This is a genomic window from Kribbella sp. NPDC104218, assembly GCF_055584105.1.
This window is the reverse complement of sequence record NZ_JBVJMQ010000002.1, coordinates 1,144,222-1,201,892: the sequence shown is the minus strand read 5'-3', so window position 1 is coordinate 1,201,892 and position 57,671 is coordinate 1,144,222. Positions and strand designations below refer to the sequence as shown.

The window sequence follows — 57,671 nt, the reverse complement described above, 5'->3', positions numbered from 1 at the left end:
TGGCCAGGTCTGCCTGTGGAACAGCAGATCACGGCAGACCGCAGGAAATCATAAGCGTTTTCTCTTACGCCCTCTTCACGGATGTTCTGGTGAGCTGTGCCCGGCGAAGTCTTTGGGGCTTGGCCAGCGCGATGGAAGGCCAGCGCGCTCACTCGCAGAGAGGTTCACAGTCATGCGGATCACCCGGAAGAAGCTGCTGACGGCGATCGCCGCCGTCAGCATCGGCACAGGCATCGGCATCAGCTCGGCCGCGGCCGCGGCACCGTCCCCTGGTCATATCACCCCCCAAGCGATTAAGGAGGAGGCCACCGGACAGTCGAGGACAGCCGCAGCACACCCGCTCCAGTTCAACGTTGACGGAGAGCTGTTCGAAGTCTCACTGCGCTCGAACGAGCCTGGAACCTACGATTACAGGTGGCTGTCCGGCCCGAATTCCGGCTACGGGTTCAGCGCATCATCGTCTGACGGCCGTCGGTCGGCAGTTGCCGATCACGAACAATCCATCCGAGACTTCCTATCGCAGGTCGACCCAAAGACTGGCTACATTGAGTAGTCGCTGCCGCGCCTAAGGGGGCCGGTAAACGTGTCACCAGCGGCAAACGAGGAGCACTGGGCACTGGCGGTGTTGGTGCGGTGGCGTTCGAGGACTCGGTACACCGTTGGCCGGGACACTTCGAACAGTTCGGCCAGCTCGGCGATGCTGTGTTCTCTGGCGGCGTGGAGCTTGAGTAGGTGGGCCTGCCTGGCTGGCGGCAGTTTCGGTGCCGGCCTTTGAGCTTGCCCTTGGCGCGGGCGATTGTCATGCCTTCGCGGGTTCGCATCCGCAGCAGGTCGACCTCGAGTTCGGCGAAGGTGGCCGGGATGTTGAAGAACATCTTGCCCATCGGGTCGGTGTGGTCGTAGATCATCGTGCCGAGCTGGGAGCCGGATGCCACGGGCGGCGAGTGTGTCGCCGATCTCGCGGGCGTCGGGCACGGATCGGGCGAGCCGGTCGACTTTGGGGGTGACGAGGGCGTCGCCGGCCCGGTCCAGGCCAGTGCCTGGTCCAGGCCGGGCGCCGCCTTGCGATAGCAACCGTTATCACCGGAGAATCAGCGGGAGTCGGACAAGGCGGTTCGAGGCCCCGACAGCGTGATTTTCGTAGGCGGTCGGACGGCGCTCTTCCGTATGACCGGCGAACCCACCCTTCCCTTGATTGAACGTAGGTTCGATAGTTGGTTCATGGAGGTTCGGTTTTCGGTACGGCGTAACGAGGATGGCGCATGTGCCGTGTACGACTCGCTGATCGGCGCTTGGTGTACATCGGGCGCATCTGGGCGGGCGGCGGAAGCGGGCGCTCGCGGTTGAGTTGAACCAGCTCGCTGCCGGTGGCCGATTTGGGCGCGGTCCGGATTCCGCCCGAGCGGGCCTTCTGGGCGGCCGCGGGCACGATCGACGCCTGGGCGCCCGACGTCCGGCCCTGTGGCGGTCCGCGGGCCGCTAGTGGCTGGGGCGGCTCACCGACGTCAACGGCTGCGTCGAGTGGGTTTCCGGCGGCGATCTGCGACCCATCCCGCCTGACGTCGACCACCTGCGCTGCGCTCCACGGCCGCGATCGGGTCGGCCTTGGTCAGAGGCTTCGCATCCCGGCCGTCCCGGGCGCTGCGACAAGATCTCGTCCGGCCGTCTCCGGCGGCAACTCCTCGAACTATGCCTGTACGCCGGCCGGCCTTAGTGCCGCTGCGAGCTCGCGCGACTGAACCGGGGTCAGTTGCATAGTTGGGCCGACGACCATCTGTTCGCCACCTCGGTACGGGCCGGCGACCAGGACCTCGGGGAGCACGATCGGCCCGATCGCTCCGCCAGTCACGACATCTCGGGACCTCCGTGCTTCACCTTCTCCCAGCCGGTCCGGCACCCGCCGACGTAGCGCGACGCCGCGCCCATCACGACCGGTTGTTCGACGCTCATCGAGGCTCTGTCGGCCCGAGGGGATCGTGCCCTCGGGCTGCATGTCGGTGCCTACAGGCGGGCCTCCAGTGGCGGTGAAACCGTCCTGGCCTGCTCCGTCACTGCTCCGTGAGAGAGCGCAAAGGCCGGCAAATGATGCGCAGCGACGGGTGTTCTGGAGGGGGCGAAGCTGCTTGGTGACGACTACTGTACGGCGGCATTGAGTTCGTGTTTGCGCAGGTCAAGCCAGGTTTGGAAGCTCTGCAGGTGCGGGTTCAGTTCGCGAATGGCGTCCAGGTTGCGGTTGCCGGGTGAACTGTTCGTGGTTCTCGGCGTAGAACTGGAACATGTTGGCGGGTTCAAGGCAGCTCGAGGTCGCCGAAGGCTTCGTCTAGGGCTTGGGCGGCGGCTGGGTTGGCTACTTTGCGGCCGAGGTAGGTGTCTTGGGTTATGGAGACCTTGGCTTGGCCTAGTTGGTCGGCTACTTGGCGGGCGGTGTGGCCGGCGTTGTCGAGGGTGGTGGCGGTGGTTTTGCGGAGGGCGTGGGAGCGGATCCAGGCGAGTTGGTCGGAGTCGGTGGGTTGGGTGGCGGCTACGAGTTCGGTTCGGAGGGTGGGGTGTTCGTCGAGCTGGATGCGGTAGGCGGTTAGGAGCTCGGTGACCAGGTCGGTGGTGGGTTTGAGTCGGCCGGTTTCGATGAGTTCGATGCGATTTTTGGGCCAGCTGAGTTGGGTGGCGACTTCGGGACGGGTGAGTTTGGCTTGGCGGCGGAGGGCTCGGAGGGTGAGGCCTAGGTTGCGGCGGGCGGTGCTGCCGACGGGGGAGAGGGCGGTGCGGAGGTGGCGGCGGGTGTTGGAGGGGTCGCGGAAGCCGCCGGTCGAGTCGGGGAAGACGGGGTCGTCCAGGCGGATGCCGGCGTTCTTGCGGGCTTGGAGGGTGGCGATCAGCCAGTTCGGGATGGGGAGGAGCCGGTTGCCGGCGGCTGATTTGGGGGCTTTGCGGAGGAGGCCTTCGCCGCGGACTCGGACGATGGTGTGGGTGATGGAGACGGTGGCGGCGTCGAGGTCGATTTGGGACCAGGTGACGGCGAGGGCTTCGCCGATGCGGACGCCGGTGCCGAGCATGAAGGCGACCAGGTCGGGGAGATCTGCTTGGACGGCGCGGTCGTCTGCGACGAGGCTGCGGCGGAGGAGTGCGACTTCGCTGGTCGTCAGGGCGCGGGGTGGGCTTTTGGGGTCGGCTTCGATGGCTTCGATCTCGCGCATGGGGTTGGTGGCGAGGGCGCCATGACGGACGGCGATGCCCATCATGCTCGAGATGATGGCGCGGGCAGTCTTGGCGGTCGAGGGGCCGGCGTTGTCGGTGATGGTGGAGATGACTTTGTCGAGGCGGCCGGTCGTGGCTTCGCCGATGCGGAGTTCGGCGATGGCCGGCCGGACGTGGTTGCGGAGGACGCGCTCGTAGGTGTCGTAGGAGGTCGGTGATCGCTTGCCGGCGGCGATCAGTTTCTTGAACCGCTCTTCCCACTTCTCGATCAGGACGTCGAGCTTGTGCATCGCGCTCAGGCCGTCGGTCGAGCGGCTGGTTCTTGCGCGGTCCTGGAGCTTCTTCAGGAGGGCGGCTTCGGCTGCAGTCTTGGTCCGGGCAGTGGCGGTGACGTCGCGGACGTGGCCGTCGTGGTCGCGGAAGTTGGCCTTCGCGGTGTGCTGGACGGATTTGCCCTTGTCGTCGGTCTTGGAGATGCGGGTCGAGATCTTGCCCCAGGATCCGACCTGCAGAGGTGGTCGCGCCATGTCATGCCTCCAGCTCTTGGGAGAGCTGGTTCAACGGTCTCCGGGGTGCGGAATCCACGAAGGCCGGAATGCTGACAACTGATGTGACATGACGCACAGTTGCGATCAAGTTAAGGAGCGGGCAGTGAGCGTAGAACGCAAAGAGGTGAGTAAAAGGTGACCAGCGGACACGAAGAAGCCCAGGGCACGTTGGTGACCTGGGCTTTTGTGCGCCGCCAGGGACTCGAACCCCGAACCCGCTGATTAAGAGTCAGCTGCTCTGCCAATTGAGCTAGCGGCGCTTGTTGTTCTGTTGTTTTGCTTGCGAACGACGAGAAGACTAGCAGGGTCTTTGGGGAGATGCGAAATCGGTTAGGGGGTGAGGATGGTCATGGCGGCGTTGTGGCCGCCGAGGCCGGAGACGGCGCCGCCGCGGTGGGCGCCGGAGCCGCAGCGGAGGAGGTTGGGGGTGTCGGTTTCGGTGCCCCAGCGGTTGGGGGTGGCGGGGGTGGGGGACCAGGGCCAGTGCAGGTCGCCGTGGAAGATGTGGCCGCCGGGCATGCCGATGGCGTGTTCGATGTCCTGGGGGGTCTTGGACTCGATGCAGAGGTTGCCGTCGGCGTCGCGGGCGATGCAGTCGGTGAGGGGTTCGGCGAGGTAGGAGTCGAGGCCGGCGAGGACGCGGCGGGTGGCTTCGGCGCGGGCGGATTCGTTGTCGGCGGCAAACAAGCGGGCGGGGAAGTGGACGCCGAAGACGGTCAGGGTGTGGTGGCCGGAGGCGATCAGCTCGGGGGAGAGGATCGAGGGGTCGGTGAGGGAGTGGCAGTAGACCTCGGACGGCGGGACGGCGGGGAGGTCGCCGGCGGCGGCGGTGCGGTAGGCCGTCTCGAGCTGGCTGTAGTCCTCGTCGATGTGGAAGGTGCCGGCGAAGGCGCGGGCGGGGTCGTCGCCGGAGCGTAGGGCCGGCAGCCGGGAGAGGAGCAGGTTCACCTTGAGCTGGGAGCCCTCCGGCTTCGCAGTGACCGCCCGGCCGCGCAGTACGTCGAGCGTCGCCGGAGCGACGTTGGAGAGCACCCACGAGCAGTCGACGGATCGCTCTCCGTCGCCACCGAGCCAGGTGACCGAGCCGCGGACGCCGTCCACCTCGATGCTGGTCACTGCGGCATTGGTGACGAGCGCGGCGCCCGCTCGGCGCGCAGCTGCGGCCAGGGCGTCGGTGACGGCGCCCATGCCGCCGACGGGTACTCGCCACTCGCCGGTGCCGTTGCCGATCAGGTGGTAGAGGAAACAGCGGTTCTGGATGAGGGACTCGTCGTGCAGGCCGGCGAACGTGCCGATGACGGCATCCGTCGCTACGACGCCACGGACGGTGTCGTCGCTGAAACGCCGCTCGATGGACTCACCGAGGGGGCGCTCGAACAACTCGTCCCACAGGGCAGAGTCCACGCGGGAGCGCAGGCTGTCAGCAGATGGCAGCGGTTCGAGCAGAGTGGGTGCGATGACTGCGGCCAGCTCCCCGACGGCGCCGTAGAACTGCGTCCAGGCGTCGTACTCCCTGTCGCTGCCGGTGAGGCGGGCGAAGGACTCGCGCGTCGCCGCGCCCTCGGGCCGGTCGACCATGAGGCCGAGGTCGCGACCGGAACGGCGTACGGGCGTGTACGACGCCACGCTGCGCGACCGGAGCTCCAGGGACAGGCCCAGGTCCGACACGATCTTGTCGGGCAGCAGGCTGACCAGATACGAGTACCGGGAGAGGCGGGCGTCGACGCCGCGGAACACCTGCTGGCTGACCGCTGCGCCGCCGGTGTGCGGCTGCTGCTCCAGCACGAGCGTGGACAGGCCCGCCTGGGCCAGATAGGTGGCGGCGACGAGGCCGTTGTGCCCGCCACCGACGATCACGACGTCGTAGAAGTCCATTGTTCAGACCGGCCAATCGAGCTGGTGGTACGCGGCGTCCCAGAACATCCATTCGTAGCGGCACGTCGTTGCGAAGTGCTGGTGACAGCGTTCCCGCTCTGCGGCCCCGACGTCCAGCCCATCTGTGACAGCCAGCACCGATTCCACGACGGCGTCGAACTCCTCCGAGCCGTAGGTATCGATCCACTGCCGGTAGACGGGGTCAGGTGACGAGCGCTTCAGCAGGTCGCGGCCGACGTCGCGGTAAATCCAGTAGCAGGGCAGTACGGCGGCCACGGCCTCGGCGTACGTGCCGGTCGCGCAGACCGCGGTCAGATACGACATGTACGCCGTAGTGGTCGGCTTGGACCCGGCGGCGTCGACATCGGCCGTGGTGAGCCCCAGCTCACCCAGCAGCGTGCTGTGCAGCTCCCGCTCGACCGCAATGGCGTTGGCGGCGTGCAGAGCGAACATGCTGACGGCGTCCTCGTCGGTGGCGCGGGCCGAGACCAGACTGAGCGCCCGCGAGTACGCGCGCAGATAGTGACTGTCCTGCACGATGAAGTAACGGAACGCAGCGTGGTCCAGCGTCCCGTCGGTCAGCCCGGTGATGAACGGATGTCGCACGATCTCGCCGTACACAGCAGCCCCACCGCGGTCCCACAGCTCACCGGAGAACGTCATACCGACGACCCTATCGGCCGTCCTGCTTCTTGCTGAGGGAATCCTGGTAAACCTCTGCGTAGGTGGGGGTGTCCTGCAGCAGGCCGTCGACGAAGGCGGCCACATCGGCGCCGGTGATCTCCAGGACGCCCTTGCCGGCCGCGACGCCCTCCTCGAAGAAGTCCACCAGGTCGGTGAGCAGCGTTCCGTCGATCAGGTCGACCGGACCGACCTTGAAGACGTAGCGCTGAATCTCCTGGTAGACGATCTGGTAGTCCGGCGGGAGCGCCTTGACCCGCGCGACGTGCGCCCGCCACTGCTTCTTGCCGTCGATGATGTCCCGGATGCCCATGTCAGCCTCCCAGCTTGCTGAGCTTCTTGGCGACGTTGGCGTTCAGCTGCGCGCGCCACTTGTCGCGGAAGTTGCGGGCGCCCGCGCCGCCGGCCAGCGCCGCGCTGAAGCCCACGATGTCGTCGCCGACGACCTGGTAGATGGTCTGGCCGTCGGCCGCCGACTCCTCGAGCAGCCCCAGCGCGCTGTCGAAGATCGGCATCAGGTTGCGCCCGGTGAAGCTGCCGTACGACGTCAGCGCGGTGGTGATCTCGCCCCAGGCCGCTCGGTAGTCGTTCGGCAGGACCGCGGCCCGGGCCTCGAACGCCTTCCACTCCCGGGTCAGGTCGTTACCGGTGATGGTGTCCCAGAACGTCATCTCCCGCCCTCCTTCAACTTGTCGATCCGTGCCGTCATGAACTCCCACTTCGCCCAGAACGTCGCGAGCTCGGCCCGGCCGGCGTCGTTGAGGGTGTAGAACTTGCGCGGCGGGCCCTGCTCGGACGGCCGCTTCGTCACCTCGACGAGCGCGTTCTTCTCCAGCCGGAGCAGGATCGTGTAGACCGTGCCCTCGACGACATCGGTGAAGCCGAGCTCGTTCAGCCGGCGGGTGACGGCGTACCCGTAGGTCGCCTCGGCGCCGATGATCTCCAGCACGCAGCCTTCGAGCGTGCCTTTCAGCATCTCGGTCAGGCCGTCCATCCCGGACCCCCTCTGGTACTCGGTGTCACTCAGTACCAGTACAAAGTATCACCGAGTACCGGGGCTGCCAAGTTCCCGCGGGCCGTTTACCCTGACGCCATGACCATCCAGGACGAACGCCGCCAAGCACCGCCGGACTCCCCGCTGCTGCGACGGATTCGCGCTTCGGTGATCGGCGACGACCAGGTGATGCCCGGTCCGTACGGGCCGCGCCGGGTGACGTACGCCGACTACACGGCGTCCGGGCGGGCGCTGACGTTCCTGGAGGACTTCATCCGGGAGGAGGTCCTGCCGCGGTACGCGAACACGCATACCGAGTCCAGCGGGACGGGCCTGCAGACGACCCGGCTGCGTGAGGACGCGCGGCGCATCATCCACCAGAGCGTGGGCGGTGACGACGAGACCGCAGTCATCTTCTGCGGCTCCGGTGCGACCGGTGCGATCGACAAACTGATCGGTTGCCTCGGTCTGCGCATTCCGGCCCAGCTGGACGACGAACACCACCTGACCGACCAGATCCCGCCGGAGCAGCGGCCGGTCGTCTTCATCGGCCCGTACGAGCACCACTCGAACGAGCTGCCCTGGCGCGAGTCCATCGCCGACGTGGTGATGATCAGCCAGGACGCCGACGGCCACATCGACATCCCGCAGCTCGAGGAGCGCCTGGTCGAGTACGCCGATCGCCCGCTCAAGATCGGCTCGTTCTCCGCGGCGAGCAACGTCACCGGCATCGTCAGCAACACGCACCGGGTGTCCGCGCTGCTGCACCGCCACGGCGCCCTCTCCTTCTGGGACTTCGCCGCCGCCGCGCCGTACATCGAGATCGACATGTACGGCGGCCGCGACGCGGACCCGTTGTCGTACAAGGACGCGATCTTCCTCAGCCCGCACAAGCTGATCGGCGGCCCGGGCACCCCGGGTGTGCTGGTGGCCCGCCGGGAGCTGCTGACCAACCGGGTGCCCGACGTCCCGGGCGGCGGCACCGTCGCGTACGTGAACCCGACCGAGCACCGCTACCTGGAGGACCCGGTGCACCGCGAGGAGGGCGGGACGCCGGACATCATCGGGTCGATCCGGGCCGGTCTGGCGTTCCAGCTCAAGCAGGCGGTCGGGATCGACGTGATCCGCGCCCACGAGGACGCCTACCTCCAGCGGGCGGTCGAGGCCTGGCGGGACGAGCCGAATATCCAGATCCTCGGCAACGTGGACGCCGAGCGGTTGTCGATCGTCTCGTTCGTGGTGAAGGCGCCGTCCGGCCGGTACCTGCACCACAACTTCGTGGTCGCGCTACTGAACGACCTGTTCGGCATCCAGTCCCGCGGCGGGTGTTCGTGCGCCGGCCCGTACGGGCACGCGCTGCTCGGGATCGACCTGGAGCGCTCCAACGAGTTCGCCGAGGAGATCCTGCACGGCTGCGAGGGCATCAAACCCGGCTGGGTCCGCGTCAACTTCAACTACTTCATCTCGGACGCCGTCTTCGAGTACGTCGTCGCCGCGGTCAAGCTGGTCGCCCAGGACGGCTGGCGCCTGCTCGCCGACTACCGCTTCGACCCGGCCACCGGCCTGTGGCGCCATCACCGCGGCGCCGTCGAGCCCCCGCTGCGCCTGTCCCAGGTCGGCTACGACTCCGACGGCAAGCTCCGCTACCCCCGCCACGACTCCACCGCTCCCGAGTCGGTCCTGGCGGAGTACCTGGCCGAGGCCCGCGAGCTCCTCTCGACCAGCCAGGAGCCGGCCGACCTCGAAGCCACCGTCAACGCCGACTTCGACCACCTGCGCTGGTTCGACCTCCCGTCCCGCTGCCTCAGCTGACAGCAGAACGGCGCCGGCCTCCCCAGGCCGGCGCCGTTCCCAGCGGGGCTCACCGCTTGGGCGTTCCCTCCCCGCGCGGTGGCGCCGGGAACTTCCACTCCTTGCTGTCGGCCAGCCGGGTGAGCTGCGCCACGGTCAGGATCGGGAGCGGCCGGGTGGCCTTCGAGCCCTTCTCGGCGACGGCGTTGTAGGTGGTCATCGAGATCTGCTTGCCGTCCTTCCGGGTGATCTCGACGAAGCTTGTGAGGACTCCGTCCACGTTCCGGCCGTCCGGGTACTCGGGCGCGGGGTGCTGTGCCCGGATCGTCGAACCGTCCGGCCGGAAGCTGCAGCCCGGTACGTCCTTGCAACTGGGCGGCCCGTGATGGCCGAGCATGACCAGCACCTGCGATCCGCCCTTCCCGTCGTCGACGACGTACGCCGCGCCCAGGAAGCCCTCGCCGGCGCTGCCCCAGGTTTCCGGAGCCGACAGCGTTCCCTTGCCCTTGAGCAGCACCCGCAGCGTGTTCAGCGTCGGATCCTTGGGCGCCACCGGCGGCTTGACACCCGAATCCGGCGGGTCGGTGATCGAAACGATCGGCGCCGGCGGCGTCGCCTTGGCCGGCGTACCGGGCGCGGGGCTACTTGCGATCGCACCGGCCGGCTGCGAGCTGCTCGGGCGCCCCACCACGTGGATCGCGCCGGCGACGACCCCTACGCTGGCGGCCACCGCCACGACCCCGGACGCCGAGGCGAGCGCCGTCCGCCGGCGTCGTAACCGCAGACCCTGCCGAAGCGACCGCTCGACCAGGTCGGCGGACTCCGGCTCGAGGCCGTCGGTTGCCCGGTGCATCAAATCCGGGAGGTTGTTCACGAAGATCTCCTTCACAGAGCAGTCAGATGGACGGCGTCGTCACCCAGGACCACGCGGAGCCGCTCCAGCGCACGCTGGGTCCGGGTGGTGATCAGGCTGGGCTTCTTCCCCAGATCGAGCGCGACCTGCTGCACGCTGCGATCTTCGAAGTACCGCAGCACCAGCACCGCCCGATCCAGGGGCGCGAGTTCCTTCAAGGCCCCGATCAACGCCATCCGCAGCTCCACGTCGCCGGCCGCCACGATCTGTTCGGGCAGCACCTCCGTCGGCCGCTCACCCCAGCTCCGGCGTCTTCGCTGGGACACGAACGTCCGCGCCAGCGCCGTCCGGGCGTAGGCCTCCGGATGTTCGACCCGGCCCCAGACCTTCACCATGCTCGCCAGCGTCTCCTGCACCAGGTCCTCGGCGTGATGCCGGTCCCCGGTCAGCAGCCAGGCCATCCGGAACAAACCGCCGACCCGAGCTCGCGCGAACTCCTCGAACTCCGCGATCCCCTTCATCCACCCTCCGTCCAGTAGCCCACACCCCGTAGACGCACCCACCGCCGCCCCTTGTCACACCCACCCACGAAACCACCCCCGAGGACCACACCTGGCAGGATGGCCCCGTGAATGGAAGCTCCTGGTTCGCCTACGCGGTAGTAGTCACGACCACGTTCGTCGTCGGCCTGCTGGCCTTCACCATCTGGGTCCTCTCGCTCGTCTTCTGAGCGAGTGCGCGCCTGACCAGGGGGCCAGTCCTTCGGGCACTGGGGTCTGCCTTAGGGACCGACCCTAGGGCGCGTGACCGAGCGGTCACCGATCGTGGACGGCAGCAGTGTCACCCGCGTGAGGGAGGAACGATGGCTCATCGTGTTCCGGTCTGTGTGCTGTCCGCCGACTCGATCTCGCGATCGGGGGTGGAGAGCCAGTTGCGGTTCCAGCCCGAGATCCGGATCGTCGAGGACGACCGGCTGGACGACAGCGTCGTCGCCGTGGTCGCGGCCGAGTCACCGGACGCCGCGATGCTCAGTTCGCTGGCCGATCTGCGGCGCCGTGGCGTGGACAAGATCATCCTGGTGGTGGCCACGCTCAACGACGCCGATCTGATCGCGGTCATCGAGGCTGGGGTGTCCGCCCTGATCCGCCGCTCCGAGGTGACGCCGGTACGGCTGGCCGACCTCGTCCAGCGGGCCTCGGTCGGCGAGGCGGAGCTGCCGGCCGACCTGCTGACCCGATTGTTCCGACAGGTCTCGCACATGCAGAACGACGTCCTGACGCCTCGCGGCCTGCGGCTGGCCGGGTTGTCGCCGCGCGAGGCGGCCGTTCTCAAATTGGTTGCCGAGGGCTACGACACCGACGAGATCGCCGCCCGGCTGAGCTATTCACCGCGGACGGTCAAGAACGTCCTGCACGGGGTCACGACCCGGTTCCAGTTGCGCAACCGATCGCACGCGGTCGCCTATGCCTTGCGCGAAGGCCTGATCTGATCAGAACAACTGCCCGGAGAAGGAGACCGACGGCGTGCACCGGTCCGCGCCGGCGCCCGGCGCGGTGCAGTTCACCGACACGACGACAGGTTGGTTCTCAGCCGCGAACAGGGGTTCGAGGTAGTGGTAGTCCAGGTCCCGGAAGTTGGCCAGCCCGGTCTCCAGTACGACGTCCTTACCGATCGAGATCCGCAAGATGCCGCTGTCACCGCGAGGGTTCTGCAGGACCAGGTCGGCGATCCGGATCCGCTTCTTCGGCGGGGCCCGATAGCTGAAGTCCTGGAAGGCGCCGTTCGTGACCAGCTTGGCCTGGGTCGCCACCCGGAAGCTCAGCGGTACCGGACCGGTCGCGCTCGGCTTCGCCCCCGGCTTGACGGTGCCGGCCGGCTTCGACGGGGTCGGCGCCGGCGTCGGTCCACTCGGTGCCGGTGTCGTTCCGATCCCCGCCGCCTGCTCAGCCATCGTCGCGGCCGCGGTCGCCTTGTCCGCGGCGCCACTCGCCTGCATGGCCGCGTTTTCCGCCTTGGCGACTTGTTGCTCGGTCCGCTCTGTCGCCACCGATTGGACGGCGGGCTTCAGCAGGGCGAACCAGGCGGCGACCAGGGCAACCACGAGAACGGCCGCGGCCGCGGCGGCGGGCAGCAGCCACTTCGGTAGCAGTTGTTCCTGCTGGACGACGCCGCCGGTCGGGATCGGATCGAGCCCCTCGGGCGCCGTCACGACCTCGAACGGCAGCAGCTTCGGCTCCCCGCGCCAGAAGCGGCGCTGCGGACTCGCCCGCAGCTTCAGAACGGTCGCCGTACCAGGGATCGTGGTGACCGAGTCCTGCTCGGTCTCCAGCACCAGCTCGTCGTCGGCATCACGCAGGCTGATGCCGACCTCGAGCGGACTGTTGCCGAGGTTGTCCACCGCGAGCCGGAACTTGGCGCGCCGCCGCGCCCGGCGTTTGGCCGGGACGAGCTCGGCGACGATCTCGGTGAACGCGGCGACCTCGAGCGTGCCTTCTTCGACCACCGACGTCCCAGGGTCCTCCCGGGACTCGGCCTTGACGCCGAACGAGTGCCGGCCCGCGATCAGTTCGGGCGAGCGCGGTGGCGTGAAGGTGACGGTGACCGTGCCACTGGTCGCAGGCATCAGGTTGAGCGTGGCCGGTTCGATCGTCGCCCAGTCCTGCAGGGCGCCCACCAGACTGATCGCGAACTGGTCGACCAGGGGGCCGGTGTTGGTCACGATGACCTCGCACCCACCGGTCTCTCCCGGATCGAGCGGGACGGAATCCCTCGACAAGGACATCGTGGCTGCCATGTCCCCAGATTGGGTCTGTCGTCGCCACTCAGGCAGCCTCAACGGGTCAGCCCGGCGCGAGGAACTTCCTGCCCGATCGAGCATCCCGCCGGGCCTCTTCGCCAGGACGATCGGGCAGTGGACGCCGGGGCCGGCTGGCTACGATCTAGGCGCAGCGGAGGGGAGCGCCGTGACGCGAAGAAGAGATCTCTCGGTCGGTCTGGCCTTGGTCGGTGCGCTGCTGGCAGCCGCCGGTTCGAGTGCGGCCGTCAGCCCGTACGCCGTTGCCGTCTCACCGGGCGCGACCGAGGTCATCTCGGTCGGCGACGACGTGATCGGCACCGCGAGCGCCCCGGCCATCTCGGCCGACGGTCGGCAGGTCGCGTTCGAATCACCGGCCGCGCTGGATCCGGTCGTCGTACCGAGCGCGGACCCGGCAACCAACATCTACGTCCGGGATCGGCGCTCACCGGGGCGAACGATCCTGATCAGCCGCGGTCTGCGTCAGTCCTCGCTCGGCACGGCGCGCGGATTCTCCGCTGCGGCCCGCCCGGCGGTCTCCCCGGAAGAGGGTGGTAACGCGGACAGTCTGCGGCCGGCCATCTCGGCCGACGGCCGGTACGTGGCCTTCGAGAGCTGGGCGAACAACCTGTACGACGGCTATTACCAGGGAGTCCGCGTCGTCCTGTGCGACCGCGATCCCGACGGCGACGGGATCTTCGACGAGCAGCGACCGGACGGCTCGATGGACTTCCGCTATCTGCTCGTCGGCCTGCCGCCGAACGATGACGGACCGGTCGGGGGCACCGCGCCGAGCCTCTCCGCGGATGGCGGCGTCATCGCCTGGTTGGAGCAGGTTCCCGGCGCCGTTCGCCGCCAAGTCGTGGTCGCGCAGTTGACCAAGGATGCGGCCGGGCGAGTGACAGCTCCGTCGCCGGACTCGTTTCTGCGACCGGTGCCCGCAGACGTGTCGCAGAACGGCCCACAGGTCTCGGCCGACGGCCGCCAAGTGGTCTTCGCGACCGGCGACTGTTCGGCGGTTTGTCTCCCCGGTACGGCTACGGTCCAGGTGTTCGAGGTGGCCGCGCGTCGGTCCGTCCGTGTCGACGTCCTGCCGGACGGCGGGTATTCCGGGCAGGCCAGTAGGCCGTCGATCTCTGGTTCGGGACAGCTGATCGCCTACGAGCATCGGTCCGGTGCCGCCGGTCCGGTGACCGCGGTGGTCGTCGCTCGGAACCCCAGCGGTCCGTCGGCATCGATTGCCTCCCGCGATGTCGACGGCCGAGCGCAGGAGGGACGGACGCCGGCGTTGTCGGCCGACGGCCGCTATCTGAGCTTCCAGAGCTCAGCGGACGGCATGCACAACGGCGCGCCGGGGAGTGGCCGGCAGGCGATCGTCCTGCGCGACCTGACTCTCGATGCGGCGCGGGAGGGATCCGGTCTGCCGCGATTGCCGGGTGAGCTCGGCTCGCCGTCCGCGGACTGCGTCGACGAGGGTGGGACGCCGTGTCCTGCGGCCGGATCCAGTAGCGCGCCACGGTTGGCCGCTGACGGATCGGTGGTCGCCTTCTCCTCGGCCGGCGACGATCTGCTGCCGGACCGCTGCTGCGCGGGGGCTGTGTTCGCGCGCGTTCTGCAACCTCGGATCGAGGTGGCGACCACCGACTTCGGCCCGGCAGAGCTCGGCACCACGTTGTCCCGCGTGGTCGTCGTCCGGCACCTGGGCTTCGGACCTCTGCTGGTGAGCGGACTGAGTTTGTCCGGCCCGGATTTCCGGTTGTCCGGCGTGCAGAACTGCAGTGGTGCGACCCTCAATCCGACCGAGACCTGCAGTGTCGAGGTGCTCTTCGAGCCGACCGCCTCGGGCCGTCGCGAGGCGGTCCTCGCCGTCCGCCGGTCCGACGGCGCCACCGCCGATCTGCCGTTGGTTGCTCAAGGCATCGAGGTGCCGGTGGATCCGCCAGGGCCGCGGCCAGGTGGGCAGCTGGTGGTGACGCCCCCGACGCTGGACTTCGGCGGATCCGGTCCGGCGCTGGTCGGCCTCGGTTCGCGAGTGGTTCAGATTCGCAACCCGGCCGAGGTGCCGATTCCGATAACCGCCGTCGGCGTGCTGACCGGACCGCAGTTCACGATCGGCGACTTCACCGTCGGCAAGAACAGCTGCGCCGGCCGCACCCTGCTGCCGGGATCTTCCTGCACGATCGAAGTCGGTTCGACTCCGCAGAACAGCGGGCAGCGCAACGGCGTACTGGCGGTGACGGCTGGGGATCCCACCTACAGCAGGCTCGTCGGGCTGCGGAGCCGGGCGCTGCCGCCGACCCTGCAGGTGAATCCCGGCGTTGTCCGGATGAATCGGGTCACCACGATCACCGGGCAGAACTTCCCGCCGGCCAAGGCCGTCACGCTCACCCTGACCACTCCGGGAACGAAGCTGACGGCGAAGGTCGTGACCACGACGGACGGTCGGCTCTCCGCTCCGCTGCTGGTGTTCCCGCAGGCCAGTGCCGGGACGTGGCCGGTCGTCGCAGCGGTCGACGGGACGCCGATCCGCGCGCAGGCGCCGGTCCTCGTCGTACCGGGGAGCTTTCAGCCGCCGGGTTTCACGTCCCGGCGGTGAATCGCACTTCGTGGACGACGTGGGCCGGTTTCGCGGCGTCGACTGCGGCGTCCACTGCCGACAGGCTCACTTGACTGCCGGTGACGGTGACCGTCACCGTCGGGGTGGGCTGCTCGTCGACCTCGTCGATCGGCTCGGCCGACCATGAGGTCCCGCCGGTGTCGAGGATCTCGACGGCGCCGCCGGTCACCAGTTCGAGGTGCCGGCGCAGCCCTTCCACCGTGCCGCGATCGCGATGCAGGGCGACCGCGCGGGTGATGGCGGCCCGCTGCTGCTCGACGGGCCAGGTCTCGTCCAGCTCGATGCCGACCCAGGTTGCGAGCCAGCCGAGGTAGTCGGGCGGGGCCAGCGCCGGGTCGACGTAGGCCGGCAGACAGTCGAGCGCGCTGATCGCCGGCGCCAGGACGTCGTCGATCGCGGCTGTGAACCGCATCAGCAGCGGGTCCTCCTGGAGCACCGCGGGCAGCAAAGAGCCCAGCGGACGGGCGGTTCCCAGCCCGATCGCCATTCCTCGCACAGTTGTCCTCCTGCCGGTTCAGCCGATGCCGAACAGTTCGACCTCGGTCAGCGCGAGGCTCGTGGCGCCCTCGGCCGGGTAGACGTTGACGACGCTGATCGTGAGTTTGCCGACGCCGACCGCGTTGCGGAGTACGACCTCCTGCGGGCCGGGGACATCCTTGAGCTGCACCAGATCGGACCTCTCGTTGGAGTACTTGAACTCCAGTACCGAAGGCCGCATCGAGCCGGCGAAGTTCGTCGTGTCCCCGGTCGAGATGACCGCCTTGCGGAGGGCAACCGGGTGGTCCAGCTGGACGGTCAGGCTCGGCGGCTTCTGTTCGTTCCAGCCGCTCATCCAGGAGGTGTTCCGGAAGGTGTCGAACGCCGCCTTGGGCGGGTGATCGGCCGGGCTCTTCGGACCCTGGACCGAGACCGGCCGGATCGGGGTCAACGCGGTGTCGGCGACACCGCGAACCTTCTGCTTGACGTTGCCGACCTGCTGGGTCACCAGCGTGCGCAGCGGCGGATAGAAGCCGGCCAGGAGACCGAACGCGAGGATCAGGACGCCGACGCCGGCGCGGATGCGGCGTAGCGTCGACCGGAACACCTGCTTCTTCTTGTTCTCCCCCGGCCGGGCCGGCCGGCTGCCGGCGGCGAGGACCCGCGGCTTGCGGCGCAGCCGACGCCGGAGACGGCGCCACCAACCGACCTTCGCGACCTCGGCCTCGGCCAGCGAATGACCGCACCGACGGCAGAACTTGCGCGTCGAGGCGTTGCCTTCTCCGCAATCGCCGCAGATCAGTTCGCCGGGACGCGGCGGGGTGGTCGGTGCTCGCCGGACCGGGACCGGTCGCGCCTGCACCGCCTGCGGAACGACTTCCGCCGGCTGGTCCTTCGCCTGGTCGTCGATCGGCGCGATCAGCTTCGCGGCCGGGCTGGGCGGCGGCGGGGGCGGAGGCGGAGGTGGTGGAGGTGGGGGAGGCGGCGGCGGTGGGGGAGGCGGGGCGGCGCCGACGGCCGGGGGACTGGCCGGCGGCGCAGGCGCCTCGCTACCAGGAGGGGCGGGGAGCTGCATCGGCGGTCCGCCGGCGAGCTCGGAGGCCGCGCGCGAGATGCGGGTCAGCAACCCGGCCTTCGGCGGCAGCGGTTCCGGGTCTGCCACCCGGGCGACCGGCGCCTCCGGGACGACCCGCTGGGCATTCCACTCCAGGAACTCGCCGCACGAGCCGCAGAAGGTGTCGCGCTCGGCGTTGCGATGTCCACACTCACCACAGATCAGCATCAGTGGTCCTCCACCTTGACCAGATGCTCGAACGAGTAGACCAGGCTGTTTCGTTCGAGATCGACTCGGGTTTGCTCGGCGCCGCGTTCGCCGGTGACCGGATTGGCGCTGAACAACCGAATGTCCTCGACCACCTCGACACCCTGGACGGACTGCAGCACGGCGTAGACGTCGCCGGCCCGGACCGACCGTCCGAACTCCCATCCCGCGCCGTCGAATCCACCGCCGGGCAGCGGATTGAGAAAGCGGTACAGCTCCTCGAGCGCGTCGGTCCGGACCCGATCGCGGTCGACCCGCGGTCTGGCGACCAGCCGGGTCACCACCGTGACCCCGCGATACCGCGGCGGTTCCACCGACACCCGCGTCCCGATCAGCCGGACCTGCTCCAGCCGGCCCGCGAGCTTGTCGAGCAACGGCCTCGGGGGGACGAGATCCGCGAAGGCGATCAACCCGCCGGGCTGTGCCGCCGCGGGGACCACCAGAACCTTCACGGCGGCCGAGTCGGGGCCCGCGGTGATACAGCGGACCCGCGCGGCCTCGGGCACGGCCTCGCGGGCCAGCGCCTCGTAGTCCTCCGCGGTGACCGCCCGGCCCCGGGTCCGCAGCAGGATCGGCGCCCGGTCACGCGCCTCGGCCAAGCTTTCGCCGTCGGTCCCGCCTTGCGCGGCCACCAGGTTCTGCACGGCGGACACGAACGGGACCGAAGACTTCAGGCTCCCGATCGCTCCGCGCGGCACGTTGCCGCGGACGCCGCCCCCGGTGGCGTAACCGCGGATCCGCACGGTCGCGTCCTTGGCCGGTACGGCGCCGTGCTGACGCAGGCTGCCGTCGGCCAACCTGATCGCGGGCCCGAAGGACACCTCACCCGGTACGGCGTCCAGCCGGAAGTGCCGGTCGTCGGGGCCACTCGCGGCGAAGTCGTCGACCGCGGCCCATTCGTCCCAGCCCGCGTCCGAGCTCAGTTCGATCACCGGACTGCCCAAGCCGGCCAGCACGGGCGCCGACCGCACGGCGAACACCTGACCGGGAACCCCGACGGATGCTCCGAGGATCTCGTCGACGATCAGCTCGGCCTGGACCGACTCCATCGTGCCGCCCACACTGCAGGCGGCCAGCTGCCGGATCTGCGGGGCGGCCGTGTAACCGGCCTGATCGTTGTCGGTAGCAACAATACGGGCCCGGAGCCATCCGGCGGGCCGGCCGCCGATGACACTGGGCTGATGTCCGGCCGGCAGGTGCAGAACCAGCGAGCCGGACCGGTTGAGCCCGCCGGTCTCGTCCTGTTCGAGCTCGCACTGTGTCCAGGACGACCCGGTCCAGGCCTCCCAGATCAGCGGCGGACGGTCCGGATCGATCCCCAGGCCCTCCGTTTGCCCGTCGTACTCGAGCCGGACGGCGACCGATGGCACAGCGACGTCCAGCCCGATCAGGAGCTCGTCACCGGGCTGCGGAACGGTCGTGAAAGCCGGCGCCGCCGTCGTACCGAGGTCGTGTTCGACCGGATCTGGGGCGTCCTCGCTCCGCGTCAGCACGCAGCTCACCGAGCACGGCGGAATGGTCAGGTCGCCGGTCGAGGCGAAAATGATCGAGGGCTCGGACTCGGTGCGGACCGTACCGGTTTCGGTGCCCTGGGCAATGATCAGGACCGAGGCGGCCGGGGCCGACAGCCAGAACGTCACCGGTACGGTCGCCGGGGTCGGCGGCACGAGCCGGAGGCCGATCAGATCGAGGAACTTCAGCTGCAGCCGGTCGGGGACCTGATTGAGCCGCCGGTACAAACCTTCGATCAGCCCGGCGGAGGCCTCGATCAGGGTCATACCGACGTCGGCCGGGCTGTCGTCGGTCCATTCCGGCGCGGACCGGCGGACCAGGGCGACCGAGTCGGCGACGAGGTCGTCGTACCGGCGGTCGTCCAGGTTCGGCGCAGGTAGGGCCATCAGTCCACCGCCGCGGAACCGGCCGGATACCGATCGGTGGTGAAGTCCACCGCGAGCTCCCGGACCGCGGAGCTTTCCAGCGGCCGGTAGCGGATCACGAGGTGCAGCAGCCCGTCGAGGGACTCGTCCGGGACCACCTCGACCCGGTGTACCTGAACGCGCGGTTCGCACGCCGTGATCGCCCGCTCCACCTCGTTCGCGATCTGGACGACGGTGGCCGGGGTCGGAGCCTCGAACAGGAAGTCCCGCAACCGGCTGCCGAACTGCGGCCGCATCACCCGTTCGCCCGGATAGGTGAGCAGTACCAGCTTGATGCACTGCTCCAGCTTCTCGACCCCCCGCGCGAGACCGAACCGCCCGGTCGTCGCGCAGTCGAGGGGAAACCGGAGCCCGGCGACAGCCTGCGTCATCATCAATTCTCCTGCCTCAGTTCAGCTTGATGGGCTTGCCCTTGACCTCGACCGGTCCGGTGCCGTTGACGGTGATCTGCGCGCCCTCCAGATTCAGCCGCTGAGCCTTCAGATTCAGCGCCGCGCCGCCGTCGATGGTGACCGCGCCGCCGCTGCCGGCGACGATGTCGATCGCGCCTCCCGGGCCGCACTCGATGACGAGCCGGCCTTTCTCGCCCGGCCGCGTCAGCTGTCCCGGTACGCTCCGGAGCTCGACCGTCCCGGCGACCTGGTCGATCCGCAGCGTGAGATTTCCGTCGCCGCTGCCGAGCAGGATCTCCGCCTGGCCGACCCGATTGCCACCGGTCAGTTCGTCGTGGAAGGCCAGCCGGGATCCCGACGGCGCGACGAGCCCTCGCCACTGCACCGCCGCGCTGTTGCCCTGGGCCCGGACCGCGTCGGCCCCGAGCCCGTAGGTGCTGCGGTTGTTGACGATTCCGCCCAGTACGTACGGCCGCTGCAGATCGCCGAACTCGAAGCCGACCAGCACCTCGTCCCCGGTCTCCGGCAGGAACATCGCGCCGCTGCGCTCCCCGGCGCCGGCCTGGACGACGCTCGCCCAGCCGGTCTCGTAGTCCGGCGAGAGCCAGGGCAGGACGACCTTGACCCGGCCCTTCCGCAACGGATCGAGGTTGTTGCTGATGATCCCGCAGACCACCCCTGGAAGCTGCCGAGAGGCCGCGCCGGCGCCGCCGGCCAGCCCGAGCAGCGTCCGGTCCTGGCCGCCGTTCACCTCGAACCTGGTCCGGTAGCGGCCGTCCCGCAGCTCGTGTCTGGCGCGCGTCACGGTCCACCGTCCGGCGAACGGTGCGGCCACGCCCGAGACCTCGATCTCCCGGCCGGTCGACAGCCACGGATCCCCGATGCTCTGTCCGACAGCCTCGGCGAACGTGCTCGACAACCGTTCGGCCAGTCCGTCGGCACGCTCCTGGATCGCCGGGCCCGGCGTCGGGGCGAAGGCGCCCGGTGTATCGCCGACGACGAGCGCGTCCTCCGACGGCGCCGGTCCGTGCTCCGCCGACGTGGCTCGGGCGGCCGGAGCCTTGGGGCGGCCGTTGCCAGCAGCAACCAGTGCGGGGACCTCGTGGCCGGCGCCGCCCGCAGCCGAAGCGATCGGCGAGCGGCCACTGATCACCTTGGCCGCAAGCGGATCCCAGACGCGGACCTCGGCTTCTCCGGCGAGATTGCCCACCGTGACACGAGGCGCGAAGCTCACCAGGTTGGACAACAGCTTCAGCGGGACCGGCGCACCGACGCTCCGGCGGCCGAAGAAGAACTTGCCGTGCGAGACGCCGACGTCGAAGCCGAGCGCCGTCGCCCGCTCGACCAGGAACTCCCAGTCGGTCTGGTTCACCTGGCCGACGTGCTCGTACACGGTGCGGGTCGCGGTGACCTCGCCGATCAGCAGGCCGGCCTCCCGGGCGACCTTGCGGGCGATATCGGCATCGGACATGTTGACGAACGTCCGGCTGCGGCGGATCCGTTGCAGCCGGTGATCCTCGGTGTAGCCCCGGATCGTCAGCAGTGCCGTCTCGCCGTACTCGGCCTCGACCGCGGTCACCTCTCCGGTCATCAGCATCTTCGGATCGCCGGGCCGGAGCGGGGACGGCGCGGCGATCCCCACCTCGGTGCCGATCGCGAGGCTGCGCAGCAGCTGGTCGGAGGCGCCCCGGTCGCCGAACACGAGCTCGAACATGTCGGGGAGGGCGCGGCTCTGGTCGACGACCACGGCGACGATCGAGTCCGCCAGCCGTTCCGGCAGCGGGGTGCGCGCCGGTCCGACGTACACGGTGGCCTTGACCGTGGCCCGGCCCTCGAGCCGCCAGTCCGCGACGATCGTCATGACCGGAGTCCGGTATCGGCCTGCGCCTGCTGCAGGGTCAGCGAGACCGTCGCCCTGCTCGGCGCCCCGGACGGGGTGAACCTGGTGTAGGTGAGGTCGAAGCTCTTGAGGATCATCCGCTCCGGTAGCCCGCCGCGGGCCGCGCCCCACTCGACGCGGAGGATCTCGGGAATCCCCGCGGCGGTGGCGTCGGCGGGCGCCGACAAGACCTGGTTGCAGGCCTGGCAGGTCTTCGGATCGGTTCCCTCGGTGCTTGCCGGTACGACGGACGGTCTCGCGGCCGGCTGCTTGACCATCAGCCAACGCTGCAACAGATCCAGCGCGACCCGGACCTCCGAGACGCCTTCGATCCGCAGGTCGGTCAAGGTGACGCCAAGAGCGTCCGGATCGACCACTTCGGCCTTGGCATCGACTGTCGCGTTCTTGGTCTCGACTCGGCGTTCCTTCTTCAGCGTGATCTTGGCCGGGCTGTACAGGAAGCTCAGCTTGGTCGTGCCGTTGACCAACTCCAGATGGTGGAGCGTTTCGACCGGAGTCAGAAACCCGCTGTGCACCAGGGAGAGCTTTTCGAGTGCTACTCCGCCGCCACTCGTGGACAGCGCCGGAATCGACCAGGCGACCGGGATCGCGTCCTCCAGCTCCCACTCCTGGACGTACGCGTCGCCGCGGCCGACTCCGCTGTACAAGCGAATCACGACCTTCGACGGCGAGGTCCGCAGCTGCTTCTTGCCGGCCGGACTCCAATGCGGCACCTCGCCCTTGGCCCAGTGTGCGGCCTGCTGTTCCAGCCACTTCTTGACCGCTGTCGATCCGTCTTTGGTGATCGCCCGCTCCAGCGTCACCTGGCCGTAGGTGACTTTGCCCGGCAGATAGTGCGGGACACTGTTGTTACCGCCCTCGTCGAAGGGGCCCTCCGGAGTGAACTTCACGTCCAGCCCGGTGCAGCCCGACCACAGACCCAGCGATCGCTGTTGGCCGTCGAGCATCGGAACCCAGACGTCGAACCACATCGTCATCCCGTACGGCGATGGTTCCGCGGTGCGCCCGTGGCCCGGCAGCGTGCTCAGGGCGGTCCCCAGTGCGGCGGCTCCGGTGGACAGGCCCGGGATGCTCACCGGGCCACCTTCGTCTCGGCGTCCAGGAACCCGGTGTGGGCCAGTTCCAGCGTCTCGATCGCCGGTCGCGAACCGCCCGAGTCGAGCTCCGACAGCCGCCAGCCGATCGGGAAGAACTCGTTGAGCTTCCACGTCACCACGGGCAGATTGAGGAAGTCCATCAGGTAGATCGCGCCGCTCAGGGGTCGACGATCGCGGACGACCTCCACGAGCCAGTCCTGCACCCGGCCGGACTCCGCGCCGGCGGCGCGGGACAGACTGATGTTCGTGTAGGTGATGTTGCCCGGGATCACGACCTCGTGGGTCGTTCGGCCCGGCCGATAGGTGTGCTTCGCCCATCCGACGCCGAGCCCGGCGGCCTTGCTCCAGGAGCCGAGCTGATAGCGGGACTTGTCGATGTCGATCACGTAGCGGTGGGACATGCCCACCTGACCGGTGAGCATCTCCAGTCCTTTGCCGGCGGACAGTGGCGACGGCGCCATGGTTCGCTCCTAACGCAGGTCGGCGAGGACGCCGTGGCGCTCGCGGTCGATCAGCAGTTCGGCCCGCAGCCGATGCCGGAAGTTGCTGTAGAGACGCTCGGCCAGCCGGCCGAGCAGCCAGGGATCGTCCAGCCGGAGCAGCAGTTCGTCGGGTGGAGCAGGTCGGCGGTCGCCGAGCTGCTCTACCGACGCCTCCAACCGTTCGAGCCGATCGAGCAGTTGCGGGTCGGAGGCGGGCTGCGGAACCACAGGCTCGGTGACGGTCGTCGTCCGCGACCAGAACGATGCGAACGCGTCGTCCGGTGTGGCTTCGGTTCGGCTAGCTGGTTCCTGTTCGGGCGCGGTTGGTGTGAACAGGTTCTGGGGGAGCGACCAGCTGTGGCCGGTGGTCGCCGGTGCTGCTTGGACCTGCTCCGTGGTGCTGCTGGAGGCGACGTACGGGCGTGCGGCCGGTTTGTGGATGAGAGCTCCGGAGCGAAACCAGTGCTCAGTTCCTGCTGCCTGTTCTTCGAGCTGTTGCCCTGCTTCGGAATGTGCCGATGGTAGGGCCGGGCCGAGTACGCGTTGCTGCGCGACGTGGGTCAGCTCATGAGCCAACAACGCTTGTACGGCGGGGTCGTCCGGCTCGCCTGCCTCGTCGGGCAGGTGCACGACACCGGCCGCGGTGAACGCCCGCGCCGATAGTTCGCCGGCACGGACACTCGTCAGTCGACCCCGCACCACCGGTACGTCGTCCAGCGCAACTCCCCACCGCCTGCCAACCGCGGTCGCTACGTGGCTCGGTGCCACCGTGGTGACCTGGGTGGCGCGACTGCGGTAGCGGAGTGGTGCGGTCGCCGTACTGCGGGTCTTTCGTGCGGGTTGTGAGGCACTTGGGCCATGCACCGAACCGGCCGGCGAGTATGCGTCGTGGGGTGGGGCGGCTGGGGGATGCGTGTTGCCGAGTGGTCCGACCGGGGGCTGCAGGTCGGCGAGTGAGGTGGCGGGGGGATGGGGGTCGCCGAGGGAGTCGGACGCGGGCTGTGGGTTGCCGAGCGGACCGGCCGAGGGATGCGCGCTGTCGGGTGAGCTGGCCGGCGTATGGGTGTCGCCGGGCGAGCTGGTCGGGGGCTGCGGGTCGGCGAGTGAGGTGGCGGGGGGATAGGGGTCGCCGGGTGAGCTGGGGGAGGGGCGGGCGTCGCTGAGTGGTCTGGCGGGTGGATGCCGGTTGCTGAGTGGGCGGGGTGCGGGGAGAGTGCTCTGGCTTGGGTGGAGCGGGGGTGCGCTGAGGTGCTGGCGGTCCGTGGGGGTTGGGCCGGGGGCTTGTGCTGGTGCTGCGAGCGGACGGTCGGTCGACTGGGGTGGCTCGGGTGTGTCTTCGTCTTCCGGCTGTTCGGCAGGGTCGGGCTGGTCCGGGGTCTCGGTCAGGGTGGTTGCCTTGAGCCCTCTTTTCCGGCTCTCCGCGAGGCTGGGACGGCGGGCCGGCCGCGCGATCGCGACGGCTGGTTGCGGCTGAGCGGGTGGTGGGGGCGCCGAGACCGCCGAGGAGAAACCGGTGAGCATGGCCAACCCGGCCGCGTCGTCGGCGTCGAAGTCCGACAGCATCCGCTCGAACTCGCCGATGCTCCGGAACGGTTGAGCCGGCTCTTGCGGTGCCCCGACGTATTCCGCGCTGACTGTCGTCAGCGGAGGGCGTTCAGTGGGTAGTCGCTCGGCGACCGGTGGGCGGCGGCGAGGTTCGGCGTCCACACCGGCGGTTGCGACAGCGGCGCCGGCCGACGGTTTCGCGAGGGGACGAGAACCGGCGCGCGCCGACGTCGTACCGGGTCGTGGTGGTCTCGGCGGCAGGTCGGGCCAAGGCCGTCGAGTTCTCCGGGTCATTGCGCCGCGAATCGGCTTGCCCAGCAACGGATCGAGCCTTCCCAGCACCTGCTCATCCGGTCGCTCCAGCAGCTCCTGCGTGCCGGCCACCGCGGGCAGGGCGAGGAAGGGACTCAGTAACGGAGGCTGCAACTCGACGACGGGCGTCAAGGCCGCACCTCGCGCCCAGGCCCTGACAGGTCTGCTGGGCACCGGCGCCTCGCCGGTGCGGGCGGACCTGCGTCCGAACGGCCAGCGCATCGCTCACCTCCAGGTCTGGCCCGGCGTGAGTACCGGATCCGTTGGGTCGAGCTTGCTGTGGATACTGCCGATGCCCGCGATGACCCGGGCCCGATCGGCGTGCTCGAGATCGAGGATCTCGGCGTGCGACCAGTGCAGGTAGTAGGCGACGTACACGACCTCTTCCCAGAGCCTTTCGGTCGGGTACGTCGTCAGGCTTCCCCCGGCAGATCACCGGCGATGTCGACCGCGTAGTCGTGACCGCAGGACGGGCACGTCACGTCGACCTCGGTATGTCCGCTGTGGTTGACGCGGCGGTAGAGGTCCTGCAGGAAGGCGAGATCCGAGGCGAACAGGCATTCGACGACGAGCGTGTCCACGGCCGGGAGCGTCCCGAGCCGGACCAGCGTCCGCTCCAGCAACAGCACCGTCAGGTACGCCGGGTTCTGCCGCACCCTGGGATCGGTCTGCGTGCTGATCTCGTCGCGCGCGGTCGCCAGCCGCAGCACACCTTCGCGATGGACGACGCCGTGTTCGTCGACGAACCCCCGCGGCAGGACGAACGGGTACTCCGTGCGCATCCCGGTCGCGGCCGCGAATCCCGTCGCGGTCATTGTTTGCCGACGATCTTCTCGCAGGTGATCTTGCACTCGATCATCGCCACCTCCGAGGTACCGGCCTTCAGCGAGGTGATGCTGATGTCGGACAGCCAGCCGCTGTGGACGATGTACACCGTGGTCGGCTTCGACGGGTCGCCGCCGAAGACGCTCAACGTCCCGTCCGCGCGCGCCCGGGGATCGCCGTTGCGGGCCATCTCGTGCCACAGCAGGATCGCGTTGGTGCCCGCCCGGTCGACGGCGCGCTTCAGCGTGATGGTCGGCGGATCCGTCTTGCCGAACTGTTTGGTGTGCACCAGCTGGCCGCTCGCATTGCTGTAGAGGTACTCCTGGACCCCGACCTTGGAGGAGATCCCGCCGAGCTCGGCGAAGTCCATCCGGCCGATCGGCGTGGTGGGGAAGTCGACCACGAACGTCGCCGTGATCACCAGTCCTTCGAGACTGCCCGAGGTCATGTCGTCGATCCCTTCGTTGTCGCCGTCACAGCTGAATCAGTCCGTCGCAGGTGATCGTGGCGCGCATCATCAGCACCGCCGGGCCGCCTGCCTGCGCGGCGTCGAGCTCGAGCTTGGAGCACCAAGCGTTCTCCAGCAGGCAGGAGAGCACCGGATCGCCGGCCTTGGTGCAGATGTCGAACATGGCCGGCAGCTTCGCCAGCGGATTGTTCAGCCGGGCCAGCAGGTGCCAGCCGTAGAGCTGGGCGAACCCGTTGCGGTCCAGCGCCCGCTCGAGCACGATCGACGGCGCTTTCACCCGGCCGAACTGCTTGGTGTGCACGTTGCCCAGCCGCACGTTGTACGAGTACTCCTGGAATTCCACCTCGGAGGTGAAACCGGCCAGTTTGGAGAAGCCGATGCCCGCCGTCCAGCCCTCGCACATCACGAAGAAGCGCGGGGCGGTGACCAGCGACGGCTCCAGCAGGTCCGTCATTCCTGCAGCTCCGATCCTTCGGAGAACTGCGCCAGCCGGAACACCACGAACTCGGCGGGTTTCACCGGGGCGACCCCGATGTCGACGGTCAGGATGCCCGCGTCCCGGCTCTCGGGAGGATTGTTCTCGGCATCGCACTTGACGTAGAACGCCTCCTCCGGCGTCTGGCCGAACAGCGCGCCGGTCCGCCAGACCCGGCGCAGGAACATGCTGATCGTGCGCTCCACCGACGACCACAGAAAATGGTCGTTCGGCTCGAAGACCACCCAATGGGTGCCGCCGAGAATGGACTTCTCCAGGAAGTTGAACAGTCTGCGGACATTGAGGTACCGCCACTCGGCGTCGCTCGACAAGGTCCGCGCTCCCCAGACCCGGATCCCCTGGCCCGGGAAGAACCGCAGGCAGTTCACGCCGATCGGGTTGAGCTGGTCGTGTTCGCCGCGCGTGATGCCGGACTGCAGATCCAGGACGCCGCGGACGACCTCGTTGGCCGGCGCCTTGTGGACGCCGCGGGTCTCGTCGTTCCGGGCCCAGACGCCGGCCACGTGACCGCTCGGCGGCAGCATGATCGGCTTGCCGCTGCTCGGGTCGGCGACCTTCACCCAGGGCCAGTACAGCGTGGCGTATTTCGAGTCGTAGCCCGCCACGTTCTGCCGCCAGTCCTTGAGCTGCTGCGGCCGGAGTCCGGGCGGCGGATCGAGAATCGCCACCCGGTCGGACATCAGCTCACAGTGCGCGATCATCGCCAGCTGGACCGCTTTGACGCCGTCCAGGTCGAGCGTCCCGGCCTGGTAGGCGGTCATCAGATCCGGCACGCAGAGCATGGTGATGTCGTCGATCGCCTCGAGCCCCGAGAACCCGCTGCGCTCGTCGGCATCGCCGACGTAGTCGTCGACCGTCGCGGCGCGCTGCTCCGGACCGGACGGCGCCAAGGTCGCCGAGCGCCCTCGTTCCGGCACTGCCATCGCCGCGCCTTTGACCTCCTCGGCAACCACCCACTTCGACTTGCGCAGGGCGGACACCACGTTGGCCGCGCCGCGGCGGGTCGTCAGGTTGTCGAAGACCTCCTCCTCCGAGCCGGCCTTGACCACCAGCTTGAAGACGTCCTCACCCGGCTCCGACGGTTCCTGGATCTCGACCGTCAGCGGCTGTCCGGCCGGTGCGGCGTCCAGCGCCCGGATCACCAGCGGCTTGCCGTCACCTCGGCTCGGCAGCTCGGCCCGGCTGTCGCCCGGGCCGATGCCCTGACCCGGAGTCGCGCCCGGCCCACCGCCGACCCGGACGATGTACGCGGTCCCGCCGCCGTTCAGGAAGTAGCCGTAGACGGAGTGTGCGAGCAGGGCCCCTTCGACGAACTGGCCGAAGGTCTCCACGAACTGTGTCCAGTTGCTGATCAGGACGGCCTCGTTGACCGGTCCCTTCGCGGCGAACCCGACGAACGCGGCGACCGCCGTACCGACTCCCTCGATCGGTTTCGAGCCGGAGGAGACTTCCTCCACATAGACACCCGGGGACAGGTACGACGGCATCCGGACCTCCTGGCTGAGCAGCTGTTCCGACGAATCGGCCTGCCGCAACTGTGCGGCTGCGGGCGACCGCCGCACCACAAGAGCCGGTGCACGAACGGATGCCTCATCGGGCCAACCGATCGGCCCTGACCACTGGCCGGAGGATCCTGTTCGGTTGCCCGCGCGGCCCGGACAGTAGTGGTCATGCTCGACGAACTGGGCGCGACCATCAGCACCCACTTCGGCCAGGTGCTGCCGGCCGGCACGGAGGTCGTGCTGGAGCCGCCGAGCGCCCGGTGGAACGACCGGGAGACCGGCGTCGTGAGCCTGTTCCTGCAGGAGGTGCTGGAGAACCAGGACGGCGGAGCGGCCGGTCTCTGGAGCGAGGAACGCGATCGCGGCGGGCATGTCGTGAGCCGACGGCCGCCTGAGCGCCGCTACGACTTCCACTACCTGGTCACTGCCTGGTCGACGAGCCTGACGCTGGAGCTCTCGCTGTTGGGCTGCATCCTGCGTTCGGTCGCCCATGTGCCAGTCATCGCCGGGACCAACCTGACGGGATCACTCGCCGATGCCCGCGGTCCGGTCACGCTGGTTGTCGGCAGGGCCGGTGCGGGGTCGACCCAGCCGGAGATCTGGCGCGCGCTGGAGCTCGCGCCCCGGATCTGCCTGCAGCTGGTCGTGACCGCACCGGTCCCGGTAGCTGCCCGAAGCGACCTCAGCCGGCTGCCGGAATCGATTGACCTCGGCGTCGAGACCACACCGATTGCGGCACAGTCCGGTACGAGGGTTTCAGGTGGCCGGGGGAGCCGTCCGCGCCCGCCGGCGCGAATCACCGAGGGGGGACGCGATGGGCAAGCCCGCGGCGAAGCTGGGTGATCAGGTCGTCGGTACCGATGTGCACGTGGTGATGGTGCCCAGTGCGGGTGGTCCGGTACCGACGCCGAGATCGTTTCCGTTCACCGGGCGGGTGCTGACCGGCTGCAGCACCGACGTACTGATCGAGGGGAAGCCGGCAGCTGTGCACGGGAGCATCGCCGTGAACCTGCCGCCGCACGTTCCCTCCGGGGGGACGTTCCAGAAGCCGCCGGACAATCGCGGGTCGGTCATCGCACTCGGTCCACTCGTGCTGGTCAACGGGAAACCGCTGGCGAAGGCGGGGGACAAGGTGCTCACCTGCAACGACCCGGCGCCGGCCCCGACCGGCACCCTGATTGCCACTGGCAAGGTTCTCGTCGGCTGATCCCGGAAACCGTCGCCCGCTGATCACGGCATCCGCGTAACCTTTTACCTGATCGCTCAGTTAATCTGGTGACCCGGTCTTGCGCAGGAGTTCGCGGTGCTCCCCACGCCGCCGTTCATGGAGTTGAGGCGCCATGACCTCTGGCCTGCTGCACCGCTCGGACGACGGAGATTTCGTCGGCCGGGCGGCCGAACTGGCGCGTCTCTCGGAGCTCGCCGAGAAGGTTCGCGCCGGCGAACACCAGACCGTTGTGATCGAGGGCGCGCCCGGCATCGGGAAGTCGTGGCTGATCCGCCACTTCCTGGCCCGGCTGCCGGATTTCGCCGCCCTCCTGGCCACCGGCGACCAGGCCGAGTCGCTGCTCGAGCTCGGCCTGGTCGAGCAGATCCTCGCTCAGGCTCCCGCGGAGCTCCGTGCCAAGACCTTGTCACTCGCGTCGCGGGCTCCGGCGGGGGCCAACCCGACAGCGGTCGGGAGTCAGTTGCTCGATCTGTTCGGGCAACTGCAGCGCCGATCGCCGGTCGTCCTGGTGATCGACGATCTCCAGTGGGCCGACAACTCCTCGCTGCAGGCGCTGCGGTTCGTCTTGCGGCGGATGTGGTCCGAGCAACTCCTCGTCGTCCTGGTCGCCCGATCGGCGCATCCGGCACCCGCCTCGACGCCGCCGGATCCCGCACTGGACCGGTTGATCCGCGGTATCCCCGCCGATCTCCAGCTCGAGCTGACCGGCCTCGACCTGCTCGATTTCATCGACCTGGCTCAGCACACGCTCGGGCCGCGACTGCCGGCGGCCGCGGCCCGGCGATTCCATTCGTACACGGCCGGGCATCCGTTGCTGCTGCGGACGATGCTCAACGAGATCTCGGCCTATCGCTTCAGCAGCCTCGACTGGCGGTCCGCCGTACCGCCGTCGGTCGAATCGGCGACGCGGCGCGCCTTCGCCGAGATGCCTGAGCCGACGAGGGCGTTGCTTGGCGCGCTGGCTGTCCTCGGTGGTCGGCCGTCGCTGGCCCAGGCCGCTGAGGTGGGCAGTGTCGACCATGCTCACCAGGCCCTGCGTCCGGCCATCGATGCCGGGCTGGCCACCTGGTTCCGCAGCGAGGCCACGAGTCCCGTGGCGATCACGCACGAGCTGCAACGCGAGGCGATCTACTCGGCGTTGACGCCGGCGCGACGCAGCGAGCTGCATCGACGGGCCGCGGCCACCGTCGAGCCGTTCCTGGCCTGGCGTCATCGGGTCGCGGCCGTCGACTCGGCGGACGCCGTCCTGGCGGGCGAGCTCGAGGACGCAGCGGCGGTGGAAGCGGCGCGGGGGAGTCACGGGACGGCGGCGACCTTCTTGAGGTGGGCGGCTGATCTGACTCCCTGGGGGCCGCGGAGTGAGAAGCTCCTACTGACCTCGATGGTGCACCTGATGTTCAGCGCGGATCGCGGGCGGAGTTCGACCCTGTACGAACGGGCGAGCCGCTGTGCGCCGTCCGGTCTGCGGTCGCTTGCCCTTGGGCTCTGCGACCTGTTCGTCAGCGGGAAACGCAGGGACGCCGAGCAGCATCTCGTCGACGCCTTGGCGCAGAGCGCGCGGTCGAAGTCCTCGTCCTGGGTGCACGGCACGGCCGCCGCCGGCCTGACCGGGATCAGCGTCTGGCGGGGTGACATCGACGAGGCGCTGGAGCTGGCCGCGATCACGCTGGCAGCCACCGGCGTTCCGGGGACTCTGCGCGATTACGTCGTGTGCCTGCAGGCAGTGGCCGAGTCCCGGCGAGCCGGTCTGGCCGGCGGTCTGGAGGCGCTGAGCTTCCTCAGTGATCATCCGGCAGACGTCTCCACCAACGACCTCGAGTCACTTGCCTGCCGTGGCGCGCTGCGCGCCCTGGTCGGTCTGGCTGAGGAGGCCCGCAGCGACCTCACGGAGGTCATCCGGCGCCAGGAGGCCGGAGCGCAGATGTTGTCCGGCGTCCAACCGCGCTGCTACCTGGCCGCCCTGCAGTTCCAGCTCGGTGAGTGGGACGCGAGCGTTCTCACCATGCGAAGAGCGGCCATGCTCGCCGACGACGACCAGCCCGCGATGAACGACGTCATCCTCTATCTGGCCGCTTCGCTGGTCCCGTCCGCCCGCGGCGACTGGAACACCGCCGAGCACTATGTCCGGTCCGCCGCCGCGGCCGCCCGCCGGCTCGGTGGTCCCCAGGACCGAAAGTACGCGGCGATCGCGGCCGCCGTCCTGCACCACGCGCGCAACGATCACCGCACCGTGCTTCGGGAGCTGAGCGCCGTATCGGGGCTCGTGCTGGACGGGCTGTCGGCCGGCGGAGTCCATGAATGGTGGAGTACGTGGTGGCGTCCGCTCCTCATCGACGCCCTCCAGCACGCCGGTCGTCCGGACGAAGCGGCCCGCCAGCTGGAGGCGCTGGTCGAGCGAAGCGACGGCATCGCCGTGATGCACAGCACCGTCGGCCGTCTCCGAGCCCAGCAGGCCGTTGCCGAAGGAGACCTCCAGGCCGCTGTCGAGCTCACTGAAGACTGCCTCGGTTCCCTCATCGAGCCGCGCCCGCGCCTTGCCGACGGCCAACTGTTCCATGCCCACGGCCGCCACCTGGCCGCTACCGGTGACCTCCCCGGCGCCAGGCGCTGGCTCACCGCCGCCAGGCAGTGCTTCACCACCCTCGCCGCGATGCCCTACCTCCGCCGCGCCACCGCCGACCTCTCGGCCGTTACCGCCGAACCCCCGGCCGCGCCCACCAGCACGCTCACCACGAAGGAACGAGAAGTCGTCGACCTGGTTCGCCAGAACCTCACCAACCGGGAGATCGCCGGCCGCCTGCACGTAACCCCCAAAACCATCGAGTATCACCTCAGCAACATCTTCGCCAAACTGCGGATCACCTCTCGCCGGCAGCTGTTCCACGGCCACAACTGACCCGCGCTAGGACTCCTGCTCCTTTTCTCCCGCGGCTGCCGCGGGCTCGCCGAAGACGGCGGCGTACGCCCGGAATCCGTCGACCGGGGTGTAGTCACGCACGAAGGCCTCGTACCGGCGCCGGGCGTGATCGGACCCGGTCAGCCCTTCGTGAACCCTGATGACGTCGACCAGGGCATCGCGGACGTATTCACGAAGCTGCATGCCGATCTGCTCCCGGTTGTTTCCGGGGCCCTGGTACTTCGCGTACAGCACTTCGACCTGATCGCGGTAGCGGCGGTAGAGCTTCTCGGCAGCCGCTCGCCGGTCTGCTGCCGAAAGGCCGCGGGTGGTCTTGGCGCGCTCGGCCGCGAACGCCTCGAAGGCGGCGTCCAGATCCTTCTTCAGACGCTGCGCCAGCGTGGCGGCCTGGGCCTCGTTCCGATAGATCTGGGCGGCCTCGAGCCGGTCCCGCAGGTCGACCGAGGTGTGGAGCTGACCGGTCTGGTGCGCCATGAAGAGCAGCCAGTTCGCCGGGCTCTGGGCCCCGAAGATGTCGTTCACCCAGGCCTGCCCGCGAGCGTCGCCGATGGCCAGGGAGTACCGGTCCTGGAGGTGGAGTCGCAGTGCCTCCCGGACCTTTCCGCGATCCGGCCGCCACCTCCCCCGGAACGTGTCTCCGGGGGCTGCGACCGCCGCCGCCGTAGCGGGAGTCGTGAGGGCGCTGACGACCGGCGCGTCGACCGGCAACTGTTCAGGGGCGAGGGCGTCCAGGATGTGCAGCCGCCCACCTCCGCCGGACAGCTTCGGCGGCTGGGCCACTCCGTCCTCGTCGACGTCGATCCGGATCAGGCCCTGATCCTCGGTGGCCATTGCCTGCATCCGGCGGCCGTTCGCGAAGAAGCTCCAGTCGAACTCGCAGTACAGGCGATGGTTCGAGGCGGCGTAGGCCGAGCCCTTGATACCGAAGACGGCGGCCTCGGAGAACAGATTGCGAAACTTCGCCGTACCGTCGTGATGCGGAACGACGCGCGCTCGGAGGTCCAGCCCGCCCGGACTGCTGATGACTTCGCATTCGAGCAGGAACGGGATGGCGATCCGCACGAACGAGGTCTTCAAGGACTCCTTGAGGCGTTCCTGTTCCTTCTCGAGGCGGCTGTCCCAGTCCCTGCCCCGGACGACGTCCACGACGGTTCCCAGGGCCGAGCCGGGCACCCGCCCGGCCGTTTTCAGGACGCCCAGCAGGCCGCCGGCCAGATCGGCCCCACCGGCCAGCACGGATTCGACCCTGAACGCGAGCGGAAAGCGGTACCGGATCCTGCTGGTGATCCGGGCCGGCCCACCGGCCCGTTTGTCCAGTGTCGCCAGGCGCGCGTCGGTGAGGGTCGTGACGTCCGGGCCGAAGGTCGGCGCGAGCTGACCGCTCCCTTCGGCGCCGAGCGCGAAGGACAACACGCTCGTCGCGGCCGGAGCACGGACGGCGAACGTGGTCATCACGTTCTGGGCCTGCGCGAACGGATCGACCTCGGTCATGCCGGGGTCTCCTCGTCAGCGGGATCGGCGTCGCCGATGATCTCGGCCAGCAGGTCCTGCAGTTCCTGACTCACCTCGCCCGCCGGTACTGCGGGGGTGTCGCTCTCCGGGCCGTCGTTCGTCATTGTCGTCTCCGTTCGTTGCGCCGCAGCATCGGTCAGCCACCCCGGACATCCGGTGGGGCCTCGCTCGTGAAGGTCGCGACCGGCACGTCCCAGTCCCGCGCGAAATCCAGCGGGTCGAACAGTGCGGCGACCCGTTCCTGTTCGAGTTCCGGATCCCGGCCGAGCGCACGGGCGAGCTCGACGAGTCCGGACCTGCTCGCGTGCACCAGTTTCCGGAATCCGGCCTCCGTCCGGGCGCCCGCGGCGAGTTCCTCGATGGTTTCCCGGTAGTCCTCGAAGATCGTCCGCGCGTTCTTCGGGTCGCCGGCCGGCTTCATCCGGTCGGCAACGAACGATCCGAACTCTCGCTCGAGGACGGCGTCCATCCGGCCGGTCAGATCGGCGACCTCCTCGTCGCTGCGGTACACCCCGGCGGCGACGAGTTTGCGGCGGAATGGCGATCGCTGCTTGTACAGGCTCCTGGTCTGATGGGCCAGGAAGAGAATCCACTGCGCGGGCTGATAGCGGTCGTAGATCGCGTCCAGACGCAGTTGCGCCGGAGCGTAGGAGATCGGCACTCCGTAGCGATCCTTGACGTATCGGCGAACCGCTTCCCGCGTCTTCTCGCGATCCGGAGCCCACCGCACACCGTCGATCACGGCCGGGCCGGCGGCGTCCTTCGTGAAGCTCTTGACCTTGGCCGAGGTCGCGGCGGCCGAGAGGTCGCGGACCGGTACGGAGCCGTCCTTGTCGGGTTTGACCGTGGTGAGGCTGATCGTCGAATCGATGCGCAGCTGTTCCTCGTCGAAATGGTCGAAGATCTTGATGTTGCTGCGTGGGTTCGGCTCGAGCTGCGGTCGTCCGTCGCGGCTCAGGGTCAGTTTCAGGTCGCCCTGCTTCTCGCCGCCGGTCGCGCGGAATCGCCGGCCCTCGCTGCGGAAGTGCCACGAGAACACCACGTACGAGGCGTGCTGCCCGCTGACGAGATTGCCCCGGGCGCTGAACCGAAGACTGGCCTTCTCCTGGAAGTAGTTCAGGTACGGCTGCTCACCGTGCCAGGGCCGGACGATCGCCGAGCGGACGTGGTACTCGGTCGCGAAGTCGCCGTCCCGGCGGTACTCGAATCCGATCACCTCACATTCCAGCTGCAGCGGAACGGAGATCCGGGTCTCGGACTTCTCCAGCGTCCGCAAGAAATCCTTGAACTCCTCGGTGGCGGCTCTCTCATCGGTGCCGTAGGCAACCAGTGCCATGATCTTGGGCACCATGGTCACTCGGTCGACGTGCGCCTTGGCAGCCGATTTCCGGAAGAAGACGAAGGGGATCCGGTGCCGGACGAGGTGGACGACGTTCAGCTGGCCGCCCGAGCGGGTTTGCAGTCGTTTCAGGTGGTCGTCGTCGAGGGTCGAGGCGGCGGTGCCGTACGTCGGGTCGAGGGAGCCGCTCGTGCCGACGGCGAAGTTGACGACCTGGACTATCGCCCCCGCGGCGGCGACGATGGCGCCGGCGCCGCCGAGGCCTACGGAGAATGGATCGACCACGAGATGCTCCGTTCGGTGGTGGTTACGGAATGTCTTCGAAGGTGAGGCCGGCGAGGACCGCCAGCTCCTCGAAGGCTTCGGCTTCGCTGGGCGTCAGGTCGGTCCGGGACTCGAGCTTGTCGGCGATCGAACGGATCGTGTCGAGGGTGAGCTCGATCGGTGCGGCCGGAGCATCCGGCCCGGGTGACGGGGGCGCGGTCGCGGCGGCCGGTTCGGCCGGAACGTCCGGCTCGGTCGGCGTCGGTGCGGTGACTGCGGCCGGCTCGGGAACGGCTGCGGCCGGCTGGGTTGCCGGCGCCGCCTCGGCGGGAGCCTTCGTGGCGGGGGCTGTTGGCTGGATGCCGAGTTCGGCGAAGGCTGCGGCCCTGGTCGGCAGCGACTCGGCGTGCGCGACGAAGGCGGCGGCTTCGGTGCCGAAGCCGAGCGAGCGAGACTCCGCGAGCAGCCAGCCCCGGTAGAACGTCCACGACGATTCACCCTTGAAGCGCCCGATGTGCTGCTCCAGGAACGCGACCCACCGGGGGTTCGTCGTACTGGGCGGGGGCGGTGCTGGTGGGACGTGTTCGGCGATCAGGTGATCGGACCAGTCGTCCAGGAACTTCTGTAGGTCGGTCGTGCGCGCGGACCTCCAGACCGGGTATTTGCTGTCCAGTGCGTCGCGGACGAACTCGGGCCAGATACCGCCGACGCCGGCTTCAAGCTTGCGCTGCTGTGCGCCCGTCACCCACGACAGCGTCTCGGCATCGGAGGGCGGGGGCGGCGCGGGCGGCACGTGTTCGGCGATCAGGTGATCGGACCAGTCGTCGAGGAACTTCTGCAGGTCGGTCGTGCGCGCGGACCTCCAGACCGGGTACTTGCTGTCCAGTGCGTCGCGGACGAACTCGGGCCAGATACCGCCGACCCCGGCCTCGAGCTTGCGCTGCTGCGCCTCGGTCACCCACGACAGCGTCGTCATGTCGGGTGGCGCCGGACTCGCCGCGGCAACCAACTGGGGGTAGGCGCGCGCCAGCTCGACAACCCCGATCCGGTCCATCTCCGCGATGACGCCCATCGGGTTGCCGAGACGTTCGACGGCGACCACGAACGTCTCCACGAACGAACTCCCGAAACTGGAGTCGAACTGCGACGCCGTCTCCGCAAGCTCGCGCTTCACCCCATCCCAGTCGGAGCCGGCATTCGCGTACGCGGCGCAAACCGCGTTGAACCACCGCTCGGCCTGCGTCTCACCCACGATCTGTACGGCGACAATTGCTCGCTCGGTCTCTTGGTCGTACATCTGGTCACCTTCGCTCGGCTGCGGGAGGCTGGATCGAACCGCCGTCCCAGCATCACCGCCCCCGCCCCGCCCCGCCGGTGCCCCAGGCCAGACCTTGGGGCACTCCCAACCGACCCCATCGGGCAGCCGCCATGCACCTCGAGCTCACGACCCCACCACAGACCGCTGCGCCGCACGGACAACCCGTACGGCGCAGCAACTACCACTCAGTCAGCAGGTCCGGCCCCCCAACCGCCCCGGCGTAGAAGGCACCCGACACCCATCCGAGCCCCCCGCCGAGCCACCGCCCCCACTGCCGCGACCGTGACTGCCACCGCCACCTCCACTGGGCTGCTTCGGGAGGAGGCTAGCGATCTGGAGGATGCCCAGGGGGCCGAGCGACGGGCGCTTCTTCTCGTAGGCACCGGCCGCCAGCGAGCCAGTGAGCCCGAGCCCGTAGAAGGACCAGTTCCATCGGCTGTAGAGCTTCGCCTGCTTCGCCTGGTGGATGGCTTCGAGATGCGTGTTCACGATTTTCTGGTTGACTGCCAGGCTGGCGTGCTCGGGGCCCAGAGCGGCGTCCTCGAATCTCGTCGCCCGGTCCTGGGCCGCAGCGCCTTTCTGGCTCGCCTTGCCCGCTTCGGTTCCGGCGCGAGCGCCGGCCATTCCGGTGACCAAACCGAGCATGTCGAACCCGGCTTTCTCTACCTCACCGTTCAGCAGGTTCTCGACTGCGCTGGTGCCGGACAGCCCCGTAGCGAGCATGCCGAGTACCCGGCAGGTCGGGCAGACGAGGCTCCCGAAGGCGGCGACCTTCTTGCCGCCTTCGTAGATCTTGCGGAAACCGCCGTGTGCCGTGAGCAGACCATCGCCGGCTTGGGACCATCCGTTGTTCATCGCCTCGTCGTTGCCGGTGATCCACCCCGCGGTGCCTTTGACGCCGCCCTCGACCGCCTCGTAGGCGCCGACGGCGACATCGACGACACCCTCACCGATTTCGACCACCCCTTCGACAGCGTCGGTAGCGAGCGCCGCGCCGGCGTTGACCAGATCGCCGGCGCCTTCCCAGATGTCGCTGACGAACGAGAGGCCGGTGGGGTCGGAGTAGGTGATGGGGTTGTTGTTGGAGTAGGTGTAGCCGTGCATTTGTTGGGGGTCGGCGGCGTCCATGATGGGGTCGACGGAGAGGAATCGGCCGAGGGCGGAGTCGTAGTAGCGGGCTCCGATCATGGTGAGGCCGGTGGAGGCGTCGTTGGTGCCGCCGACGAAACCTTTTTCGCCGGGGAAGGTGACGGCTGGGCCTCGGGCGCCGCCGAAGGGGGTTTGGCGGCGGCGGGTGGTTTTCATGGTTGTTCGGTCGACGGATAGGTCGAGGGTGGCCTGGTGATCTGCGCCGAGCCAGGTCAGGCCGGACGCGGTGCGGGAGGCCATGGTGGCTTTGCCGTGTTTGTAGAAGCGGGTGGCCGTCAGCGAGCCGGTCGCGGTGTTCAGGCTGAGCTCCTGCGCGCCGAGGTACAGCGTCGTCTTGCCGGGCTCGCGGCGCAGCATGCGCCCGCCGCCTGCCCAGTAGGCGAATGCGGTCGCCGTGGTGCCCTCGGTGACCTTGGCGAGCTCGCCGTCGGCGTCCCAGGTCAGCGTCTGGGATTTGCCCGCCACGGTCCTGGTCTTGGTGTTGCCGACTTCGTCGTAGCTGAAGGTGTCGGTCGGGGCGCCGGGCTGGCTGACCGACGCTACCTGGTGCGAACCAGGCCGGACCGGGGTGTAGGTCCGGGTGGTGTCACCGGCGGCCGCGTGCTGGACGTCGCTGGTTCGGTTGCCGACCTTGTCGTACCCGAACGAGTGCCAGTACGGCGCTGGCCCGGCCAGACCCTCCACAGTCGGCGTCGCGGCGCAGTCCGAGCCCGGCGTCCACGCCTCGGTCAGTCGTCGCAGGTGGTCGTAGCGGAAGCACTGGACGTCGGCCGGCTGATCGAGGGTGCGGTCCGCGATCGAGGTGATGTTGCCGGCTGGGTCGTAGTCGTAGCGGACGTCGGACTGCATCGGGCGGTACACCTCGGTGTCGAAGATCGTCCGCTGCAGGCGGCGCGTGTCGTCGGTGTAGTAGTACGACTGCCACGCCCGGCCGCCGAGCACCTTCGGATCGCCCATCAGAACGCGTTCCACCTCGCCGTAGCGGCTGTAGAGCGTTTCGCCGACGTACGGCACGGTGGTGCCCGACAGCCCGCCGGTGGTGGTCAGCGGCCTTCCGGCATTGTCATAGCCGTAGCTGACCGTTTCAGCGGGCAGGTCGCCCGCCGCCGGGTAGAGCGTGCTCGCCAGGCTCCCGTCGACGTTGTAGGTGGACGACGAGGTGTAGCTGCCGGCCAGCTTGCCCTCTGCCTCCGGGATGATCACGCTCGTGGTGAGCGGCTTACCCAGTGGGTTGTAGTTGCTGACCCGGCTGACATAGGCGGCTCCGTTGAGGTAGCGCGTCGAGGAGGCGATCTGCCCCTTGCCCATCACAGCGGTGTCGTAGGCCCACTCGGCCCGCTTGGTGCCACCGACCTGGCCGTCGTACTCGGCGGTCTGCCGGCCGAGTGGATCGTAGGTGTAGGCGAGCGTGTTGCCGCGCGCGTCGGTCGTGGTGAGCAACTGCCCGCCGTCGTCGAAGGTCTTGGTGACCAGGCCCTTGTCCGGATCCTCCACCCGGATCTTGTGACCGCGAAGGTCGTAGCCGTAGCGCCAGACGTTGCCCGCCGGGTCCTTCACCGACTCAAGTTGCCCGGCCTTGGCGTAGGTGTAGTACGTGCTGTCGAATCCGGCGTTCGGCGACGATCCGCTCTGTGTACGCCGCTCGATCGGGCGACCCCGTGCGTCACTGATCGTCGTCGTCGCAATACCGCCGGACGGCGGTGTCTGGTGGACCCGGTCGCCGCCGTACCTCGTGGTGGCACGCCATTTCTCGACGCCGAAACCGAAGGTGACGGTCGCGATCTCTCGCCCTGCGCCGTCGAACTCGCTGACGGTGTGGCTGGCCACCTGGTTGTCCGCGGCCACCCAGAGCCGGTCGTCCACCGCGCCACTGTTGTAGTACGGCGCGGTCTTCTTGTACGCCCTGCCGAGCCGGTCGTAGCGGACGTCGGTGAGCAGTCTGCCGCCGCCGGGCACCGGTACCTGCTTCTGCCGTTCGCGATAGTGGCCGTCGTAAAGGGTCTTGACGGTGACCTGGTTGTCGTTCGGCCCGACTGTGCTGGCGGTGACCGTGCTCAGCTCGGTCTTGCTGGTCTTGTAGGAGTACTTGTGGCTGGCGGATTCCCTTACCCGGCTGCGGTTCGGCAGCCACACCGCGGTCTTCCGGCCCAGCGGATCGAACTCCGTCTCGGTCACCCGCTGGTTCGGGTCCACCGTCTTGGTCGGCGCGCCCCAAGCCGGGTCGTGGGTCGTGACGACCGTGTGCCCCTTGGGGTTGGTCACCACGCTCTGGGTGAGCGGACCGGCGCCGGACGGCGTGTACTCCGTCTTGGTCACGCGCCCGACCGCGTCGGTCGAGGTGAGCACGCGGCCGAGCCCGTCGTAGCTGCTGGCGCCCGCGGTGTAGTAGATCGGCCCCTGCTGCGTGCGGTTCTTCAGCTGCTCGACCTTGGTGATGTTCCCGCGGAGGTCGCGGGTGTTCCTCGTGTCACTGATCGCGTCCTCGGGGAACGCGGCGGCCGCGGAGCAGCGGACGCCGACCGTCTCCACCCGGGACGGGAAGTCGATCAGCCACTGACCGGCGTCCCGCTCGTAGGTGGTGCGGGTGCACCGATCGTCGGCGGCAGTGGCCAGATCGCCGAGGTCGTCGACCTTGATCGGCAGGCCGTAGCCGTCGTGCTCGGTGACCTGCTTGGTGACGCGCCAGCCACCGGCGGCGAGCGCGGTGTAGTTCTCCTCGGTGCCGCTCGTCACCACATAGGCCTTGAGCGATCCTCTGGTGGCGGTCGGCCCCTGGTAGTCCGGCCAGCTCACCTTCTTGGCGACCGCCGCGCCGCCGACGCCGTTGTAGGTCGTCGATTCCACCGGCTGACCGGCGAGCCAGTCATGGTCGACGCGGAGGCCGTTCTCCGAGTCGGCGACCGATTCGGACTTCGTGCCGCCGTCGGGTCCGGCGCGGTCGCCGTCCATTCCTCGATAGAACCGGAGCTCGGTCTGGGTGGGCGGTCCAGAGGGGTTGTCGGTCTCGCCGGAGCGGATACGGACCCGCTCGTACCCACGGAACTCGTTCCAGGTCTTGTCGTCCGCGGCGACGAACTCGGAGGTGTCGTAGCGCCAAGCGGCTCCGCCGAGGTACTCGTAGTACGTCGTCTGCTCGGGGTTGGTGCCCTTCAGGTCCATCGTGGACACGTGGCCGACCACGTACTTGTGGAAGTGGTCGGTGCGCTCGGCGTGCTGGTCCTTGCGCCAGCGCGCCGGATAACAGCGTTTGGTGTTGGTCTCCGGCTTGGCCGGCAGCGAGGACGCCGTACAGTCCGGATTGGCGTAGGTCACCGCGACCACCCCGCCTGCCTCGGACACAACCGCGGTGACGCGGTAGCGGTTGAGGGGACCGACGCCGTCCACTCGTTCCACCCGGTTGGGGAACTTCGTGCCCTCGAAGCTGACCGACGGCAGCGTCGTCGTACCACCGACGTGACCGGTGTGCTGAATGCTCTTGAGCCACAGGGCGGCTTTGTAGCCGTCTCCGGGATCAGGGAAGCTCTGCGTCAGCTCCCAGCTGTCCACCGGGGTGTAGCCGGCTCCCCGACGCACGCTCGTGGTGATCTTGGACAGCTTCTTCGTCGTCCAGAACGTCGGGCTGTGCTTGTCCTTACAGGTCGACGACACACACCGGTCGCGCAGCGGCGTGTCCGGCCAGTTGCCGCGCTTGTCGAAGGCGCACTCACCCGCATCCAGGCCAGGTATGCAGCGGTTGTCCACCTCGAAGTCGACCCGCCCACCGGCTTGCGCGTTACCGTCGTTCGCGCGCAGGCCGTACTCGGCGCGGCGCAAGAACCCGCCGCGCACGTAGGACGCCGCGTCGTCCTGCTTGTTCTTGCCGTAGGAGTTGGTCTCCTTCTCGTAGCTGTAGACGATCATGTTGCCGTTGCGGTCGATCACCTTGTCCAGGTTCCACCGCCAGGCCTGAGTGCACGACGAGGACGCGAAGGTGCTGTCGTGGCAGGGTTCCCCGGGGTCGTCGCCGTAGACCGGTACGGTCCAGGTGGACTCCGACGCGGCGCGCGACCCGTAGAAGTACTGGGTGCCGTCGACCGTGGTGATCTTCCAGTACTCGCCGTCGTCGTCGCCGTTGGCAACGCCTTTCAGCCGCTCGACCTTGGAGCCGTCGTCCGACTTCGGACGCCAGGTTCCGGTGCTGGAGTCCCGGATCAGCATCCCGCCGCCGCCGTTGTAGCTCGCGGTCGCGTTGTCCGATTTCCAGCACCGATCCCCGGTGCCCTCCGGCGGTGTGTACTCGCCCTTGTCGTCCTGACACAAGGCGTACGTGCGTTCCACGAAACCTGGCGACAGATCCCAGCCCTCACCGATCCAGGAGGACTGGTTGTTCGTCGCGCTGTTGCGTCCGTCCACTCCGGATGACGCGTAGCTGAGCGACAGCTTGGGATCCAGCCCGCCGGCCGACGGCGGCACCCGGAGTGGATAGGACCAGGTGAAGTCGCCGGTTCGTGCGGCGACCTCCCAGGTTGCCGAAGGCGACAGCGAGGTGGCCGTGTGCGCACCGCCGCCGGCCTGCGCCTCGGTGTCGGCCTGCGGGCCGGTCAGCTCCGCCGCGGTCGCGGCGTCAGCTGGCCGCGACCCCAGGGTCTGCTCGCTGACAGACGTCGACGGAACCTGTGGCAGTGGTACCGACGGCCCGCCGTCGGCGTAGGCCACCGGTGTGGCATTGACTTCGAGAAGCGTCGCTACCAGAACCAGTCCGACGCCGGCCGCGATCGCACGCAGTGGATTCCTCATTCTCGTTTCCCCCTCGCTCAGTTCTCGGCCGGTTCGACGCCACCTGGCGGCACGGTCAGCAAGTAACCGAGCTGATCGGTCACCTGCCGTCCCTCACAGGCGTCGTCGACCGAGAGGAACTTCTCGTTGCCGGCGCTGCACCGGAACACCGCGCGTCGACGAGGTCTTCGGGCACGTTGTCGGTGAACAGTCGGCCCTGTCCGCCCAGCGGTACGGCGCCGTCGCAGGTCAGCGACAAGTACTGGTCGATTCCGGCTCGGCAACCGACCAGGTCGGCCTGTCCGTCCGCTGCGGACAGCGGCAGGTAGCCCTGCAGCTCGTCGACCCGGTAGCCAGGCGGAGTGCCGTCCACCGTGGACCACTGGTCGCGTTCGACACCGTTGTCGTGGTCGCCGGCCGGACTGACGTAGCGCACCATCGGTGCGTAACCGACCGCGTAGCCGAGGATCAGCTCCTTTTCCTGGCCCTCACAGGAGTCCCACCGCGAGTCGAAGTGCACTCCGGCCTTCTTGCACCGATTGATCGGCACGGTACTGACTCCGGCGGGTGGACTGATGTACACGAGACCGATGTCGCCGGCCTTCGGGTACAGGCCGTTCGCGCAGGTCGGGTCGTCGGTGGTGACCACGTTGACGCCGACTCGGCAGCCGTACAGCATCTTGGTGTTGGGCGCGCCGACCGGCGCCGGCATCCCGAGGCTGGACTCGAACCGGTAGCCGGACGGCGGAGCGTCGGTGCTCGCCGTCTGCCAGGTGCCCGCCGCGTTGACGTAGCGGCCGAGCTGGCCGGCCGGGGCAGGTGCCCAGGCGGCGTTGGCCGCGATCTCGGCGTCGGACAGCACGCCCTGCCCCACCTGTACCTCGTCAATGAGTCCGGTGAAGTAGTCCGTCTGCTTGCCGTTCACCTTGCCGCGGCCGATCGACAGCTTGTCCATCGCGTCCCACAGCGTCACGCCGTCCAGATGTCCTTGCAGCACACCGTTGACGTACAACCGCAGCTGGGACGCCGCATGGTCGTACACCCCGGCGAGGTGCACCCACTCGTTCAGCGCTGCCGGCTGGTTGGACACCACCAGCAGCGGATCGGCATTGTCCGCGTCGCGGTCGAACGCCGTGAACGCCCAGTTGTTCGCGGCCGGTCGGTACTGCAGCGCAAACCCGTGGTTGCGCGTTCCGTCCTGGCTGAGCACGGTGGCCGGTGCCTCGCCCGGATTGGTCAGCTTCACCCAGGCAGAGGCGGTGAAGCTGTCCCTGGTACTCACTCCGAACGCACCGGAGGCGTGTGCGCCGGTGGTTGCCAGCCGGAGCGCTTTGCCATCGACTCCGCCGTCCTCGATGGTGGCGCCGCCGGACATCGTCAGGTCGACTCCGCCGCGCGAGTAGTCCCGGGCGGTGCCGTCGTTGAACCGCCAGCTGTCCCGAACGGTCCCGGGCGGCTCGTCGTGCAGGGTGCGCGCCTCCGACGCGGTGATCGCTTTCGCATAGGCCCGCACGTCGTCGAGGCCACCCTTGAAGAACTCGCCGGCCGCCGCCCGGCCAACCAGGAGGTGGCCGCTGGCAACCACTGCCCGGTCCGGCGTCAGGTTGGCCGCAGACACTGTTCCATTGATGTACAACCACACCTGGTGGCTGGTCGGGTTGTAGCTGGCCGCCAGGTGCGTCCACTCGTCCGTACGCACCGGGAGGGTGGAATGGGCTGTGGTGACCACTCCGCCGCTGTCGACTGCGACAGCCCATCGGTCTTTCGCCTTGTCGTAGTACACCTTCATCGCGTTGCCGGTGGCGCCTTCCAGCGCGACCGCGGTTCGGTTGGCCGTCTTGTCCTGCAGATTGGCCCATCCGGACACCGAGAAGGCAGCCGCAGTGTCCAGCAACGGCTCGCTGGACGACGCTTGGTCGTCACCGGACAGCCACAGAGCCGAACCGTCTCGACCGGGTCGCCACTCCGGCGTACCGGCAAGTGTGAGCGCCTTGTCCTTACCGGATGAGTCCAGCTCGTCGTTGTCGAGCTTCCAATGCCCCACAACGGTTTGCGCGAGACCGGGACCGGCGTCCGCGGTCAGGTAGGAGTTGTGCAGCCCGGAGACCCAGCTGTGGTTCAGCGCCCCGACATACAGTCGTGGGTCGTCCACGGCGCCGCGGAAGTGCTCCGCGGGCGAGCCGTTGATCTTGCCGCGACCGATCTGTACGCCGCCGTTGCCACCGGTCGTCGGATGGGTCCACGGAGAGTTCATGTCGGCCTGAGCGACCCGCATTCCGTTGACGTACAACCAGATTCGGTTGCTTGGTTGGTCGTACACGCCGACCAGGTGCACCCACTTGTTGACCTCGGCGGCCCTCGTGTTCAACGCGGCCGAAGTCGCCACGTCGTCCCGGTCGGCTCTCGGCAGCTCGAACAGCCACTCGCCGCACGGCAGGAACGGGTCTTCGACGCAAGGGGTTCCGTTGTTCTCGTCAGTGCGGTGCCCGAGCCGGAACTTGCTGGTGTTGGCGCCGTCCACGCTGACCGCGGTCATCGTGGAGCTGCCGTCCCGGTAGCCGTCCAGATAGACCCAGGCCGAGACCGTGAAGCTCTGGTCGGTGCGCATACTGGTCAGCGCCGAAGTGCCTGCCGAGTCGTCCACCCCGTCCAGCTTGATCGCATTGCCCGACTTGCCGGGCACGAAGGCCGCGCCGCCGCGCAGGGTGCCGCCGAGGCCGCCCGTGCTGTCCGCTGTGGTCGATCCGCCGGGCTCGTTCAGCGGCCAGCTGTGCCGCAACCGGAGATCCCGGCCCGCCATCGTCGCGATCTCGTTCGAGAACAGCTCCCTGGCGTAGACCTCGACATCGTCGACGGCGCCGGTGAAGAACTGTTCGCGCACTCCGGCGTACTTGCGCGCGCCGATGATCAGCGGCCCGGAACCGGCAGACGGTGCGGTGACCGCGGCCGTGCCCTGCTGCGAACCGTTCACGTAGAGATCGAGCTTGCCCGGGTCCTTGCTGTACACCCCGGCCAGATGGGTCCACTGGCCGATCTGAACCTCCGGGCCGACCGCTCTGCTGATCTGTCCGGAGGTGCCGATGAGAGACATCGCCCAGCGGGTGACGTTCTTCGCATCAGGCATCGCGCCCAGGGTGAACGTCGAATTCGGGCTGCCGTCCTGGGAAACCACGATCTGGGCACTGCCGGCCTTGTCGATCTTCGCCCAGGCGGCCACCGCGAAGCTGTCGCTGGTGTTGAGCGTCGTCTGAGCCTCGACATGCTGCTTCTGCCTGCCGTCGAGCTTGATCGCGAGATCGGACGGATCCGGGACGTCCGACTGCCCGGCGGTCCAGGTGGGGGCGCTGTCACCCTTCAGCGTGCCGCCGGGTTCGGCGTTTCCGTCCAGCTTCCAGTGGCCGACCGTCGGCTTTCCGACGGCGAGCAGGCCCTTCACCTCGGCGTCCGAGATCGACCGGTGGTACACGCGGACGTCGTCGATCTTGCCGGACCACGGCGTACCGTAACCGCCGCTCGCGATCATCCGGCCGATCTGGAAGGCGCCGGTGGCGTTCCAGGTCGGCGCCGGACGGGTCACCGAGGTCGCCTTGCCGTTGACGTACAAGGTCATTCGGCCACTGCCCGAGTCGTACACGGCCACCAGATGGCGCCACTCCGAGGTTGTCTTGGGCAGTGCCGCGGACAGCACCGTGTCCCTGACCGAATCCGGTGTATCGCTCCGAGTCATGGTGAAGGCGTAGCGCCCGTCGTCCTGGAGGCGGAGGGTGAAGCCGGCCTCCGAGGCGCCGTCCTGGCTGAGTGCGGCTTGGGTGATCGAAGGTTTGTCCGTGCTCAGCCAGGTGGACACCGAGAAGCTCTGATCGGTGCGCAGCTGCGGGGTGCTCGGCGTCGCGTGGTCGTCGACGCCGTCGAGCCGGAGGTAGCCGCGGTCCACGGGCTTCTCGTCGCCGAAGCTCGCGCCCAGATTCAGGACGGCGTCGCTCCCACCGATCACCTCGTTGTTCGCGGTGGTGCCGGACGTCTCGTCGAACGGCCAGTGCGCGGCCTGGACGTTGTCCTGCCGGAGCAGTGCCCGCGCCTCGCCGTTGGAAAGGGACCGGTCCCAGACCTTCACCTCGTCGACGTCGCCGATGAAGGGACCGACCTTGAACTCTCCCGCGGAGTGCCACCGTACGTTGTGGTTCACGGCCGATTCGGCTCCGTCGACGAACAGAGTCATCACGCCGCCGGCTCCGCTGCTGTTGACGGTGTACCGCGCTGTCACGTGCGTCCATTTGGCCGCGGCGTCAGGCCCGAGCAACTTGTCGACCGCCGCTGTGGGGCTGTCCGACTGCGGCATCGCGAACACCCAGCGGCCGTTCTCGGTTCCGAGCCGGAACCCGTGTGCGGCGTTACCGAACTGGCTGAGCACAGTCTGCGCGACGGCCGGGTCGGTCGGCTTGACCCAGGCCGAAACGGTGAACGAGCTGTCCGTGCGGACCAGGTTCTTGATCGGCGTGCCGGGACCGCGCTTGGCCCAGGCAGTCATCTGACCGTCAGTGCCCAGCCGCAGGCCGAGCCCGACCGCGCCCTCCGGGTAGCTGGTGGTCCCGGACAGCACTCCGGTGGTGTCGTTCAAGGTGTCCGGCAGGTACGCGGAGTTCTTGGTCTCGTCCTCGAACTTGTAGTGCGCCAGCGCGCCGTTGCCCGGCCGGACCTTGAAGGCGTACTGCCGCTCTTCGCTCGGGTTGCCCGCGCGGTCGACGCTGTTGACGAACAGCGTCATGGGCCCGTCCTTCGGCGGCGCCGTCCGCAGCACCGCACTGCCACCCAGCTTGTCGGCGTAGACCTTGCGCTTGGTGGTCTCGCCGGTCCACCAGTACTCGAAGTGATTGATGTCCGGGACGCCGTTCGAGCCGAAGGTGAAGGTGTCCGGCACCCCGATGCCGCCGTGCCAGAGGTTGTCGCCTTCCTGATACAGCAGACCGGCCACCGACGGTGGTTTGGACGGCCGTGTCGCGTCCACGGCGAACGTCGGCGCCGTCGCGCTCGGCCCGGCGGTGTTGGCCGTGTCGACGCCGTGCACCTTCCAGGTGATCGTCTTGCCGTTCTTGTCGCGCAGGTCGAGATTGTGACCGCGCACGAGGCCGGACTTGTTCAGCGGGTGCGTCTGGATCTCGCCGCCGCCGTAGTTGATCGTCCAAACGGACTTCAGCTGGTCACCGTCGGGGTCGGACAGCGTCGCCTTGAGCCAGATGTCCGACTGAGCGCCGATGTAGCTCTTGTCGTTGCACCATTTGCACGGCGCCGGCAGCGGCGGGTCGGTGTGCAGGTTGGTCGGCTTCCGCGGCGGGTGGTTGAACTTGACCGTCAGCTTGGTCTCGCCGGCCTTGTACTTCCGCCAGTCCCACCGATGGGCGGAGTCCTCGTGATCGGCCTTGAGCAGGTAGGTGGACACGCCGTTGGTGTTGACCGACGAGCCGACGTCGAAGCCCAGGTATCGGTAGCCGCCGCAACCGGTGTAAGAGAAGGGGGCGAGCCGGGTGTCCAACAGCGACTGGCCGTCGGGCCGGGTGTTCCAGGTGGTGCCGGAGCCGATCGACTTGGCGGCCCGCCACAGCTCGTGCCGCTGGGTTCCGTTGGAGCAGCTGGGGCTGTAGACCATGGTGGTCCGCAGCTCGGCCGACAGGATCTCTCCGGACAGCGAGCTCGTGTCGAACTGGAAGTAGGCCCGGGTGATGTCGATGCCGTTGCAGAAGTCGAACCCGCAGTAGCCCACCTTGGCCCAGGTGTCCACGTCGTTGCCGCCGTTCCAGTACGACGTGGTCGGCTTACCCGAGAACACCTTCGTCCAGCCGGACTTGCTGTAGGTCTTCCAGTCCGGGTCGATGGTGAGCGGGAACTTCGCGTTCGGATCGGCGAGCAGCGCGGCGTCCGGAACGAGAGTCAGCTTCCGCTGCCCCAGCTCCACCTTCACCCTGGCCTGTTTGCGGGTCTTGGCCGGTAGCTCGTCCGGGGCGTCCCACATGGACGGCGGCGCGGCTTCGAACACCGGCGTACCGCGTTCGTCAACTGCGTGCAGCGCACCGGATTCGGCCTGCTGGACGCTGACGCCCTTGCTGCTGAGGCCGAGGCTGATCCGGCGCAGTGCCGGGTTCTTCGCGGCCTGCGCGTTCTTGACCACCACCCGCTGGGCGTAGCCTCTCGCCTCCGCCCGCATCACCAGGTCGACGCCGGGCAGGACCTCCGGGTAGGTAGCGGTATCGCCGCGAACCGTCGGTGCGGGCAGCTTGCCCGGCCAGGCCAGCTCGACCGATTTGGTCGCGCTCCCCAGTCGCACCAGCGGTCCGGTCCCGCCTGCGGACAAAGCGAGTTCGGCCGGGACGGCGCGCGGACCGAAGGTTCCGTCCGGTCGGCGCGTCAGCGTCGTGTCGACCGGATTCCAGCGGCCGGCCTGCTTGACCCGCACCGGCTCCACGTTCAGCGTGGCCAGCATCGACCCGTCCGGCTGTGCATGCACGATCCGGTCTTCGGTGGTGAGCTCGGCTACCTCGGTTGGGGCGGTTGGGGTCGTTGGCGGCGGCTGTTGGGCTGCTACGGGTAGGGCGACTGTGGTCTGACCTACTACTGCCACAGCAACTGCCAGTGTGGTCAACACACGCATGAATCGACGAACCCGCATCGCATCTTCCCCCAGTCCGGATCTGGACGGCCCCGGCCGTCCACGCGGCCCATGCGGCCGCGCCAGCGAAAGTTTGCGAGCCGGAGCTCACCGACGACCAGACCTTCCCGGCAAGTTGCCGGGAAGTTGCCGCCGGTGCCGGAGCGTCAGGTGCAGGTTTCGCGGTACGGCGATTCCGGCAGGGACTGGCGCCACTCGTCCTGGGTGAGGTTGCGGGCGAGGGTGTCGCAGATGCGCTTTGCGGTGCGCTCCGGGTCGGTCGTCCACACGGTGGCGGTCTGGTCTGCGCCGGCGGAGGCGAGGGTGCTGCCGTCGGCGCTGAATGCGACCGCTCGGACCGGTTCGGTATGGCTGCCGCTCAGACTGGCCAGATGCGCGCGCCGGTCCACGTCCCACAGCCGCACTGTTCGGTCGGTGAGACCGGCGGCCAGCATGCGGCCGTCGGGGCTGAAGGCGAGGGCGTTCACCGACCCCGGGATGCCGTCGAGGACGGCGGATCGAGTGCGGCGCCCGGCGTCCCAGAGGATCACTGTCCGGTCGATCCCTGCGGAGGCCAGGGTGCGGCCGTCCGGGCTGAACGCGACCTCTCTGAGCGCCCCGGTGTGGCCGGTGAGGGTGGCTAGCCGCGAGCGCTTTGCGACGTCCCAGAGCACCACGGTCTGATCTTGTCCCGCGGTCGCCAGCGTGCGGCCGTCCGGACTGAAGTCCACGCTGTGGAGCCCATCGGCGTGGGGGAGCGTGGCGACGGCGGTCCGGCTGGCCACGTCCCACAGGATGACCTTGCCGTCGAAGCCGGCGCTGGCCAGGGTTCGGCCGTCGGGGCTGAACGTGACGTCCTGGACTCGATTGGTGTGTCCGGTGAGCAGGATCGCGGGTGCGTCCTTGGCGGTGTCCCAGAGGGTGACGGCGAAGTTGGCAGCAGTAGGCAGATCGGTGTCGGAGCCGGTGCCGGCCGCCAGAGTGCGGCCGTCCGGGCTGAACGCTACGGCGTTGATCGACGAGGACTTGGCGGTGCGGGTGGCCAGGCGTGACCGGCTGTCGGCGTCCCAGAGCATCATTGCGCCGTCCTTACCGGCGGTGGCTACCGTGCGCCCGTCGGGGCTGAGGTCGACGTCGTTGATCCAGTCGCGGTGTCCGGCGAGCGGGCGCTCGCTGGGGTCCCACAGGATGACCGTCCCGTTCTCTCCGGCCGAGGCGAGCATCGAACTGCGGGGATTGAAGCTCAGGGTGTAGATGTTGTCGGGATGGCCGGTGAGGCGAGTCAGCAGGTTGTGACTGGCGGCGTCCCACAAGATGACCGAGTGGTCGTGTCCTGCGCTGGCCAGGGTGCGTCCGTCCGGGCTGAAGGCGACTGCTCGAGCGTCGCCGGTGTGGCCGGAGAGGGTGGCCAGCTGGGTGCGCTTTGCGACGTCCCACAGCCTGACGGTTCGGTCCGGGCTGGCAGAGGCCAGCGTGCGTCCATCGGGGCTGAAGGCGACGGCGTCCGCTGACTTCGTGTGCCCTGTGAGGCTGGCCAGCTGAGCGCCGGTCCCGGCGTCCCACAGTCGGACTGTTTGGTCTGCGCCGCCGGTGGCGAGAGTGCGTCCGTCCCGGCTGAACGCCACGGCCTGCACGACGCCGGTATGGCCGGTGAGAGTCGCGAGTTGCTTGTAGCTTTCGGCATCCCACAACCGGATCGTCTGGTCGGCGCCGGTCGTGGCCAAGGTGCGTCCGTCCGGACTGAACGCAACGGCTTTCACCGTCGCGGTGTGCCCGGTGAGCGTGGCCCGCGGCGCGCCCGTTGCGGCGTCCCAGAGTACGACGTTCTTGTCGTCGCCACCCGTGGCCAGCAGCCGTCCGTCCGGGCTGAACTCCACTGCTCGCAGCCAGGTCGCATGACCGGTCAGGGTGGCTCGGCGGGTGCGCTGCCGGGTGTCCCACAGGACGACGGTCTTGTCTCGGCTGGCGGTGGCCAGTGTGCTCCCGTCCGGGCTGAATGCGAGCTCGGAGATCGGGTCCTTATGACCGACAAGTTCGGTCTGGTACGTCTGATGCGCAGACAGGCTGAGCAGCGCTCCGCGGGCCTCGGTCGTCGGCGACGTGCGGAAGGCTTCCACACCCAACAGCATCGCGTTGCCGGGCCGGGACTCGACCAGCGTCAGCGCCTGCGCAGCTAGTTGGCGGGAGATGGCGTCTCGGCTTTGCCGGACGGCGTCGCGGCCTTGCGTGACCGCGACTGCCCCAACAGCGGTGACCACGAGGAGCAGGACCGTCAGCCCAAGGGTCAGGTAGCGGAAGTGCCGTTGGCGTCGCGCGCTCGTCTGTCGCTCGGAGGCCTCAGCAGCGTTGCTGGCATCGAGAAAGCCTTGTTCGGCCGAGTTGAGCCGGCTCTGGTGTCCGTCCTCGTCGGCCCAGTCGCGGGCCAGCGCCAGCCGGGTTCCCCGGTACAGCGCCCCGGGGTCCTGATCCAGCGAGTTCCAGGTCTGCGCGGCATCGGTGAGTTGGCGGTGGATCCGTAGGCCGTCCCGGTTCTCGGTCAGCCAGTCGTTGAGTCGCGGCCAGTGCCGGATGAGTGCCTCGTGGGTGAGCTCCACGCCGTCCCGGTCGAGGGTGATGAGCCTGGCCTGGGCCAGCCGGTCCAGAACGGTGGCGGTGTCCGCGTCGGCGTCCAGCTCGCGACGGCTGATGCGTCGCTTGGTGACCGCACCCGTATCGCCCAGCGCGCACAGCCGAAGCAGGATGTGTTTGGCGCTGGCCTGTTGATCGGCCGCGAGCCCGGTGTAGATCGTTTCCGCGGTGCGGGCGAGCGCGGTGCGCAGCCCGCCGGCGGCTTCGTACCCGGCCAGGGTGAGGGTCGTGCCCCGGCGCCGCCGCCAGGTCTCCAGCAGCACATGTGAGACCAGCGGCAGCACCCCAGGGTGGGTGGCCGCTGCAGCGACCAGCTCGGTCACCAACGCGGTTTCCACCCTGCGACCGGCGAGCGCCGCCGGTTCGGTGATGGCCCGGCGCAGCTCTTCCGACGTCATAGGACCGACCAGAACCTGGGCGTCCCGCAGCGCGTCGACCAGCTCCGTGTACCGGCCGCAGTGGCCGTAGAAATCGGCACGTACCCCCAGAACGACCCGGGTGCGGCTGGTCGGGACGGACGCTGCCGTGGTCAGCGCGGTGATCAGCCAGGCCCGCTCGTCGGGATCGTGGCACAAGGTGAAGACTTCCTCGAACTGGTCGACCACCAGCACCAGCTCGGCGTCGTCCGCCCGATCGGCCATCGCCTGCCGGATCCGGAGATGGAGGTTCTTGGGCGAGGCGGTGAACTCGGTGAGCAGCGTCGTACTCGAGACGTTCAGTACGCCGGCCAACCGGACTGCGCATTCCTCCATCGGATGCGGACCCGGGGTGAACACGACCGCCAGGCGGTCCTGACGAGCGAGGTCGGCCATCAGGCCCGCGCGCAGCACCGAGGACTTGCCGCTGCCGGAGGCGCCGAACACGCCGACGAACCGATGGTCCCGAACCCGGGTGACGAGATCGGCGACCAAACCCTCCCGCCCGAAGAACCGATCCGCGTCGCCGACCTGGAACGCGGCCAGCCCGGCATAGGGCGCGCCCTCCTCGTCGGACCCGCCCGGTTCGGCCGCTGCCATCGAGGTCTCGGACTCGACCTCTCGCCAGCGCTGTTCCCACTCCGTGGTGTCGCCGCCGCAGGCCGCGACAAACGCGAGGGTGACTGCCAGGCTGGGCAGCCGCCGTCCACTCGCCGCCTCGGACAACGCCGCCGCCGAGTAGTGCGCACGCCGGCTGAGCTCGCGATAGGTGGGACTGCCCGCCTCCTGGCGCAGCTTGCGCAGGTCTCGCGCGATCCCGACCAGGGGCTCACTCCCTGGCTCCAGCGGCTTCTCGCGTCCCGGCACTCCAACCACCCCTCGTACGCGATCGTCGTTCACAGTCCGTTGTTCAGAGTTCACCACGGGAAACTGAACAACCCGGGCACGGTAGACAAGTACACGCGACTGCGGGGTGCAGCCGCGGGTTCTGGCAACGCCGTACGCCGAGCCGGGTTCGACGATGGGGGAGTGGCCTGGTGCCGGACACCTGGTGGATTCACGCTGGTAATGACAAGGTCGCGTACCTGTCCAGCAGGAAAACCGTCGGCGCCGTGATCCGCCGCGCCCGGACCGACAGCGGCTTCACCCAGGCGGAGCTGGCCCGTCGGTCCGGAGTCAGCATCCGAACGATCCGCAACCTCGAGGGTGATCGGATCGCCGCTCCGAGGCAGTCCTCACTGGAAGCGCTGGCGACCGTGCTCCGGATCGACGGCGCGGGGGCCGCCGAGCCGCTTGCGCAGCTGAACATGGGTCCATCGGGACCGGACGACGTCCTGGACGCCGTCGTCGCCGCGCTGGACGCCGCCCAGCTGATCACGACCGCGGGGGTGTACGGGATCGACAAGATCCGGCTGGCGCGAGTGATCGCCGAGGAGCTGCACACGATCGCGGCCAGTGCCTGCCGGTGCCCGTGGCGCCTGGACAGCCTGTGCCCGACGCCGGACGACTTCTTCGCCGTCAGCAGGTGAGAGCTAGTACGTCGGCTCGCGGTGGGTGGTGATCGCGTCGGCGGTCAGGGTGACGAAGTGCTCGGCGAGCGTCCGGTCGCGCTGGGCCACCCCTAGGTACAGCGCTTCCAGGATGATCATCTGGGCGTGTCGGCAGGCCATTCCGCCGGTTCGGGGCGGGAGGTCCCGGGCGGCGGTGAGCAGGACGATCTCGGCGGTGTGGGCCAGGGGAGACCGCGGGTAGTTGGTGACGGCAACGGTCTTCGCGCCCTGGGACGCCGCCAGCCGGAGCGGCTCCAGGACCTCGACGGTCTCGCCGCTGTGCGAGATCCCGATCGCGACGTCACCCGGCCCGAGCAGGACGGCGCTGGTGAGCGCGTTGTGGACGTCGCTCCAGGTCGACGCGGCGCGGCCGATCCGGTGCAGCCGGAGCCCGAGATCCTCGGCGACCGAGGCCGAGCCCGACACCGCGTACAGGTCGATCCGGCGCGCGTCCGACACCGCCTGGACGACCTGGTCCAGGGCCTCGAGATCGAGACCCGCCGCGGTCTCGGTGATCGCCTGGGTGTCGGTGTTCACCAGGACCCGCAGGACCTCCTCGATACCGGCGTCGGGGCCGATCTCGACGTCGGCGCCGTGTTCGGCGTCCCGGACGTTCTCCGCGGCCAGGGCGAGCCGGAGTTCGGCGTACCCGCCGAGACCGAGGGCAATGCAGAACCGGGTCACGCTGGGCAGGGAGGTGCCGCAGCGCGCGGCGAGCTCGCCGATGGTCGAGGCGGAGACCGCGGCCGGATCCCGGAGCACCTCGTCGGCGATCCGCGCCTGAGTGGTGCTCAGCGCCGGCAGCAGAGCATGGATCCGGGCCTGCAGGGTTTCGGGCATGGAACCGATTCTCAGACGGTCACTGAAACGTGTCAATGACTCCCCGGAAAGGCGCGGAAGTATAGCGCCCGCGGAATGGGCCGGACGGGTCGCCGACCGGCGTCCGGCGCTCGGGAGCGAGCCCGGATGGCCGCTCCCGGCCACGCGCACCAGCCGGGGTCAGCCGCACCGGACCGGTGGCCGGTGAATGATTCACACGTCGGGTCGCCTTCTCCCTGTGGCCGGTCGGTGGCTGGCCGGATCCGGACGCTTTGGCGGTGGTGAGAAGGATCGACGGACGCCGTCCGTCCATGCATGGTCTGGTCATGAGACTCCGCGTGCCAGCCGCAACGTTGGCAGTACACCCCAGGAAGGATCGACGGATGCGAGCTAGATCGTGGCAGACCATGACCCGCGTGGGGGTGCTCCTGGTCACCCTCGCCACCCTCCTCACCGCCAACCCGGCGGTCGCGGCGCCGCTGGCGCTCCCGTACCCGGACCGGGACGCGTACCGGATCAAGTCGATCCATACCGACTTCTGGCCGAACCGGGACGAGATCGCCGGCAACAACACCGGCGGGGTCGCGATCAACGTCATCTGGGACGAGTGGGAACCCGCGGTGAAGTCCGCGCCCTGTACGACCGGCGAGCAGGAGTACGACGGTCGCTGTTACCAGATCCACCAGCAGACCGACGACGAGATTCGCGAGTACGCCAACCGCGGCCTGATCATCACCGCGGTCGTCTACGGCACCCCGGCCTGGGCCCGTCAGGGCAAGGTCTGCTCGCCGGCCAACGGTGATTCGAGATTCGCGAGGTTCTGTACGCCGAACGATCCGGCGGACTTCGGCCGGTTCGCCGGGATGCTCGCCCAGCGGTACGACGGGCTGCGCGGCCACGGCCGGATCGCGGACTTCGTGATCAACAACGAGGTGAACACCAACGTCTGGTTCGACATCGGCTGCGGCCAGGGCGTCCCATGTGACAAGGCCAAATGGCTCGACGAGATCTCCGCGAACTACAACGCCGCGTACGACCGGATCAAGGCCGAGCAGTCGACCGCGAAGGTGCTGGTCTCCCTCGACCACCAGTTCGGGATCGAGCTGGAGGATCCGGCCGCGGGTGGCAACAACGCCAAGCTGGCCGGAACGACTGTGATCAGCGCAGTCGCGGCCCGGGCCGGTGGACGCGACTGGCGGATCGCGTTCCATCCGTACTCGAACCCCTTGGTCAGCGACGTTTTCGGGCCGGACGACTACCCGTGGGTGACGCACGGCAACCTGGGGGTGTTGATCGGCTGGCTCGCCAAGACGTTCCCGGGCCACCCTGCCGCGCAGGAGGTCCAGCTGACCGAGAGCGGCGTCAACTCGATCAACCCGTCCTCACCGGCCAAGCAGGCCGCCGGCGTCTGCAACGTCTTCCGCAACGTCCTCGGCACCCCGGGCATCGTGAACTTCAACTACCACCGGATGAAGGACCACGCCGACGAGGTCAAAGACGGTCTGGCCGTCGGCCTGCGAAACCCCAACGGCACCGCCAAACCCGCTTGGACCACCTGGGCCCTTGCCAACCGCAACGATCTCACGCCGGCCCAACTCAGCTGCGGCTTCGAGAAACTCCCCTACACCACCCTCACCCGCGGCAACCACCAGACCCGCGGCCACTGGGCCTCCTCCCGAATCCTCCCCAGCGGTTTCAGCACCGAAGCAACCTGGCGCCTGTTCCGCAAGCAAGAGCCGGGCACCGTCCCGCTCTACGAATGCAAAGTCGGCACCCACAACCTCCTCACCCGCTCCGTCGACTGTGAAGGCCTCCCGCCCCTCGGCCCGGTCGGCTACGCCCGCACCACCGGCACCGACCCCATCTACCGCTGCTACATCCCCTGGAAGGGCGACCACTTCATCAGCCGAGACGCCAACTGCGAAGGCCAGCAACGAGAATCACTCCTGGGCTACGGCGCCTGACCCGACCACATCGGCCGACCGCCAACTGAGCGGTCGGCCGATGGCCGAGCTGGCCCTCGGAGGCGCTCGTTCGCAGTAGGCTCCCCGGCGAGACCTTCTGTGACTCCGAACCGCCCCGAGGAGATTCATCATGATTCGTCGCCTGCTCGCTGTCGCCGCGGCCGCCGTCGCCGTCACCAGCTGCCTGAGTGCCGCGCCCGCCGCCGCGGCGTACACGTTCGGGAATTTGAGCTTCAATCTCTGCGGGAACAAGTGCAACGACGGCCGGCTCGTCGTCGCCGACGAGGTGGTCGACTCGATCATCAACCGCAACCCGCGGACCGCGACGCTGCAGGAGGTCTGCGCCGGGCAAGCCAACCGGATCCGCAATCAGCTGGCATCACGCGACTACCAGGTGATCCACGTCCCGACCGCGCACAAGTGCGACGACGGTTCGGACTACGGCATCGCGCTCGTCACCCGCGGTACCCGCGACTGGTACAAGGTCTGGTCGTTGCCGAACCCGAACGGTCACGAGCCGCGCAAGATGGTCTGTGCGATGCTGTCCCCGCAGCGGTTCATCGCGTGTTCCACCCACATCGACTTCCACGCCGACGGGACCCGCGGGGTCCAGGTCAACAAGGTGGCGAGCATCCTGGCCGACTACGCGACCGCCGGCCACCCGGCCTTCGTCGGCGGCGACTTCAACCTCACCCCGACCGACGACGCCCTCGACGTCATGTACCGCCCGGCCTACGGCGGCGGCGCGACCGGAACCCACACCGAAGCCAACGGCTGCTGCAGCCGCTCCGGCCCCGCCACCGGTGACGGCGGCGCCAAGATCGACTACGTCTTCATGAAGGCCCCCGCCTTCACCCCCAACGCTTCCTCCGTCGTCTCCACCCCCAACTCCGACCACAAGAAGCTCTGGACCAACATGACCCTCAACTGACCGGCAAACGTCGGACGGGGGGGGGGGGGGGGGGGGGGGGGGGGGGTGGGGGGGGTGGGGGGGGGGGGCGGGGGGGGGGGGGGGGGTGTGGTCGAGGACGCGACCCTGGACCTTGAACCCGGGTTCACGGCCGTGACC

The 57,671-nt window shown here is 68.8% G+C and carries 41 protein-coding genes and 1 tRNA gene; 10 read left to right on the top strand and 32 right to left on the bottom strand.

The genetic code is table 11. The features are described from left to right. Positions 1–172: 172 nt before the first annotated feature. Positions 173–553, top strand: a complete 381-nt coding sequence (locus tag ACZ6ZD_RS21410) for a hypothetical protein (RefSeq protein WP_465676103.1) — start codon at positions 173–175, stop codon at positions 551–553. Here ACZ6ZD_RS21410 and ACZ6ZD_RS21405 read toward each other — a convergent pair. From ACZ6ZD_RS21405 to ACZ6ZD_RS21370, 8 genes are all read right to left on the bottom strand, one after another. Next, positions 541–756, bottom strand: a complete 216-nt coding sequence (locus ACZ6ZD_RS21405) for a helix-turn-helix domain-containing protein (RefSeq protein ID WP_465676077.1) — start codon at positions 754–756, stop codon at positions 541–543. The two genes, ACZ6ZD_RS21410 and ACZ6ZD_RS21405, sit on opposite strands and share 13 nt — an antisense overlap. A 1,532-nt stretch (positions 757–2,288) precedes the next feature. Beyond that, positions 2,289–3,722 (bottom strand): helix-turn-helix domain-containing protein, encoded by a 1,434-nt coding sequence (locus tag ACZ6ZD_RS21400; RefSeq protein ID WP_465674681.1) that lies wholly within the window; start codon positions 3,720–3,722, stop codon positions 2,289–2,291. A 208-nt stretch (positions 3,723–3,930) separates the two neighbouring features. Then, positions 3,931–4,003 (bottom strand) — tRNA-Lys (locus tag ACZ6ZD_RS21395). 70 nt (positions 4,004–4,073) lie between these two features. Beyond that, the gene (locus ACZ6ZD_RS21390) at positions 4,074–5,618 is read right to left on the bottom strand and encodes a phytoene desaturase family protein (RefSeq protein ID WP_465674679.1); all 1,545 of its coding nucleotides are present in this window, start codon (positions 5,616–5,618) and stop codon (positions 4,074–4,076) included. Between the two features lie 3 nt (positions 5,619–5,621). Further along, positions 5,622–6,281, bottom strand: a complete 660-nt coding sequence (gene tenA, locus ACZ6ZD_RS21385) for a thiaminase II (protein ID WP_465674677.1) — start codon at positions 6,279–6,281, stop codon at positions 5,622–5,624. 10 nt (positions 6,282–6,291) lie between these two features. Next, a complete protein-coding gene (locus tag ACZ6ZD_RS21380) occupies positions 6,292–6,612 on the bottom strand; it encodes a DUF1048 domain-containing protein (RefSeq protein ID WP_465674675.1) in 321 nt (106 codons plus the stop codon). Position 6,613: 1 nt separating this feature from the next. Further along, positions 6,614–6,970, bottom strand: coding sequence for a DUF1048 domain-containing protein (locus tag ACZ6ZD_RS21375; RefSeq protein ID WP_465674674.1), 357 nt, complete (start codon positions 6,968–6,970; stop codon positions 6,614–6,616). Beyond that, a complete protein-coding gene (locus ACZ6ZD_RS21370) occupies positions 6,967–7,293 on the bottom strand; it encodes a PadR family transcriptional regulator (RefSeq protein WP_465674671.1) in 327 nt (108 codons plus the stop codon). The genes ACZ6ZD_RS21375 and ACZ6ZD_RS21370 overlap by 4 nt, the downstream gene beginning before the upstream one ends. A 99-nt stretch (positions 7,294–7,392) precedes the next feature. Here ACZ6ZD_RS21370 and ACZ6ZD_RS21365 point away from each other — a divergent pair, with 99 nt between their 5' ends. Further along, positions 7,393–9,105 (top strand): aminotransferase class V-fold PLP-dependent enzyme, encoded by a 1,713-nt coding sequence (locus ACZ6ZD_RS21365; RefSeq protein WP_465674669.1) that lies wholly within the window; start codon positions 7,393–7,395, stop codon positions 9,103–9,105. A 49-nt stretch (positions 9,106–9,154) separates the two neighbouring features. Here the strand turns inward: ACZ6ZD_RS21365 and ACZ6ZD_RS21360 are convergent, their stop codons facing one another. Both ACZ6ZD_RS21360 and ACZ6ZD_RS21355 read right to left on the bottom strand, forming a co-directional pair. Next, a complete protein-coding gene (locus ACZ6ZD_RS21360) occupies positions 9,155–9,958 on the bottom strand; it encodes a hypothetical protein (RefSeq protein ID WP_465674667.1) in 804 nt (267 codons plus the stop codon). An 11-nt stretch (positions 9,959–9,969) separates the two neighbouring features. Next, complete coding sequence (locus ACZ6ZD_RS21355) at positions 9,970–10,458, bottom strand: SigE family RNA polymerase sigma factor (protein WP_465674665.1); 489 nt, start codon at positions 10,456–10,458, stop codon at positions 9,970–9,972. A gap of 341 nt (positions 10,459–10,799) precedes the next feature. On the opposite strand from ACZ6ZD_RS21355, the gene ACZ6ZD_RS21350 reads away from it, so the two are divergent. After that, on the top strand, positions 10,800–11,426 hold the full coding sequence (locus ACZ6ZD_RS21350) for a helix-turn-helix transcriptional regulator (protein ID WP_465674663.1): 627 nt from the start codon (positions 10,800–10,802) through the stop codon (positions 11,424–11,426). Here the strand turns inward: ACZ6ZD_RS21350 and ACZ6ZD_RS21345 are convergent, their stop codons facing one another. Then, on the bottom strand, positions 11,427–12,731 hold the full coding sequence (locus tag ACZ6ZD_RS21345; protein ID WP_465674661.1) for a COG1470 family protein: 1,305 nt from the start codon (positions 12,729–12,731) through the stop codon (positions 11,427–11,429). A gap of 169 nt (positions 12,732–12,900) precedes the next feature. Between ACZ6ZD_RS21345 and ACZ6ZD_RS21340 the strand changes: the two genes are divergently transcribed. Next, entirely contained in the window at positions 12,901–15,327 is a 2,427-nt protein-coding gene (locus ACZ6ZD_RS21340; protein ID WP_465674659.1) for a choice-of-anchor D domain-containing protein, read from the top strand. On the opposite strand, the gene ACZ6ZD_RS21335 is transcribed toward ACZ6ZD_RS21340, so the two are convergent. The 13 genes from ACZ6ZD_RS21335 to ACZ6ZD_RS21275 all read right to left on the bottom strand — a co-directional run bounded on the left by ACZ6ZD_RS21335 (position 15,311) and on the right by ACZ6ZD_RS21275 (position 28,163). Continuing rightward, positions 15,311–15,835, bottom strand: a complete 525-nt coding sequence (locus ACZ6ZD_RS21335; protein WP_465674657.1) for a phage tail protein I — start codon at positions 15,833–15,835, stop codon at positions 15,311–15,313. The two genes, ACZ6ZD_RS21340 and ACZ6ZD_RS21335, sit on opposite strands and share 17 nt — an antisense overlap. Positions 15,836–15,862: 27 nt before the next feature. After that, entirely contained in the window at positions 15,863–17,107 is a 1,245-nt protein-coding gene (locus ACZ6ZD_RS21330; RefSeq protein WP_465674655.1) for an NADase-type glycan-binding domain-containing protein, read from the bottom strand. Then, complete coding sequence (locus ACZ6ZD_RS21325) at positions 17,107–19,044, bottom strand: putative baseplate assembly protein (RefSeq protein ID WP_465674653.1); 1,938 nt, start codon at positions 19,042–19,044, stop codon at positions 17,107–17,109. Before ACZ6ZD_RS21325 ends, ACZ6ZD_RS21330 begins: the two co-directional genes overlap by 1 nt. After that, positions 19,044–19,457, bottom strand: a complete 414-nt coding sequence (locus tag ACZ6ZD_RS21320) for a GPW/gp25 family protein (RefSeq protein ID WP_465674651.1) — start codon at positions 19,455–19,457, stop codon at positions 19,044–19,046. The genes ACZ6ZD_RS21325 and ACZ6ZD_RS21320 overlap by 1 nt, the downstream gene beginning before the upstream one ends. 13 nt (positions 19,458–19,470) lie before the next feature. Then, complete coding sequence (locus tag ACZ6ZD_RS21315; RefSeq protein WP_465674649.1) at positions 19,471–21,336, bottom strand: VgrG-related protein; 1,866 nt, start codon at positions 21,334–21,336, stop codon at positions 19,471–19,473. Then, positions 21,333–22,451 carry a phage tail protein gene (locus ACZ6ZD_RS21310; protein WP_465674647.1) on the bottom strand — a complete coding sequence of 373 codons (1,119 nt, stop codon included), beginning with the start codon at positions 22,449–22,451 and terminating at the stop codon, positions 21,333–21,335. The genes ACZ6ZD_RS21315 and ACZ6ZD_RS21310 overlap by 4 nt, the downstream gene beginning before the upstream one ends. Next, entirely contained in the window at positions 22,448–22,933 is a 486-nt protein-coding gene (locus ACZ6ZD_RS21305) for a phage tail protein (RefSeq protein ID WP_465674645.1), read from the bottom strand. The genes ACZ6ZD_RS21310 and ACZ6ZD_RS21305 overlap by 4 nt, the downstream gene beginning before the upstream one ends. Positions 22,934–22,942: 9 nt before the next feature. Beyond that, the gene (locus tag ACZ6ZD_RS21300) at positions 22,943–24,943 is read right to left on the bottom strand and encodes an eCIS core domain-containing protein (RefSeq protein WP_465674643.1); all 2,001 of its coding nucleotides are present in this window, start codon (positions 24,941–24,943) and stop codon (positions 22,943–22,945) included. Between the two features lie 93 nt (positions 24,944–25,036). Beyond that, the gene (locus ACZ6ZD_RS21295) at positions 25,037–25,228 is read right to left on the bottom strand and encodes a DUF6760 family protein (protein WP_465676075.1); all 192 of its coding nucleotides are present in this window, start codon (positions 25,226–25,228) and stop codon (positions 25,037–25,039) included. Further along, positions 25,225–25,626, bottom strand: coding sequence for a hypothetical protein (locus tag ACZ6ZD_RS21290; protein ID WP_465674641.1), 402 nt, complete (start codon positions 25,624–25,626; stop codon positions 25,225–25,227). Before ACZ6ZD_RS21290 ends, ACZ6ZD_RS21295 begins: the two co-directional genes overlap by 4 nt. Further along, positions 25,623–26,084: a phage tail protein gene (locus ACZ6ZD_RS21285; RefSeq protein WP_465674639.1), complete on the bottom strand. Its 462-nt coding sequence runs from the start codon at positions 26,082–26,084 to the stop codon at positions 25,623–25,625. The genes ACZ6ZD_RS21290 and ACZ6ZD_RS21285 overlap by 4 nt, the downstream gene beginning before the upstream one ends. Before the next feature lie 25 nt (positions 26,085–26,109). Continuing rightward, positions 26,110–26,559 carry a phage tail protein gene (locus ACZ6ZD_RS21280; RefSeq protein ID WP_465674637.1) on the bottom strand — a complete coding sequence of 150 codons (450 nt, stop codon included), beginning with the start codon at positions 26,557–26,559 and terminating at the stop codon, positions 26,110–26,112. After that, positions 26,556–28,163: a phage tail sheath family protein gene (locus tag ACZ6ZD_RS21275; protein ID WP_465674635.1), complete on the bottom strand. Its 1,608-nt coding sequence runs from the start codon at positions 28,161–28,163 to the stop codon at positions 26,556–26,558. Before ACZ6ZD_RS21275 ends, ACZ6ZD_RS21280 begins: the two co-directional genes overlap by 4 nt. Positions 28,164–28,271: 108 nt before the next feature. Between ACZ6ZD_RS21275 and ACZ6ZD_RS21270 the strand changes: the two genes are divergently transcribed. The 3 genes from ACZ6ZD_RS21270 to ACZ6ZD_RS21260 all read left to right on the top strand — a co-directional run bounded on the left by ACZ6ZD_RS21270 (position 28,272) and on the right by ACZ6ZD_RS21260 (position 32,227). Continuing rightward, complete coding sequence (locus ACZ6ZD_RS21270; protein WP_465674633.1) at positions 28,272–28,946, top strand: Pvc16 family protein; 675 nt, start codon at positions 28,272–28,274, stop codon at positions 28,944–28,946. Further along, entirely contained in the window at positions 28,918–29,310 is a 393-nt protein-coding gene (locus ACZ6ZD_RS21265; RefSeq protein ID WP_465674631.1) for a PAAR domain-containing protein, read from the top strand. Before ACZ6ZD_RS21270 ends, ACZ6ZD_RS21265 begins: the two co-directional genes overlap by 29 nt. A gap of 133 nt (positions 29,311–29,443) precedes the next feature. Next, positions 29,444–32,227 (top strand): helix-turn-helix transcriptional regulator, encoded by a 2,784-nt coding sequence (locus ACZ6ZD_RS21260; protein WP_465674628.1) that lies wholly within the window; start codon positions 29,444–29,446, stop codon positions 32,225–32,227. A gap of 6 nt (positions 32,228–32,233) precedes the next feature. Here the strand turns inward: ACZ6ZD_RS21260 and ACZ6ZD_RS21255 are convergent, their stop codons facing one another. From ACZ6ZD_RS21255 to ACZ6ZD_RS21225, 7 genes are all read right to left on the bottom strand, one after another. Then, positions 32,234–33,739 carry a hypothetical protein gene (locus ACZ6ZD_RS21255; RefSeq protein WP_465674626.1) on the bottom strand — a complete coding sequence of 502 codons (1,506 nt, stop codon included), beginning with the start codon at positions 33,737–33,739 and terminating at the stop codon, positions 32,234–32,236. Continuing rightward, a complete protein-coding gene (locus ACZ6ZD_RS21250; protein WP_465674624.1) occupies positions 33,736–33,864 on the bottom strand; it encodes a hypothetical protein in 129 nt (42 codons plus the stop codon). The genes ACZ6ZD_RS21255 and ACZ6ZD_RS21250 overlap by 4 nt, the downstream gene beginning before the upstream one ends. 32 nt (positions 33,865–33,896) lie before the next feature. Further along, positions 33,897–35,384 (bottom strand): hypothetical protein, encoded by a 1,488-nt coding sequence (locus ACZ6ZD_RS21245; RefSeq protein ID WP_465674622.1) that lies wholly within the window; start codon positions 35,382–35,384, stop codon positions 33,897–33,899. Positions 35,385–35,406: 22 nt separating this feature from the next. Further along, complete coding sequence (locus tag ACZ6ZD_RS21240) at positions 35,407–36,660, bottom strand: hypothetical protein (protein WP_465674620.1); 1,254 nt, start codon at positions 36,658–36,660, stop codon at positions 35,407–35,409. 210 nt (positions 36,661–36,870) lie between these two features. Next, entirely contained in the window at positions 36,871–42,606 is a 5,736-nt protein-coding gene (locus ACZ6ZD_RS21235) for an RHS repeat-associated core domain-containing protein (protein WP_465674618.1), read from the bottom strand. Between the two features lie 79 nt (positions 42,607–42,685). After that, a complete protein-coding gene (locus ACZ6ZD_RS21230) occupies positions 42,686–49,228 on the bottom strand; it encodes a LamG-like jellyroll fold domain-containing protein (RefSeq protein ID WP_465674616.1) in 6,543 nt (2,180 codons plus the stop codon). A 164-nt stretch (positions 49,229–49,392) separates the two neighbouring features. Beyond that, positions 49,393–53,136, bottom strand: a complete 3,744-nt coding sequence (locus ACZ6ZD_RS21225; RefSeq protein ID WP_465674614.1) for an nSTAND1 domain-containing NTPase — start codon at positions 53,134–53,136, stop codon at positions 49,393–49,395. A 170-nt stretch (positions 53,137–53,306) separates the two neighbouring features. On the opposite strand from ACZ6ZD_RS21225, the gene ACZ6ZD_RS21220 reads away from it, so the two are divergent. Then, positions 53,307–53,798: a helix-turn-helix domain-containing protein gene (locus ACZ6ZD_RS21220; protein ID WP_465674612.1), complete on the top strand. Its 492-nt coding sequence runs from the start codon at positions 53,307–53,309 to the stop codon at positions 53,796–53,798. A 3-nt stretch (positions 53,799–53,801) separates the two neighbouring features. Here ACZ6ZD_RS21220 and ACZ6ZD_RS21215 read toward each other — a convergent pair whose 3' ends face one another. Continuing rightward, on the bottom strand, positions 53,802–54,659 hold the full coding sequence (locus tag ACZ6ZD_RS21215) for a MurR/RpiR family transcriptional regulator (protein ID WP_465674610.1): 858 nt from the start codon (positions 54,657–54,659) through the stop codon (positions 53,802–53,804). Positions 54,660–55,021: 362 nt separating this feature from the next. Here ACZ6ZD_RS21215 and ACZ6ZD_RS21210 point away from each other — a divergent pair, with 362 nt between their 5' ends. Further along, entirely contained in the window at positions 55,022–56,602 is a 1,581-nt protein-coding gene (locus tag ACZ6ZD_RS21210; protein WP_465674608.1) for a DUF5722 domain-containing protein, read from the top strand. A gap of 130 nt (positions 56,603–56,732) precedes the next feature. Then, complete coding sequence (locus ACZ6ZD_RS21205) at positions 56,733–57,533, top strand: endonuclease/exonuclease/phosphatase family protein (RefSeq protein ID WP_465674606.1); 801 nt, start codon at positions 56,733–56,735, stop codon at positions 57,531–57,533. The last annotated feature ends 138 nt before the right edge of the window (positions 57,534–57,671 follow it).

What these genes read in the sequence shown, in the direction of transcription:
- ACZ6ZD_RS21410 (WP_465676103.1), top strand. Translation starts at nt 173, where the DNA reads ATGCGGATCACCCGGAAGAAGCTGCTGACGGCGATCGCCGCCGTCAGC.
- ACZ6ZD_RS21400 (WP_465674681.1), bottom strand. Translation starts at nt 3,722, where the DNA reads ATGGCGCGACCACCTCTGCAGGTCGGATCCTGGGGCAAGATCTCGACC.
- ACZ6ZD_RS21390 (WP_465674679.1), bottom strand. Translation starts at nt 5,618, where the DNA reads ATGGACTTCTACGACGTCGTGATCGTCGGTGGCGGGCACAACGGCCTC.
- tenA (WP_465674677.1), bottom strand. Translation starts at nt 6,281, where the DNA reads ATGACGTTCTCCGGTGAGCTGTGGGACCGCGGTGGGGCTGCTGTGTAC.
- ACZ6ZD_RS21380 (WP_465674675.1), bottom strand. Translation starts at nt 6,612, where the DNA reads ATGGGCATCCGGGACATCATCGACGGCAAGAAGCAGTGGCGGGCGCAC.
- ACZ6ZD_RS21375 (WP_465674674.1), bottom strand. Translation starts at nt 6,970, where the DNA reads ATGACGTTCTGGGACACCATCACCGGTAACGACCTGACCCGGGAGTGG.
- ACZ6ZD_RS21370 (WP_465674671.1), bottom strand. Translation starts at nt 7,293, where the DNA reads ATGGACGGCCTGACCGAGATGCTGAAAGGCACGCTCGAAGGCTGCGTG.
- ACZ6ZD_RS21365 (WP_465674669.1), top strand. Translation starts at nt 7,393, where the DNA reads ATGACCATCCAGGACGAACGCCGCCAAGCACCGCCGGACTCCCCGCTG.
- ACZ6ZD_RS21355 (WP_465674665.1), bottom strand. Translation starts at nt 10,458, where the DNA reads ATGAAGGGGATCGCGGAGTTCGAGGAGTTCGCGCGAGCTCGGGTCGGC.
- ACZ6ZD_RS21350 (WP_465674663.1), top strand. Translation starts at nt 10,800, where the DNA reads ATGGCTCATCGTGTTCCGGTCTGTGTGCTGTCCGCCGACTCGATCTCG.
- ACZ6ZD_RS21345 (WP_465674661.1), bottom strand. Translation starts at nt 12,731, where the DNA reads ATGGCAGCCACGATGTCCTTGTCGAGGGATTCCGTCCCGCTCGATCCG.
- ACZ6ZD_RS21335 (WP_465674657.1), bottom strand. Translation starts at nt 15,835, where the DNA reads ATGGCGATCGGGCTGGGAACCGCCCGTCCGCTGGGCTCTTTGCTGCCC.
- ACZ6ZD_RS21330 (WP_465674655.1), bottom strand. Translation starts at nt 17,107, where the DNA reads ATGCTGATCTGTGGTGAGTGTGGACATCGCAACGCCGAGCGCGACACC.
- ACZ6ZD_RS21325 (WP_465674653.1), bottom strand. Translation starts at nt 19,044, where the DNA reads ATGGCCCTACCTGCGCCGAACCTGGACGACCGCCGGTACGACGACCTC.
- ACZ6ZD_RS21320 (WP_465674651.1), bottom strand. Translation starts at nt 19,457, where the DNA reads ATGATGACGCAGGCTGTCGCCGGGCTCCGGTTTCCCCTCGACTGCGCG.
- ACZ6ZD_RS21315 (WP_465674649.1), bottom strand. Translation starts at nt 21,336, where the DNA reads ATGACGATCGTCGCGGACTGGCGGCTCGAGGGCCGGGCCACGGTCAAG.
- ACZ6ZD_RS21305 (WP_465674645.1), bottom strand. Translation starts at nt 22,933, where the DNA reads ATGGCGCCGTCGCCACTGTCCGCCGGCAAAGGACTGGAGATGCTCACC.
- ACZ6ZD_RS21290 (WP_465674641.1), bottom strand. Translation starts at nt 25,626, where the DNA reads ATGACCGCGACGGGATTCGCGGCCGCGACCGGGATGCGCACGGAGTAC.
- ACZ6ZD_RS21285 (WP_465674639.1), bottom strand. Translation starts at nt 26,084, where the DNA reads ATGACCTCGGGCAGTCTCGAAGGACTGGTGATCACGGCGACGTTCGTG.
- ACZ6ZD_RS21280 (WP_465674637.1), bottom strand. Translation starts at nt 26,559, where the DNA reads ATGACGGACCTGCTGGAGCCGTCGCTGGTCACCGCCCCGCGCTTCTTC.
- ACZ6ZD_RS21270 (WP_465674633.1), top strand. Translation starts at nt 28,272, where the DNA reads ATGCTCGACGAACTGGGCGCGACCATCAGCACCCACTTCGGCCAGGTG.
- ACZ6ZD_RS21265 (WP_465674631.1), top strand. Translation starts at nt 28,918, where the DNA reads ATGGGCAAGCCCGCGGCGAAGCTGGGTGATCAGGTCGTCGGTACCGAT.
- ACZ6ZD_RS21260 (WP_465674628.1), top strand. Translation starts at nt 29,444, where the DNA reads ATGACCTCTGGCCTGCTGCACCGCTCGGACGACGGAGATTTCGTCGGC.
- ACZ6ZD_RS21255 (WP_465674626.1), bottom strand. Translation starts at nt 33,739, where the DNA reads ATGACCGAGGTCGATCCGTTCGCGCAGGCCCAGAACGTGATGACCACG.
- ACZ6ZD_RS21250 (WP_465674624.1), bottom strand. Translation starts at nt 33,864, where the DNA reads ATGACGAACGACGGCCCGGAGAGCGACACCCCCGCAGTACCGGCGGGC.
- ACZ6ZD_RS21240 (WP_465674620.1), bottom strand. Translation starts at nt 36,660, where the DNA reads ATGTACGACCAAGAGACCGAGCGAGCAATTGTCGCCGTACAGATCGTG.
- ACZ6ZD_RS21235 (WP_465674618.1), bottom strand. Translation starts at nt 42,606, where the DNA reads ATGAGGAATCCACTGCGTGCGATCGCGGCCGGCGTCGGACTGGTTCTG.
- ACZ6ZD_RS21230 (WP_465674616.1), bottom strand. Translation starts at nt 49,228, where the DNA reads ATGCGTGTGTTGACCACACTGGCAGTTGCTGTGGCAGTAGTAGGTCAG.
- ACZ6ZD_RS21215 (WP_465674610.1), bottom strand. Translation starts at nt 54,659, where the DNA reads ATGCCCGAAACCCTGCAGGCCCGGATCCATGCTCTGCTGCCGGCGCTG.
- ACZ6ZD_RS21210 (WP_465674608.1), top strand. Translation starts at nt 55,022, where the DNA reads ATGCGAGCTAGATCGTGGCAGACCATGACCCGCGTGGGGGTGCTCCTG.
- ACZ6ZD_RS21205 (WP_465674606.1), top strand. Translation starts at nt 56,733, where the DNA reads ATGATTCGTCGCCTGCTCGCTGTCGCCGCGGCCGCCGTCGCCGTCACC.